Annotated in this window: 47 protein-coding genes and 1 pseudogene (2 of these 48 cut by a window edge); 18 read left to right on the plus strand and 30 right to left on the minus strand. The window is 61.2% G+C overall.

The genetic code is table 11. The features are described 5' to 3' along the window. Together urtA and N1937_RS17025 are read right to left on the minus strand one after the other, a co-directional pair. Positions 1-678 carry the 5' portion of an urea ABC transporter substrate-binding protein gene (gene urtA, locus N1937_RS17020; RefSeq protein ID WP_017965831.1) on the minus strand. 615 nt of this gene lie to the left of the window's left edge, so 678 of the gene's 1,293 nt are visible here — the first part of the coding sequence; its start codon is at positions 676-678; its stop codon lies off the left edge, out of view. Positions 679-870: 192 nt separating this feature from the next. Next, on the minus strand, positions 871-2,775 hold the full coding sequence (locus N1937_RS17025) for an acid phosphatase (protein WP_260056593.1): 1,905 nt from the start codon (positions 2,773-2,775) through the stop codon (positions 871-873). 179 nt (positions 2,776-2,954) lie between these two features. On the opposite strand from N1937_RS17025, the gene N1937_RS17030 reads away from it, so the two are divergent. Both N1937_RS17030 and N1937_RS17035 read left to right on the plus strand, forming a co-directional pair. Further along, positions 2,955-6,341, plus strand: coding sequence for a hybrid sensor histidine kinase/response regulator (locus N1937_RS17030; protein WP_260056594.1), 3,387 nt, complete (start codon positions 2,955-2,957; stop codon positions 6,339-6,341). Then, positions 6,334-7,254, plus strand: a complete 921-nt coding sequence (locus N1937_RS17035) for a response regulator transcription factor (protein WP_260056595.1) — start codon at positions 6,334-6,336, stop codon at positions 7,252-7,254. The genes N1937_RS17030 and N1937_RS17035 overlap by 8 nt, the downstream gene beginning before the upstream one ends. Before the next feature lie 134 nt (positions 7,255-7,388). Here the strand turns inward: N1937_RS17035 and N1937_RS17040 are convergent, their stop codons facing one another. From N1937_RS17040 to N1937_RS17070, 7 genes are all read right to left on the minus strand, one after another. Continuing rightward, entirely contained in the window at positions 7,389-8,360 is a 972-nt protein-coding gene (locus N1937_RS17040) for a 2-hydroxyacid dehydrogenase (RefSeq protein WP_260056596.1), read from the minus strand. Positions 8,361-8,497: 137 nt separating this feature from the next. Then, positions 8,498-9,619 carry a branched-chain amino acid ABC transporter substrate-binding protein gene (locus tag N1937_RS17045; protein ID WP_017965836.1) on the minus strand — a complete coding sequence of 374 codons (1,122 nt, stop codon included), beginning with the start codon at positions 9,617-9,619 and terminating at the stop codon, positions 8,498-8,500. A 120-nt stretch (positions 9,620-9,739) separates the two neighbouring features. After that, entirely contained in the window at positions 9,740-10,093 is a 354-nt protein-coding gene (locus N1937_RS17050; protein WP_017965837.1) for a DUF6867 family protein, read from the minus strand. Positions 10,094-10,112: 19 nt separating this feature from the next. After that, positions 10,113-10,856: an ABC transporter ATP-binding protein gene (locus tag N1937_RS17055; RefSeq protein ID WP_170281526.1), complete on the minus strand. Its 744-nt coding sequence runs from the start codon at positions 10,854-10,856 to the stop codon at positions 10,113-10,115. Further along, a complete protein-coding gene (locus N1937_RS17060) occupies positions 10,856-11,731 on the minus strand; it encodes an ABC transporter ATP-binding protein (RefSeq protein ID WP_020486146.1) in 876 nt (291 codons plus the stop codon). The genes N1937_RS17055 and N1937_RS17060 overlap by 1 nt, the downstream gene beginning before the upstream one ends. After that, positions 11,731-13,122, minus strand: a complete 1,392-nt coding sequence (gene livM / locus N1937_RS17065) for a high-affinity branched-chain amino acid ABC transporter permease LivM (RefSeq protein ID WP_017965840.1) — start codon at positions 13,120-13,122, stop codon at positions 11,731-11,733. The genes N1937_RS17060 and livM overlap by 1 nt, the downstream gene beginning before the upstream one ends. Positions 13,123-13,126: 4 nt before the next feature. Next, entirely contained in the window at positions 13,127-14,029 is a 903-nt protein-coding gene (locus N1937_RS17070; RefSeq protein WP_017965841.1) for a branched-chain amino acid ABC transporter permease, read from the minus strand. Positions 14,030-14,569: 540 nt separating this feature from the next. Between N1937_RS17070 and cysQ the strand changes: the two genes are divergently transcribed. After that, positions 14,570-15,367 (plus strand): 3'(2'),5'-bisphosphate nucleotidase CysQ, encoded by a 798-nt coding sequence (gene cysQ / locus N1937_RS17075; protein ID WP_170278840.1) that lies wholly within the window; start codon positions 14,570-14,572, stop codon positions 15,365-15,367. Between the two features lie 643 nt (positions 15,368-16,010). Beyond that, positions 16,011-16,736 carry a sugar transferase gene (locus tag N1937_RS17080; RefSeq protein WP_170278839.1) on the plus strand — a complete coding sequence of 242 codons (726 nt, stop codon included), beginning with the start codon at positions 16,011-16,013 and terminating at the stop codon, positions 16,734-16,736. A gap of 116 nt (positions 16,737-16,852) precedes the next feature. Here the strand turns inward: N1937_RS17080 and N1937_RS17085 are convergent. Next, positions 16,853-17,695 (minus strand): annotated as a pseudogene (locus N1937_RS17085) (response regulator transcription factor). Between the two features lie 399 nt (positions 17,696-18,094). Here N1937_RS17085 and sciP point away from each other — a divergent pair. Next, the gene (gene sciP, locus N1937_RS17090) at positions 18,095-18,370 is read left to right on the plus strand and encodes a CtrA inhibitor SciP (RefSeq protein WP_007533628.1); all 276 of its coding nucleotides are present in this window, start codon (positions 18,095-18,097) and stop codon (positions 18,368-18,370) included. 23 nt (positions 18,371-18,393) lie between these two features. Here the strand turns inward: sciP and N1937_RS17095 are convergent, their stop codons facing one another. Further along, positions 18,394-18,960: a paraquat-inducible protein A gene (locus N1937_RS17095; protein WP_260056597.1), complete on the minus strand. Its 567-nt coding sequence runs from the start codon at positions 18,958-18,960 to the stop codon at positions 18,394-18,396. A gap of 54 nt (positions 18,961-19,014) precedes the next feature. Between N1937_RS17095 and N1937_RS17100 the strand changes: the two genes are divergently transcribed. After that, complete coding sequence (locus N1937_RS17100) at positions 19,015-19,293, plus strand: GNAT family N-acetyltransferase (protein WP_017965846.1); 279 nt, start codon at positions 19,015-19,017, stop codon at positions 19,291-19,293. 418 nt (positions 19,294-19,711) lie between these two features. Here N1937_RS17100 and N1937_RS17105 read toward each other — a convergent pair whose 3' ends face one another. Further along, a complete protein-coding gene (locus tag N1937_RS17105) occupies positions 19,712-20,062 on the minus strand; it encodes a hypothetical protein (protein ID WP_024319371.1) in 351 nt (116 codons plus the stop codon). A 436-nt stretch (positions 20,063-20,498) separates the two neighbouring features. Here N1937_RS17105 and ctrA point away from each other — a divergent pair, with 436 nt between their 5' ends. Next, the gene (gene ctrA / locus N1937_RS17110; protein ID WP_003542362.1) at positions 20,499-21,200 is read left to right on the plus strand and encodes a response regulator transcription factor CtrA; all 702 of its coding nucleotides are present in this window, start codon (positions 20,499-20,501) and stop codon (positions 21,198-21,200) included. Between the two features lie 234 nt (positions 21,201-21,434). On the opposite strand, the gene N1937_RS17115 is transcribed toward ctrA, so the two are convergent. Together N1937_RS17115 and chpT are read right to left on the minus strand one after the other, a co-directional pair. After that, the gene (locus N1937_RS17115; protein ID WP_003542364.1) at positions 21,435-21,797 is read right to left on the minus strand and encodes a response regulator; all 363 of its coding nucleotides are present in this window, start codon (positions 21,795-21,797) and stop codon (positions 21,435-21,437) included. 120 nt (positions 21,798-21,917) lie between these two features. Continuing rightward, positions 21,918-22,565 (minus strand): histidine phosphotransferase ChpT, encoded by a 648-nt coding sequence (gene chpT, locus N1937_RS17120; protein WP_026154325.1) that lies wholly within the window; start codon positions 22,563-22,565, stop codon positions 21,918-21,920. Between the two features lie 194 nt (positions 22,566-22,759). On the opposite strand from chpT, the gene N1937_RS17125 reads away from it, so the two are divergent. Together N1937_RS17125 and N1937_RS17130 are read left to right on the plus strand one after the other, a co-directional pair. Next, complete coding sequence (locus N1937_RS17125) at positions 22,760-23,347, plus strand: DUF1134 domain-containing protein (RefSeq protein ID WP_170278836.1); 588 nt, start codon at positions 22,760-22,762, stop codon at positions 23,345-23,347. A 116-nt stretch (positions 23,348-23,463) separates the two neighbouring features. Continuing rightward, complete coding sequence (locus N1937_RS17130) at positions 23,464-24,624, plus strand: hypothetical protein (RefSeq protein ID WP_170257959.1); 1,161 nt, start codon at positions 23,464-23,466, stop codon at positions 24,622-24,624. 106 nt (positions 24,625-24,730) lie between these two features. Here N1937_RS17130 and N1937_RS17135 read toward each other — a convergent pair whose 3' ends face one another. Further along, positions 24,731-25,555: a TrmH family RNA methyltransferase gene (locus N1937_RS17135; protein WP_260056598.1), complete on the minus strand. Its 825-nt coding sequence runs from the start codon at positions 25,553-25,555 to the stop codon at positions 24,731-24,733. Positions 25,556-25,562: 7 nt separating this feature from the next. After that, the gene (locus N1937_RS17140; RefSeq protein WP_017965853.1) at positions 25,563-25,949 is read right to left on the minus strand and encodes a hypothetical protein; all 387 of its coding nucleotides are present in this window, start codon (positions 25,947-25,949) and stop codon (positions 25,563-25,565) included. A gap of 41 nt (positions 25,950-25,990) precedes the next feature. Between N1937_RS17140 and N1937_RS17145 the strand changes: the two genes are divergently transcribed. Next, positions 25,991-27,016, plus strand: a complete 1,026-nt coding sequence (locus N1937_RS17145; RefSeq protein WP_260056599.1) for an RluA family pseudouridine synthase — start codon at positions 25,991-25,993, stop codon at positions 27,014-27,016. 189 nt (positions 27,017-27,205) lie between these two features. Continuing rightward, positions 27,206-28,114, plus strand: coding sequence for an RNA polymerase sigma factor RpoH (gene rpoH, locus N1937_RS17150; protein WP_017961766.1), 909 nt, complete (start codon positions 27,206-27,208; stop codon positions 28,112-28,114). A gap of 79 nt (positions 28,115-28,193) precedes the next feature. Here rpoH and N1937_RS17155 read toward each other — a convergent pair whose 3' ends face one another. Beyond that, a complete protein-coding gene (locus N1937_RS17155; RefSeq protein WP_260056600.1) occupies positions 28,194-30,737 on the minus strand; it encodes a hypothetical protein in 2,544 nt (847 codons plus the stop codon). Between the two features lie 60 nt (positions 30,738-30,797). Next, on the minus strand, positions 30,798-32,096 hold the full coding sequence (locus N1937_RS17160; RefSeq protein WP_260056601.1) for an adenylosuccinate synthase: 1,299 nt from the start codon (positions 32,094-32,096) through the stop codon (positions 30,798-30,800). A gap of 191 nt (positions 32,097-32,287) precedes the next feature. Here N1937_RS17160 and N1937_RS17165 point away from each other — a divergent pair, with 191 nt between their 5' ends. After that, positions 32,288-33,205: a DMT family transporter gene (locus tag N1937_RS17165; RefSeq protein WP_260056602.1), complete on the plus strand. Its 918-nt coding sequence runs from the start codon at positions 32,288-32,290 to the stop codon at positions 33,203-33,205. Positions 33,206-33,208: 3 nt separating this feature from the next. Here the strand turns inward: N1937_RS17165 and N1937_RS17170 are convergent, their stop codons facing one another. The 7 genes from N1937_RS17170 to N1937_RS17200 form a co-directional block, all read right to left on the minus strand. Beyond that, on the minus strand, positions 33,209-34,057 hold the full coding sequence (locus N1937_RS17170) for a GNAT family N-acetyltransferase (RefSeq protein ID WP_170281535.1): 849 nt from the start codon (positions 34,055-34,057) through the stop codon (positions 33,209-33,211). A gap of 377 nt (positions 34,058-34,434) precedes the next feature. Then, positions 34,435-36,252 carry a putative bifunctional diguanylate cyclase/phosphodiesterase gene (locus N1937_RS17175; RefSeq protein WP_260056603.1) on the minus strand — a complete coding sequence of 606 codons (1,818 nt, stop codon included), beginning with the start codon at positions 36,250-36,252 and terminating at the stop codon, positions 34,435-34,437. A 131-nt stretch (positions 36,253-36,383) separates the two neighbouring features. Beyond that, complete coding sequence (locus N1937_RS17180; protein ID WP_260056604.1) at positions 36,384-38,168, minus strand: IlvD/Edd family dehydratase; 1,785 nt, start codon at positions 38,166-38,168, stop codon at positions 36,384-36,386. Continuing rightward, a complete protein-coding gene (locus N1937_RS17185; protein WP_260056605.1) occupies positions 38,165-39,076 on the minus strand; it encodes an NAD(P)-dependent oxidoreductase in 912 nt (303 codons plus the stop codon). The genes N1937_RS17180 and N1937_RS17185 overlap by 4 nt, the downstream gene beginning before the upstream one ends. A gap of 212 nt (positions 39,077-39,288) precedes the next feature. Beyond that, on the minus strand, positions 39,289-42,489 hold the full coding sequence (locus N1937_RS17190) for an efflux RND transporter permease subunit (protein ID WP_260056606.1): 3,201 nt from the start codon (positions 42,487-42,489) through the stop codon (positions 39,289-39,291). Between the two features lie 120 nt (positions 42,490-42,609). Then, complete coding sequence (locus tag N1937_RS17195; protein WP_018495560.1) at positions 42,610-43,800, minus strand: efflux RND transporter periplasmic adaptor subunit; 1,191 nt, start codon at positions 43,798-43,800, stop codon at positions 42,610-42,612. A gap of 46 nt (positions 43,801-43,846) precedes the next feature. Further along, positions 43,847-44,659 (minus strand): alpha/beta hydrolase fold domain-containing protein, encoded by an 813-nt coding sequence (locus N1937_RS17200; RefSeq protein ID WP_162117935.1) that lies wholly within the window; start codon positions 44,657-44,659, stop codon positions 43,847-43,849. A 164-nt stretch (positions 44,660-44,823) separates the two neighbouring features. Here N1937_RS17200 and N1937_RS17205 point away from each other — a divergent pair, with 164 nt between their 5' ends. Next, positions 44,824-45,735 carry a LysR family transcriptional regulator gene (locus tag N1937_RS17205; RefSeq protein WP_017965865.1) on the plus strand — a complete coding sequence of 304 codons (912 nt, stop codon included), beginning with the start codon at positions 44,824-44,826 and terminating at the stop codon, positions 45,733-45,735. Positions 45,736-46,072: 337 nt separating this feature from the next. Here the strand turns inward: N1937_RS17205 and N1937_RS17210 are convergent, their stop codons facing one another. After that, entirely contained in the window at positions 46,073-46,813 is a 741-nt protein-coding gene (locus N1937_RS17210) for an SDR family oxidoreductase (protein ID WP_162117934.1), read from the minus strand. A 121-nt stretch (positions 46,814-46,934) separates the two neighbouring features. On the opposite strand from N1937_RS17210, the gene N1937_RS17215 reads away from it, so the two are divergent. Genes N1937_RS17215 through N1937_RS17225 form a run of 3 tightly spaced genes read left to right on the plus strand, consistent with a single transcriptional unit; the run spans position 46,935 to position 48,866 of the window. Continuing rightward, the gene (locus tag N1937_RS17215; RefSeq protein ID WP_260056607.1) at positions 46,935-47,843 is read left to right on the plus strand and encodes a LysR family transcriptional regulator; all 909 of its coding nucleotides are present in this window, start codon (positions 46,935-46,937) and stop codon (positions 47,841-47,843) included. A 37-nt stretch (positions 47,844-47,880) separates the two neighbouring features. Further along, positions 47,881-48,195 carry a hypothetical protein gene (locus N1937_RS17220; protein WP_026154326.1) on the plus strand — a complete coding sequence of 105 codons (315 nt, stop codon included), beginning with the start codon at positions 47,881-47,883 and terminating at the stop codon, positions 48,193-48,195. A gap of 53 nt (positions 48,196-48,248) precedes the next feature. Further along, on the plus strand, positions 48,249-48,866 hold the full coding sequence (locus N1937_RS17225) for a DNA-3-methyladenine glycosylase (protein WP_162117932.1): 618 nt from the start codon (positions 48,249-48,251) through the stop codon (positions 48,864-48,866). A gap of 3 nt (positions 48,867-48,869) precedes the next feature. Here the strand turns inward: N1937_RS17225 and N1937_RS17230 are convergent, their stop codons facing one another. The 3 genes from N1937_RS17230 to N1937_RS17240 are packed head-to-tail and all read right to left on the minus strand — an operon-like array spanning position 48,870 to position 52,090. Next, the gene (locus N1937_RS17230) at positions 48,870-50,411 is read right to left on the minus strand and encodes a DHA2 family efflux MFS transporter permease subunit (RefSeq protein ID WP_017965870.1); all 1,542 of its coding nucleotides are present in this window, start codon (positions 50,409-50,411) and stop codon (positions 48,870-48,872) included. After that, on the minus strand, positions 50,404-51,633 hold the full coding sequence (locus tag N1937_RS17235) for an HlyD family secretion protein (protein ID WP_162117931.1): 1,230 nt from the start codon (positions 51,631-51,633) through the stop codon (positions 50,404-50,406). Before N1937_RS17235 ends, N1937_RS17230 begins: the two co-directional genes overlap by 8 nt. Further along, positions 51,626-52,090 carry a MarR family winged helix-turn-helix transcriptional regulator gene (locus N1937_RS17240; RefSeq protein WP_003562008.1) on the minus strand — a complete coding sequence of 155 codons (465 nt, stop codon included), beginning with the start codon at positions 52,088-52,090 and terminating at the stop codon, positions 51,626-51,628. The genes N1937_RS17235 and N1937_RS17240 overlap by 8 nt, the downstream gene beginning before the upstream one ends. 546 nt (positions 52,091-52,636) lie before the next feature. Here N1937_RS17240 and N1937_RS17245 point away from each other — a divergent pair. Beyond that, positions 52,637-53,812 (plus strand): efflux RND transporter periplasmic adaptor subunit, encoded by a 1,176-nt coding sequence (locus N1937_RS17245; protein ID WP_260056608.1) that lies wholly within the window; start codon positions 52,637-52,639, stop codon positions 53,810-53,812. After that, positions 53,809-56,997, plus strand: a complete 3,189-nt coding sequence (locus tag N1937_RS17250) for an efflux RND transporter permease subunit (protein ID WP_170261661.1) — start codon at positions 53,809-53,811, stop codon at positions 56,995-56,997. Before N1937_RS17245 ends, N1937_RS17250 begins: the two co-directional genes overlap by 4 nt. Positions 56,998-57,026: 29 nt before the next feature. Here N1937_RS17250 and N1937_RS17255 read toward each other — a convergent pair whose 3' ends face one another. Beyond that, positions 57,027-57,671, minus strand: partial view of a metallophosphoesterase family protein gene (locus tag N1937_RS17255; RefSeq protein ID WP_017965874.1) — the 3' portion only. It continues 132 nt past the right edge of the window; only the last 645 of its 777 coding nucleotides appear in the window; the start codon falls outside the window, past its right edge; its stop codon occupies positions 57,027-57,029.

A 57,671-nucleotide genomic window follows, 5' to 3' on the forward strand; every position in this document is an offset into this window, starting at 1 on the left:
CTTGCCGGCCGAACCGAATTCCTTGATCTTGGAAACTTCGGTCTGCCAGTCGGAGAAGCCGAACGGCGTGTAGTTGGTCATGATGTCTTCTTTCGGAATACCCTTCGAAATCAGGTATGCCTCGAGAATCTTGTTGGTCGTGCGCGGATAAACGTAGTCCGTACCTTCGAGAACGAAGCGCTTGACGCCTTCTTTTTCCATCAGGTAGTCGACGGCAGGGATGGCCTGCTGGTTCGGAGCAGCACCGGTGTAGAAGATGTTGCGCGAGGACTCTTCGCCTTCATACTGGACCGGGTAGAAGAGGATCGAGTTGGTCTCTTCGAAAACCGGCAGAACGGACTTGCGCGACGAGGACGTCCAGCAACCGAAGACGGCGGCAACCTTGTCTTTCTGGATCAGCTCACGTGCCTTTTCGGCAAACAGCGGCCAGTCGGAAGCCGGGTCGACGACGACAGCCTCGAGCTTCTTGCCGAGAAGGCCGCCCTTCTTGTTCTGCTCGTCGATGAGCATCAGCATGGCGTCCTTGAGCGTGGTCTCGGAAATGGCCATGGTGCCGGAGAGCGAGTGCAGAATGCCGACCTTGATCGTGTCATCGGCGGCAACTGCACTGCCGAAGGCAGCCGACGCCGCCATGATGGCGCCGAGCGCTGCGCCCGTAATAGTGGATTTGAGATTCATCTGGTTGAACTCCCCTCTTCTTGTTCCGCAACAGACCGGAAACGGAGATTAACTGTTGCTTAAAGAACTATCGGGTGCTGCAGCGCGAAAACACATACGTCGATTGACGTAGGCGCCGGGGGCAAACAGGCAGGCCGGAAGAGGTGGCATCCCCACGAAGCGGGAGATGCCCGGTCGATCCTCTCGGAGGAATTATCCGTCGATCGTCAAGACGATCGACGTCGGACCGTAAGAGAGGCTCGCCCTATGGCCTGCGACGGTCAGCTTTTCGAAGGCGCCAGTCACGGCGCTCGCCTTCAGGATCTCGATCTTCGTTCCAGGCGTCGGGACAAACCCGTCGGCAAGCGTCACATCGAGCTCGCCGGCCAGCACCGCCTTGCCATGGACGATCAGCGTACCCTCGCCGTTCGCGCCGAGCCTCGGCTTCAACACGGCCGTGGCAAGCTGCTGATAGTCGCCGCCGACGGTCACGGGCTTGTCTGCCGCCAGAACGAGCGAACCGCGGTCGGCCGTCAGGCCGCCTGTACCGAAGGCCGACGGCGATAGGGCCATCAGCGCGCCCTCTTGCAGCACGGTACCGCCGGCATAGCTGTTGGCGCCCGAGAGCCCGAGAATGCCGCTGCCGTGCTTCACCAGCCTGCCATTGCCGGTGATGTCGTTCCGCCAGGTGTCGATCGAATTGAAACCGCCCTTTGCCGCGTCCATCGTCACGGTCACGTCCTGTTCGAACGCACCGTAACCGTCGGCCGCCGCAAAGAGGTTGAGACGGCCGTAACCTTCCGCATCGTCGAGCAGCGGGTAGCCGGAGGCGATCTCCGTCGACTTCAGCACGGCGCGGCGCTGCTCGCCGCCCAGATAGGGCAGACGCGTTTCGAGAAGCGCTTCGGCGCCCTGCGGCACGTGCGCCGGCTGATCGGTCGCATGGATCGTCGGCAGGCCGTAGCTCAAGCGCTGCAGCACGTAGGCGCGATTGGCGTCATGATCGGCGAAACGGTCTGCGGCCAACGGTGCTGCATGGGCCGCAACCTCGAGTGCACCCGCATCCGCAACGCCTGATTTGGCGACGAGCCATGACTGCGCTTGGGCGTAGGCATCGCTCTTCAGCGCGGCATTGTCGGCCTTGTTCAGATTGTAGACGACCGTAGCCGTGCCAAGCATCCGGCCGCCCATCACGTCGAGAGGAGAATGCATGCCGGCGAGGATGCGGTCTTCGCCCAGTTCGCTGGCGCGCGTGATCATTTCCTGAAAGCGCTGCGGCACGAGATAGGCCATGGCCAGTGCATCCCGCCAGGCTTCCGCCGTATGCCCGCTCGGGAAACCGCCGTCCTCGGCCGGCTTGCCGCCCTTGGCCGGCTCCAGCGTTGGGACGACCGATACGTCCTGGCTCCAGCGGTAGGGGCGGGCATATTTGAAATAGCGTTTGGCCGGCTCCGTCGAGCCGTCACCGCTGGCGGCGTTGATGAAGTCGATAGCAAGTCCCATATCGGGGTTGGCGTCGGTCTTGTTTTCCGCGTCCGGCTTGCTGCCGGCGCCGCGATTGTTGCCCTTGTCATCATATTTGACCGTCGTCGCATCGGCTGCCACCTCGGTGATCGTGGTGGTCTGCTTCGAGCCGGCCTTCCAGGCATCCGTCAGCGGACCGAGGCCATCGACGATGCTGGCATTCTTGCCGCGCCGATCGTCGAGATAGGCGGCGACGGCCTGATCGGCCGTCCGCGCCCGCGTCGCTTTGACAACATAGGCGATGTTGGCGTCATGGACGGCCTGGTTGACGATATGGCCGTCGGTCTTGCTGGACGGAATGCCGTCCCAATCCGTCTTGGCGACCGCCGGGCAATTATCCTTGGCCGGAGCCTCGACACCCGCATCGACGAAAGGCGTGCGCGGGGTCCAGATTTCGAGGAAGCCGGAGAGAAGATGAACGGCGGCGTTGGTGTCCACCGTCGAGAAGCAGGCGTCACCACGTTTGTTGGTGTTTCCGGCCTGCGCATAAGGCGCTTTCGCCGCCGTCGCCTGCTCGGCGCTGGCAAGCGATGGCACGATGGAAAGAAGGCAGACGAGGGCGGTGCTCAGGCGGCAAAGGCTTAAAACAGACATGGTGATACCCGAAATGATTGAACGAACGCCGGGAGAGTTAGAGCTCTCATGTGACAGATCAATTGCAAAAATATTGCCATTCTGTGAACCTGTCGGTGCCCGCCTCTTGCCTTTCCCAACCATCCCGCCAAAACTGCCGGAGAGACGATGAGCCCAACCGGAATGCCGGAAAGGAAGACATGGCAGCGCGCCAACGCATCATTCCGGTGAGACGCGAATACAATCGCTGGGTCGCCAACCAGACGCTGGAAGATTACGCGTTGCGCTTCACCGCAAAGAGCGCTCGCCATTTCTCCTCGCAGCGGATCTCGCAGACGGCGATCGGCGCGATCTCCTTTCTGGCGCTGGAGGCGATCGGCGGCGCGATCACTCTTTCCTACGGCACGACCAACGCCTTTTACGCCATTATCGTCGCCTCGGTCGCCATGCTGGCGATCGGCCTGCCGATCAGCCGCTACGCCATCCGTCACGGCGTCGACATCGATCTTCTGACGCGTGGCGCGGGCTTCGGCTATATCGGCTCGACTATCACCTCGCTGATCTATGCGAGCTTCACCTTCATGCTGTTTGCGATCGAGGCATCGATCATGTCCGGCGCGCTGGAGCTCACCCTCGGCATCCCGCTCTGGATCGGCTACATCATCAGCGCCGTCATGGTAATCCCGCTGGTGACGCACGGCGTGCGGCTGATCAGCAAGTTCCAGTTGATGACCCAGCCCTTTTGGATCGTGCTGAATATCCTTCCCTTCATCTTCATCGCCTTGTTGGACTGGGAAAAATTCGATCTCTGGCGCGCCTTCGCAGGCATCCGCCATGCCTCCGGCCCGCCCGGCACCATCGCCGAATTCGATCTGGTGGAGTTCGGCGCTGCCTCCGCCGTCATCCTGGCGCTGATGTCGCAGATCGGCGAACAGGCCGACTTCCTACGCTTCCTGCCGCCGGACCCGCAGCGCAAGTGGCGCCACCGCCTGGCGATCTTTCTCGCCGGGCCCGGCTGGGTCATCATCGGCGCACCGAAGCTGCTTGCCGGTTCGTTTCTGGTCGTGCTGACCTTCACTTCGGGCGTCCCCCTCGATCGCGCCGCCGACCCGGCGCAGATGTATCTGACCGCCTTCGGCTACATGGTCCCCTGGCATAATGCCGCGCTGCTGCTGATGGCCGCCTTCGTCGTCGTCTCGCAACTGAAGATCAACGTGATGAACGCCTATGCCGGCTCGCTCGCCTGGTCGAACTTCTTCTCGCGGCTGACCCACAGCCATCCCGGCCGCGTCATCTGGCTGGTCTTCAACGTCGCAATCGCCCTGCTTCTGATGGAACTCGGCATCTACCGGCTGCTGGAGGAAACACTCGGCATCTTCTCGATCATCGCCATGGCCTGGCTCTGCACGATCTCCGCCGATCTCTTCATCAACAAGCCGCTGGGCCTTGCTCCCCCGGGTATCGAGTTCAAGCGCGCCCATCTCTACGACATCAACCCCGTCGGCCTCGGCGCCATGACGTTGTCGGCGGCCGTGTCGCTGATCGCTCATTTCGGCGCCTTCGGCGATATTGCCGCCTCGCTCGCGCCCTATATCACCCTCGTCGTCGCATTGATCGCCTCGCCTGTCATCGCCTGGGCGACCAAAGGCAAGTTCTATCTCGCTCGCAAGCCGCGCCACAGCTGGAAGAACCTGACGAGCATCACCTGCTCGGTCTGCGAACATCCCTTCGAACCGGAGGACATGGCCTGGTGTCCGGCCTATGCCGCGCCGATCTGCTCGCTCTGCTGTTCGCTCGACAGCCGTTGCCACGACATGTGCAAGCCGGCCGCCCGTTTCAACGCCCAAGTCGGCACCGTCGCCAAGGTGCTGCTGCCTCAGACCATCATCGAGAAGCTGACGACACGCCTCGGCCGCTACGGCATCGCCGTCGTGCTGGCATTGACCGCCATCGGCGCCATCCTGGCGATGATCGCCCATCAGGTCGCCGCCGCCTCGCCTGAAACGGGTGAGGTCGTCAACCGCACCATCCTCATCGTCTTCTTCGTCTTCTCGGTGATATCAGGCGTCGTCTGCTGGTTCTATGTGCTTGCCCATGACAGCCGCGTCGTCGCCGAAGAGGAATCCTCGCGCCAGAACACGCTGCTGCTCAAGGAAATCGCCGCCCACAAGAAAACCGACGCCGCCTTGCAGAACGCCAAGGAAACCGCCGAGGCCGCCAACCGGGCCAAGAGCCGCTATGTCGTCGGCTTGAGCCATGAATTGCGCACACCGTTGAACGCCGTGCTCGGCTACGCCCAGATCCTCGAGCGCGACGAAACGATCCCGACGCCGCGCCAGTCTTCGATCAAGGTCATCCGCCGCAGCGCCGAACATCTCTCCGGCCTGATCGACGGCCTGCTCGATATCTCGAAGATCGAGGCCGGCCGCCTGCAGGTTTACTCCAACGAGATCAACATCCAGGATTTCCTCGACCAGATCGTCGATATGTTCCGCCCGCAGGCCCAGGCGAAGGGGCTCGTCTTCATCCATGAGCGCTCGCCGGCCTTGCCGCAATTCGTCCGCACCGATGAGAAACGGCTGCGCCAGATCCTCGTCAACCTGCTCTCCAACGCCATCAAGTTCACCGACGAGGGTAGCGTTACCTTCGATGTCGGCTATCGCAGCCAGGTCGCGACTTTCACCGTCGCCGACACCGGGCGCGGCATCAGTGAGAAAGACCTGACCCGCATCTACGAGCCTTTCCAGCGTGGCGAGGCCGAAAGCGTGCGGCCAATGCCGGGGCTCGGCCTCGGCCTCACGATCACCCGGCTTCTGACCAACACGCTGGGTGGAGAGATCTCGGTTGCAAGCGTGAAGGACGAAGGCTCGACCTTCCGCATCCGGCTGATGCTGTCCGCCGTCATGCGCGCCGTGGCCGCCGCACCGCACGAAAAGCGCATTGTCAGCTATGACGGGCCGCGCCGCACGGTCGTTGTCGTCGACGATAACGAAGACCATCGCGAGATGATGCGCGAAATCCTGGCGCCGCTCGATTTCATCGTGCTGACGGCAGCGGGCGGCGGCGAATGCCTGACGCTGATCGAGGGCATTATGCCGGACCTCTTCCTTGTCGATATCCTGATGCCCGGCATGAACGGCTGGCAACTCGTCTCGCGTCTGCGTGAGGCCGGCCAGACGGCGCCAGTGCTGATGCTGTCGGCCAATATCGGTGACGCGGCTGTTCTCAGCGACAGCGACGACAGCCACAATGATGCAATCGGCAAGCCGGTCGACATCCGCCAACTCCGTGACAAGCTCGCCTTGCATCTTGGCCTGAAATGGATCTATGCCGATGCCGCGCCTGCCGTTCCCCTTAAGATCGAAGCGCCGATGCTGAGCCCCGGTGCTGCCCATGTGCAGGAACTGCTGCGGCTCGGCGAGATCGGCTATATCAGAGGCATCGAAGCCAAGCTTTCGGACCTTGCCAGGACGGAGGCAAATCAGCCATTCACCGATGAACTTCGCACCTATGTCGCCGCCTTCGATCTCGCCGGCTTCATGACCTTCCTGCACGACTTCGACGAAAAGGTGGAATCCATTGGCTGAGCCAGCCTCCCTCCCCCGTGACATCGTTCTGCTCGTCGACGACTCGGCCGAAGCACTCGGCTTTTTGACCGACGCACTCGAACAATCCGGCTTCTCCGTGCTGATCGCCACGTCGGGCACGGCGGCGCTTGGTATCGTCGAGCGCATCACGCCCGATCTCATCCTGCTGGACGCGGTGATGCCGAGCATGGACGGCTTCGAGACCTGCCGTCGGCTGAAGGCGAATGCCGCGGCGGCGCAGGTACCTGTCATCTTCATGACGGGCTTGACCGAGACCGAGCATGTTGTGCACGCGCTGGAATCCGGCGGCGTCGATTATCTCAGCAAGCCGATCAACATCGACGAACTGCGCGCCCGCATCCGTGTCCATTTGCGCAACGCTCGCTCGGCCCAAAGCGCCCGCATTGCGCTGGACGCAGCTGGCCGCCATCTGCTGGCAGTCAAGGGCGACGGCGCCATCCACTGGTCAACGCCGCAGGCGACACGGCTGGTCAATGCCGCCATGGGCAGCGACGACGGCATGGAAATCGTCGTCCGCCATATCGCTGGCTGGATGCGCGAGCGGGTCGCGGCGGTGCGCGACGGCATCATCTCGATCGCCCATGCCGGCCAGGCGGCGCTGCAGCTCGCCTTCCTGGGCGCAATCGGCCCTGACGAATATCTCTTCCGCCTCACTGCCGCCAATCAGCGCAGCGACGACGAGGTGCTGCGCCAGCGCTTTTCGCTTACCCAGCGCGAATCCGAAGTGTTGCTCTGGATCGCCAAGGGCAAGGCCAACCGCGACATCGGCGAAATATTGGGACTGTCGGCGCGGACGGTAAACAAGCACCTCGAACAGATTTACGTGAAGCTCGGCGTCGAGAACCGGGCCTCGGCCGCCGTGAAAGCCACGCATGTGCTGTACGAGATGTGAGACGGTGTTGGAGGCTGGAACAGCATGATTTTAGGCGTGTTCGGCCTAAAATCTGAATCCTGTTCTAAATTAAATGGTGAGAGCATGATGTCGCCTGAAAACCGCTCACACTTTTCGGCATCATGCTCTAGCCGCTAAACCACCCGGTCCGGCGCATCCCTGCCCTCGAAAAACGCCGTCACGTTGTCAACCACCTTCATGCCCATGGCGGTCCGCGTCTCTTCCGTAGCACTGCCGAGATGTGGCAATACCATGACGTTCTCCATCCGCCGCAGTGCCTCCGGCACATCAGGTTCCGCCTCGTAGACGTCAAGCCCGGCGCCGCGGATCTTGCCCGCCTTGAGCGCTGCAATCAGCGCCGCCTCATCCACCACGTCGCCACGCGCCGTATTGATGAGAAAGGCGCCCGGCTTCATCGCCGCAAGCCGCGTCGCATTCATCAGGTGTCGGTTCTTTGCTCCACCTGGGCAATGCAGCGAGACGAAATCGGCCACCGCCAGCACGGCCTCGATCGTCGGCAACTGCCGCGCGCCGTAACGCGCCGCCTCCGCCGGATCGATCGGTGAACGGTTGAAGAACACCACATCCATGCCGAAGCCGAAATGGCAGCGTTGCGCGAAGGCCTTGCCGATTCGGCCGAAACCGATGATGCCGACCGTCTTCCCGGTCACCTTGGTGCCGACCATATGCGTCGGGCACCAGCCCTTCCATTCACCAGCGCGTACCTGCCGCTCGCCCTCGCCGCCGCGCCGGGCAACCGAGAGCAGCAGCAGCATGGCGATATCGGCCGTGCAGTCGGTCAGCACACCCGGCGTGTTCGTCACCGCAATGCCTCTCTCCTTGGCAACTGATATATCGATGTGATTGTAGCCGACGCCGAAATTGCCGAGGATCTTGGTGACGACAGGGGCGCCGTCGAAGACGGCGGCCGGCAACCGATCGGAAACCGTCGGCAATACGGCATCATAGGTCGAGAGCGCCAGCCGCATCTCGCTTTCGCCGAGCGGAATATCGTCACGATTGAACGTCGCATCGAAACGTTCGGCAAGGACAGTTTCCACCGTGGCTGGCCAGCGCCGGGTGACGAGAATGCGGGGTTTGGACATGGACGGTTCCGCTCAATGCTTCAAAACGATGCCAAGAGTTAGACCAGCCAGGCGAAAATTGAAACGTCCGCAAAAAGAAAGAAGCCCGGTCGGAGAACCGGGCTTCGATAATCTTATCCCATAAAAGGGAGCGAGGCTTACATGCCCTGCGGGAAGTAGCTGTACTTGCCGTCCGGACCCTTCTTCCATTCGTACATGATGTAGCCAGGGATCTTCGGGTCGCCCTTTTCGTCGAACGAAATGTCGCCGAGAACGGTCGGGAACGGGCCCTTTTCCTTCATGGCCTTGGCAACGGCCTCAGGATCCAGCGAACCGGCAGCCTTGGCGGCCCCGGCGATCGTCTGCATCGCAGCGTAGGAATAGAGCGTGTAGGCTTCCGGATTGAAACCAGCGGCCTTGAACTTTTCGACGAGTTCCTTGTTCGCAGGGTTCGCAGTCGGATCGGGGCCGAAGGTGTTCAGCGTACCGGCGACGGCGTCGCCAGCAATCGAGGCCAGTTCGTTCGAAACGATACCGTCGCCCGAAACCAGCGTCGCCTTCAGACCCTGGTCAGCCGCCTGGCGGATGATGAGACCAGCTTCGGTGTGCAGACCACCCCAATAGATGATCGAGACGCCGGCTTCCTTCATCTTGGCGATGAGGGCCGAGAAATCCTTGTCGCCGACGTTGATGCCTTCGTATATGACTTCCGTGACGCCGGCGGCGTTCATAGCCTTCTTGGTTTCGTCGGCAAGGCCCTGACCGTAGGGGGTCTTGTCGTGAACGACGGCGATCTTGGCGTCCTTGAAGTGATCGGCAAGATACTTGCCGGCGATGGCACCCTGCTGGTCGTCACGGCCGCAGGTGCGGAACGTGTTCCAGAGGCCCCGTTCCGTGAAGGTCGGGTTCGTCGCGGCCGGGGTGATTTCGAGGATGCCGTTTTCGGCATAGACTTCCGAAGCCGGGATCGAAACGCCCGAGTTGAAGTGGCCGATGACGAACTTGACGCCGTCAGCAGCGAACTTGTTGGCGACCGAGATGCCCTGCTTCGGGTCGGAGACGTCGTCGCCGAGTTCGATCTTGATCTGTTCGCCGTTGATGCCGCCAGCCGCGTTGATGTCGGCGACCGCCTGCTCCGCACCCTTCTGGAGCTGAGCGCCGAACGCAGCGTTCGGGCCAGTCAGCGGACCAGCGACAGCGATGAGAACGTCGGCCCACGCGTTGCCGCTGAAGGCGACCATCGCCGTCAGAGCCACTGCCGACAGAAGAGACTTTTTCATATTATTACTCCCAATTTTTGGGCGGGTTCCGGTCCAAGGCCCAGCGCACTACCCACCATTGACTGCGCCAGGAAAGCTGTTCCACTCGGAAGGCAATTCATGCCTAGTTTCAACGGACTGTCAATGTTTGTCCTTCCACGAAAACGCGGAAGTTTTTTCGTACAGCCAGTAATAGTTGTTAACCATCTGATTGGTGCGGCGGTAGCGGAAGCCGGCCGTAGAGAACACCAGCAGCGTCACGAAGTCGAGGATATAGTAGAAGGCGCTGAGCATCGGGCCATTGAACAGGGCATGATGCAGGAACTGCATCGCCCAGGCGAGCAGGAATGTATAGACGATGACCAACGGATAGTCGGCCCAGCCTTCGGCAACCGCTTTGCCGGCGCGCCATGCCGTCCAGAAGCCTAAGAGCAAGACGATGACACGGATCGCCACAAGGGAGCCGGCATCCGCTTCGAAGAAAAGTCCCTGCATGTCAAACTCTCCTTTCGACCTAGTGTCTTCCGCCTTCGAGATAGGCGGCGCGGACCTCGGGATTGGCAAGAAGCTCCTTGCCGGAGCCGCTCATCGTCACCTTGCCGTTCACCATCACGTAGGCGCGGTGAGAAAGCCTGAGGGCGGCGAACGCGTTCTGCTCGACGAGGAAAACGGTCAGCCCCTCCGCCTCGTTGAGCTTCTTGATCGCCTCGAAGATGCCCTTGACGATCAGCGGCGCAAGACCGAGCGAGGGTTCATCGAGAAGCAGCAGCTTCGGGCGCGCCATCAGCGCGCGGCCGATCGACAGCATCTGTTGCTCACCACCCGAAAGTGTTCCGCCCCGCTGGGCGTGACGTTCCTTAAGCCGCGGGAAGAGCGTAAAGATCTTCTCGACGTCTTCGGCGAAGTGTTTCAGACTATCGAGGCCGGCGCCCATCTGAAGATTTTCCAGAACCGTCATGCGCGGGAAGATGCGGCGGCCTTCCGGCGACTGTGCAATGCGTAGACGGGCGATTTCATGCGTCGGCATGCGGGTGATGTCGCGGCCCTCGAAGACCACCGAACCGATGCGGGCCTGCGGGCTGCCGCAGATCGTCATCATCAGTGTCGACTTGCCGGCGCCATTGGCGCCGATCAGGCTGACGATCTCGCCCTTGTTGACGTGGACATCGACGCCGGCCAGCGCCCGGATATTGCCGTAATAGGTTTCGACGCTATTCACCTGAAGGAGCGGTTGACCCGTCATTACTTCATCGCCCATCAGTTTGCGCCTCCTTCGAGCTGCTCGACGGCTGCGATCACCTCTTCCACTTCTTCATCCTCGACGCCAAGATAGGCCGCGATGACCCTCGGATCGTTCTTCACGTGATCCGGCGTGCCATCGGAAATCTTCTGACCGTATTCGAGGACGACGACGTGGTCGGAGATTTCCATGACCACCGACATGTCGTGCTCGATCAGCAGGATCGACGTTCCTGTTTCGGCGCGAATGCTCTTCAGCAGCGCGTTGAGCGTTGCCGATTCCCGTGGGTTGAGGCCGGCAGCCGGCTCGTCCAGGCAAAGCAGCTCCGGACCGGTACACATGGCGCGGGCAATTTCGAGACGCCGCTGGGCGCCATAGGGCAGGTCGCCGGCCGGGTCGTCGGCGCGGTCGATCAGGTCGGCCTTCTCGAGCCAAAAACGGGCGAGCTCGATTGCAGCGGCCGCTTCCCGCCTATAGGGGCCGACACCGATAAGGCCGAGGATCGTATAACCCGATGCCTTCATCAGCTTGTTGTGCTGGGCAACCAGCAGGTTTTCGAGAACGGTCAGGCCGGAGAACAGCCGGATGTTCTGGAAGGTGCGTGCGACCTTGGCTTCCCTGGTGATGCGAAAGTCCGGCAGACGCTCGAGCAGATATTGCTTGCCGCTCTTCTGGTTGAACGTGATCATGCCCATCGTCGGCTTGTAGAAGCCGGTGATGCAGTTGAAGACAGTGGTCTTGCCGGCGCCGTTCGGCCCGATCAGCGCGGTGATATCGCCGCGCTTGGCTTCGAAGGAGAAGTCGTTGATGGCCATCAGGCCGCCGAACTTCATCGACAGGTGCTCGACCTTGAGAAGAGTGTCGTCAGACATCGTATTCTTTACAGGGCTCATCAACCATGGCCCTCCTTGATGAAGCTTCCGGATATCGCCTTGCGCGCTCTGAGGAAGGCTGTCGGCTCACGCGAGCCGACGAAGCCGCGCGGCTTGAACAGCATGACGACGACCATGGCGAGGCCGAAGATCAACATGCGGTAGAGTTCGGGCGTAAAATCGGGTCCGAAGATCAGTTTTAGGAAGCCCATGCTGCGCAACAACTCGGTGCCGCCGACCATGACGATGGCGGCGATCGCGATGCCGGTCAGCGAGCCCATGCCGCCGAGAACGACGATGGCCAGAATGACGGCCGATTCCAGGAAGACGAAGGATTCCGGCGAAACGAAGCCCTGGCGGGCGGCGAAGAACGAGCCGGCGAAACCGGCAAACATCGCGCCCGTCGCAAAGGCAGTGAGCTTAGTCGTCACCGTATTGATGCCGAGGGAACGGCAGGCGATCTCGTCTTCGCGCAAGGCTTCCCAGGCGCGTCCGATCGGCATGCGGCGCAGGCGGATGGTGACATAGGCCGTCAGCATGCAGAGCGCCAGGATCAGGTAAAAGAGGAAGATCTTGTAATAGGCCGAAGAGATCGGCAGGTGAAAGAGCTTGGCAAAGCCGCCGGCCGTCGCATCGAAGGGAATGCCGAAGAGTGTTGCCTTCGGGATGCTCGAGATACCGAAGGTGCCCTTCGTCACTTGAGTCCAGTTGATGAGGACGAGACGAATGATTTCACCGAAGGCAAGCGTCACGATGGCGAGGTAATCGCCGCGTAGGCGCAGCACCGGGAAGCCGAGAATGACGCCCCAGAGTGCCGCGAACATGCCCGAAAGCGGCAATAGCATCCAGAAGGACAGGCCGAAATAGGTCGAAAGCAGCGCGTAGGAATAAGCGCCGACGGCATAGAAGGCGACATAGCCGAGGTCGAGCAGGCCGGCGAGGCCGACGACGATGTTCAGCCCCCAGGCCAGCATCACATAGATCAAGATCTGGATGCCGAAATTGTCGACATATGTCAGCGAGCCCTGAGGGCCTTTGATCGCCACCACCACCATAGGATAAAGCAGCAGCGCGATCAGCGCGATCTTCAGGAAATGCCGGTGGAAGAAGCTCTTCTCGGTTGAGATGTCGAGTTCGCCGTGTCTCGCCTTTGCCAGCTTGCGGCTGTCGAGATGCGGCCGCAGGAAAACCACCGTGGCGAAGCGGCCGATGGCGGCGATCGCGACGAAGATCGCAAGCAGGCCCCAGCGCTGGACAATGATCAGTTCGTTGCTGATGTTCTGGTCGGTCTTGAGGCCGACATAGAGAACGAACATGCCGAACGACAGGACTGCGGCGAAAAGAGCTTCGGTAAGGCCTTTGCGGACAAGTCCGGCATCGGGCTTGCCTGCAGAATTTTCGATTTTTGCCATGACGTTATACCTTCTCGACTTCCGGCCGCCCGAGGATGCCGGTCGGCTTGAAGATCAACACGAAAGCCAGGATCGCAAAGGTCGCGACGTCCTTGTAGGCGATGGTGAAGTATGCCGACCACAGCGACTCGATAAGACCGATAAGTAGGCCGCCGAAGACGGCGCCGGGTAACGAACCGATACCGCCGAGAACGGCTGCCGTGAAGGCCTTCACACCAGGCGTGAAGCCGTCGTTAAACGAGGCGACGCCATAATACATCAGGTACATCGTGCCGGCGACGGCTGCGAGTGCCGCACCCATAACGAAAGTGATCGAGATCGTCTGGTCGACGTTGACGCCGAGCAGCGCCGCCATCTTGCGATCCTGCTCAGTGGCGCGCTGGGCACGGCCGAGTGCGGTACGATTGACGATGTACCAGAAGATCGTCAGCAGCACCGCCGTGATCACGATGATGATGATCTGTTTCAGCGACACCGAGATGTTGCCGAACTGGTAGACCGAGCTCACCATCGGCGGAATCGGCTTGTTGCGCGGACCCTGTGTCACCTGGATGAAGTTGGACAGCGTGATCGACATGCCGATCGCGGTAATCAGCGGCGCCAGGCGGAAGGAACCGCGCAGGGGACGGTATGCGACGCGCTCGATCGTCCAATTCCATAAACTCGTCATCAACATCGCGACGACAAGCATCGCCAACAGCAGAACTGCCACCGGGAGACCTGCGAAGATGGATGTGAGGACGAGGAAGACGATAAGAGCGGCGAAACCACCAAGCATGAAGATGTCGCCATGGGCGAAATTGATCATGCCGATAATGCCGTAAACCATCGTATAGCCAATAGCCACAAGGCCATAGATGGATCCGAGCGTCAGCCCGTTTAAGAGCTGCTGGACGAAATACTCCATATGTCGTTTTCCCCTGGATGCGAGCGAAACACGCTGCATCTCTTTTTGGTTCTTCAGTTCTCCGTTTCAGAGAACCTCATAGGCCGAATGCATAGCGGTTTCGTTGGAAATGTGAAGACAAAAAGGATTTACTCCGACAGATTCTTGTCAGAACAGGCCTAAATGGCGCGTTTTGAACCAAAATCCACAGAAAAACGGCAGAGCAGGGCCTATTTTTAGCCAGAAACTGCCACTGGATTAACCATCCGGAGATATCGCCGTCGATTTCTTGCTCCGCTTGCCGCGTAAGCTATTCCACAGAATTGGAAGATGGAGCAAATTCAGACCCCAAGGCAGCCTCTTTGACGAATGTCATTTCACGAGCGATGCCTGATCTTCGTCTGACAAGGCTGAAAACTTATGGTAGCATCATCTGGCTGTGCATTGAGGGATGCGGAGCACGACGGGGAACACCATATAAACTTGAGTATCTGGTTGTGACAGGGGGTTTGCGGACGAGCGACAATGGGTGCTCGCCGCGTGGCGAACGGCAAAAGGACAATGCTGAGGACATTTGAAAAGGCGGCGCTCGAAGCCGGCAGGGCCATCATCACGATCCTGCGCGAAGGCTTCCCCGTCGCTATGAAGGCGGATGCAAGTCCGGTCACGGTCGCCGATGAGGAAGCCGAACGCATCATCCTCGCTCATCTCGCCAGAGATTATCCCGAAATACCCGTCGTGGCGGAAGAATCGGTTGCCGCCGGCAAGGTGCCCGACATTGCCGGCCGTGGCTTCTTCCTGGTCGACCCTCTCGACGGCACGCGCGAGTTCGTCGACGGGCGGCAGGAATTCACCGTCAACATCGCCTATATCGAGAACGGCGCCCCGGTGGCGGGCATTGTCTACGCGCCAGCGCTCGGGCTTGCCTTTTCGGGAGAACGCGGCCACGCTGAAAAGCTCGTCGTCACGGACGATTTCGCAGTTGGCGCTCGCACCACAATCACTGTGCGCGAACAGCCCGCCGACAGGTTGGCGCTTGCAAGCCTTCGCCACAACAGCCCCGAGACCGGAAGCTTTCTCGCCGACCACGCGATCTTCAAATGCACCAATATCGGCTCCTCGCTGAAATTCTGCCTGCTGGCCGAAGGAAAGGCCGACGTCTATCCGCGCTTTACCCGCACGATGGAATGGGACACCGCGGCCGGCGATGCGGTGCTGCGCGCCGCCGGCGGTTCGACGGTGACGCTGGACGGAATGCCGCTGACCTACGGCAAGACGGGAAAGGCGGCCGATTTCGACTTCGCCAACCCGAACTTCATCTCCTGGGGCGGCAGGAAACGCATCCTCGAACCGGCGTGACCATCCTCAGGATCGCTGAAGACCGGCAAGCGGCGCGATTCTCTGCATCGTAACCATGAGCTCAGACCTGTCGCGACAATCCGCGACCGGCCTCCGGCGTGCGCGCCTCAACTGAGCAAGCGTTCCTCCTTAAAGCGCGTCCACGATTCCCTTTCCAGCTGTGAAGTGATTCGCGTTATCGGCCCTCATTGAGCGATTCGGCGGTGAATCCGTTGCCCTGCATCTTTTCAAGACGCCGCGCGCCAACAATCCTGCCTTGGTTTTGTCACATTTCAGCACGCCTTCGACAGTGCTCGATATCTTCATCCGAAAAATTTCGCCGCGTGTTCCGTTAAGAAATATGCTTAAGAGACCCGGTGAACGTGTCGAAACAGCACGTCGCCAACCCCCGGTGAACCCCTGCCAAAGGCCTAAAAACTTTGACAAAATTCCAATTATTAACGAAATATCATGAGCTTGCCTCAACTTAACGCAAGTGCGAAAGATTTGTTGCGATGCGATATTTCTCTGGACACCATTACACAATTGTCGCATTTTTCCGTTTTAGTAGGGTTACTAAGACCTGAGTGCAGCCCTGGTGACAGGGTTAACCATTGATCGCCTATTGCCGCCGCGCCCCCTCGAAGACAACAGAGTACGATCCTTGAGCATCACGGAACTAAACAACAGCATTTCGACAGAGTCCTTCCGGCCGAGCCGCCGCCAGCAGCCGAGCCTGAAGATCCAGACCCCTGTTATCCATAGCGATGCGCCGCAGGCGCCGTTGGTGGATCTCGTCCTGAAGCGGGCGTTCGACATTTTTTCGTCGTTGAGCGCCCTCCTCGTCCTCGCCCCCTTCCTTCTGTTCGTCGCCCTGCTGATCAAGCTTGACAGCCCGGGACCAGTGCTTTTCAAGCAGACCCGCTGGGGCAAGAACTGCAAGGCCATCAAGGTCTACAAGTTCCGTTCCATGCGCACCGACCTTTGCGACGTCTCCGGCGTTGCCCAGACGGTCAAGGACGACCCGCGCGTCACCCGCATCGGTGCCATTCTGCGCCGGACGAATGTCGATGAATTGCCGCAGCTGCTGAATGTGCTGCTGGGCCATATGTCGGTCGTCGGCCCGCGTTGCCATGCAATCGGCATGCGCGCCGGCGGCGTGCTCTACGAAGAGCTCGTACCGGAATACCATCAGCGCCATGCGATGCGTCCAGGCATGACCGGTCTTGCCCAGATGCGTGGCCTGCGCGGCCCGACCGATCGTCCGGCCAAGGCGCGCGCCCGCATTGCCAGCGATCTCTACTACGTCGGGAATTTCTCGATCTGGATGGACATCCGCATCATTGTCGGAACCGTCGTGTCGGAGCTGACCGGCGGTAAAGGCTTCTAAGCTTTAAGCTTTGTGAGAAGGGGCCGGCTGCCTTATGCATGTCGCCCACAAATGTGCAGCGGTTTTGGGAAACCGACATGTATGAGACAAAGACCTAACGCGCGATGTAACGCGCTTTAGAGCAGCCGGTACCGGAATGCTCTGGCGACCGCCTGCATGCGATTGACCGAATCGTGCTTGCGCATCGCGCTCTTCAGATAACCTGCCACCGTATGCGACGAGAGATCGAGAACGATCGCGATCTCGTCGCTGCTCTTGCCGGCCGCCGACTACAGCGCCGCGCGTCTTTTTAGACGCGCAAAGGACGCTGTAGCACTTTGAATTGCTGGCTGATTCCTTAAATCGATTCCCATTAAAGGAATCAGCCAGCGTCGCAAGCATTCGATTTCGCGCCGGGTAAGCGCCTCCGACGGACCGTCTTCCCCGCTGCCATTGCGCGAAACTTTGTCCAGAAGCTCCATGCAGCCGTAGAGCAGCGCCATAGCCTGCTCCCGTGTGGGCATAGGACGGCCGCCTGAGAAGACGAAGATGTATTATTTCAGGTCAGCGTCGTGTAGCGCGAAGGCGAAGGTATTCTTCAGCCCTTGCATCTGAAAGAGCGTGTTGAGTTTGCGGTTTTCCTGATTGGCGGCGCTGCCCGCAAACGCCCCCTCCTCGCAGAAGATCGGCACGATCGCGCTTCATCGCAGTCACCAGTCTGCCGCAATAGAAGAGATCGGCGGCCTCGTAAAAGCCGACAAGGCTTTGCGGCCATTTGCTGATCAGCCGGTTTTCGGTGAAAGCGGTACCGTCGCCCGCGGGAAAGCCGAGAGCAGATAGAAATCGAAGCCCGCAAGCTTCGCCATCTCGCCGAGCCGATCGTTGCCATCATTGAACGAAACCCCGGCGCCATCGGCCTGCGAAGGCGAAAATACAGCATCCTCAGCGCAGTCGTCGACTGCGCGCTCAGGTCTTTTCATCTTCGTAATCCTCATATAGCCAGCTTCGGCTCGGCCTCGCTGCCGGCGGCGAGAAGCTCGCGCCGGAGCATCAGCAAAGATGGCTTCTGCCTCGCATCCCGAGGACACGAAGCATCAAAAAGCGACTGGACTGATACAGCGGGAAGAACGGAGACGAAGTCTTGCGCTCATTCTTATGTTGCAGCGCTGATAAGATCATCCCGGGAAAACAGCTAATATTTATCCACATGGCTCCCATGCAGGCGCCACAAATTCCCGTAGCGGCAAGCGGCCGCTCCAAATCGCCGGCCAGGGCCGGGCGTCTAAATTTGTTATCAAAGTCTTACGATGGGTTTAGGCAATTTTTAAATGTGGCAGGCTAGAGTGGGGCTCGTGGTCTTGCGTTGTGTAGAGAGTCCAATGACCGAAATGATACGTCCCCGAGTGAAATATGTCATCGGCCCCGATGGCAGCCCCCTGACGATTGCGGATCTTCCGCCGCCCAATACGCGGCGCTGGGTGATTCGCCGGAAGGCAGAGGTTGTCGCGGCTGTTCGCGGTGGCTTGTTGAGCTTGGAAGAGGCCTGCGAGCGTTATACGCTCACGGTCGAAGAATTCCTCTCCTGGCAGTCGTCGATCAACAGTCACGGTCTCGCCGGCCTGCGCACCACGCGCATTCAGCAATATCGTCACTGATCACGCGCCAGCATCGACGACATCTATTTCGGGCCGGACGCATCTCCCATGAGGGAATGAAGAAGGCCCGAAATCATTGACGAGGCCGCGTAGCACCAGAGGCCGGGCTGCGTGAAGGCGTCGGCCAGCCCAGTCGTCTTCGCCGCCGCAATGACGATCGCAACCAGCAGCACGTCCATCATCGACCACTTGGACAGATGCGGTACGACGCGACGATAGAACAGGCTGCCGACCCCGCTGCCGGCGGCCGGCGCTTCTGCGGCGATCCCCATCGCCTCAGCTGTGATGCCGATCATCTTCAGAAGCGGGAGCAGGATCGAAACCAACGCGACGATCGCCGCCAGCAGCCCATCCCCGCCTTGCCAAAGCGAGACGATGATTTCGATGAGCGACGGCGTGTCGTCGAAGAAATATAGAGTCTCGAAACGGACCAGCGGTAAGACGAGGCCGAGCGCCAGGAAGAACGGCGCGGCCACGAGAAGCACGGGGCGAATCATCGAAAGCGCCTTCATTGCCGCGAACCTCGTATCGACCCTATATTTTGCATGAACACTCCGTCTCCTGCCTCTATTGCCTCCACGGCTTGGCATGACCGCGCCGCCATGTCACGGTCCGCCAAGACAAATCCGTTACGAGGAAAGACAATGGACATTCGAAACGAGGAAGGCGCCTCCGGCGGCCGTTATGCGGCCGAGGTCGAAGGACACGAGGCGGAGATGACCTATTCACGCACATCGCCGAAGCTCGTCATCATCGATCACACGGGCGTTCCCGATGCGCTGCGCGGCAAGGGTGTCGGCCAGGCGTTGGCGCTCCATGCTGTGGAAGCAGCCCGCACCGGTGGCTGGAAGATCATCCCGCTTTGCCCCTTCTTCAAGGCGCAGGCGCAACGCCATCCGGAATGGAAAGACGTCGTGAACTAGATGCGTAAAAACAAGGACCTAAAGCGCAAGGAGCGAATCTGAAAGATCGCAACGCGCTTTAGTCCATTGGCCCGAAAATCGGTATCGATTTTCGGAAAAGCACGATGCGAGATTGAAAGAGTTAGAGCGTCCTTTTGCGTGTCCGGAAGGGCCCGCGGCGCTCTAATGCGCGGGCTCAAAGACACGCAGCGGTTTTGGGACACGCGCAAAAAATGCAATCGCATCGTGTGAATCACGCTCGATGTGACCCGCTTTGGACCTAGCGTCTTCCATCGCTCGCGGCGTGACAACCTCGATTTCGGCGAGAGCCGCCCCAAGGCGCAAACACCAAAAGCCATGTATGACGGACAGCGCGCCCATCATACATGGCTTCTCAGTGGCGATGCCAGAGCGCCGAAGCCGGCGCCCGCCGTTTCTCTTACGCCCTTGCGCGGGCGGCGCCGTCACGCTCTTCCAGCGCTGTGGCCCTTGCATATTCCGCCTGCATCTCCTCGAGCGCCATTTCCAGCGTCTCTTCCTGCATCTTCAGTTCCTTGATCGAAACCTGCAGGTTGTCAGCCCGCTGACGCGCGGCCTTGGCGAAGGTCGGATAAGCAAAGTGATTCGGGTCTGATATACCGGACTTCTTTTCCTCGACGACGATCTGGCTCTCCAGATCCTTCGTCATCCGTTCGAATTCGGACATCATCATCTGCAACTGCTGCAACTGACGTCGTTTTTCATTCACCTGAAATTCCTTCAGGCGAACGAGACTTTCTCGCGACTTCATACGCATTACTCCCGTGATGCGAGACCCCGGCTCAACTTGAAACCGCCCTGCGCGCCGCTTTGACACGGTTTGCTAAAAAATTTCCTGCGATATTAACAAATACCTACCGCTGGTAACCTTTCGTTTACGGGCATCGTTAATGATAGGCCCGATGATTTAAGGGTCGGTAAATGCCGCGGCATGAAATTCGAACCTTTTCATTGGCGAGTCGGATGAATCACTTAGCGCTGTTTCCTAATGTTAAAGTAGAGGGACGCCTTTTTGAGATTCCTATTGGAAAACAGAGAAATGGAAAAATTGTTTAATAAATTCGATACTCCTTGCCAGAGTGAATTAGAATTTGTTAACCATTTCGTGGCAGCTTTCAAATCACGTAGCGTGTTCGGTATCGTGTAGGGGGCCAGACCACCTTTCGGCGGCGGTAAAGGGGATAATTATGCGGGTACTTCTAATCGAGGATGACAGCGCGACGGCGCAGAGCATCGAGTTGATGCTGAAATCAGAGAGTTTCAATGTTTATACCACCGATCTCGGTGAAGAAGGCGTCGATCTGGGCAAGCTGTATGATTATGACATCATCCTTCTCGATCTGAACCTGCCCGACATGTCCGGATATGAGGTGCTTCGCACTCTCCGACTGTCCAAGGTCAAGACACCGATCCTCATTCTGTCGGGCATGGCCGGCATCGAAGACAAGGTTCGTGGCCTCGGCTTCGGCGCCGACGACTACATGACCAAGCCGTTCCACAAGGACGAGCTCGTCGCCCGTATCCACGCCATCGTCCGCCGCTCCAAGGGCCATGCCCAGTCGGTCATCATGACCGGCGAGTTGATCGTCAACCTCGATGCCAAGACTGTGGAAGTCGGCGGCCAGCGCGTCCATCTGACGGGCAAGGAATATCAGATGCTGGAGCTGCTTTCGCTCCGCAAGGGCACCACCCTCACCAAGGAAATGTTCTTGAACCACCTCTACGGCGGCATGGACGAGCCGGAACTGAAGATCATCGACGTCTTCATCTGCAAGCTCCGCAAAAAGCTCGCCAATGCTGCCGGCGGTGCCAACTACATCGAGACCGTCTGGGGCCGCGGTTACGTTCTTCGCGAGCCGGATGGTGCCGAATACGCCGAAACCGCCTGATATTTTTCCGATCCCCTTATCGGACAAACGAAGATCCCGCCTTTTCGGCGGGATTTTTCGTTTCTGCTTACGATGGGCGAGACTCACCTGATGTAGAGGATCTTAGGCTGGATCAGCCTGAAGTGCCCTGTATCTCGATGAAGAAAATAGAACTTGGCAGCCGTCGAACGTGCTTGCACTTTCGGCGTCATGCTCCAGGGACGCCGACATCGGCGGGGAAAGAGGCCGCGCCGGTCAGGCGGCGATCGCGCGGTTTCCGAAAACGGCGGTCAGGATCTTGCGATCGAACGGCTTCAGCAGAAAGTCGGTGGCACCGGCCCGTTTGCCTGCCATCAGCTTCTTCAGATCCGCCTCGACGACGCAGTAATAGATCTTGACCTCTTTGCCGCCCTCCATGGCGCGGATGGCGGCGATGAGGTCAAGCGCACCTTCCATGCCGGAATCGACGATCAGATATTCCGGCAGCTCCGCCTGGCAGCGCTGCAGCGCCTCGCCGGCGTTGGAAGCTTCGCTGACGAGAAAGTCGAGTTCGGAGAGAATGCGCTTGCCGACCTTGCGGACGATGTCCGAATTATCGGTGATCATGAACCTTTGCATGGCCGCTCCTTTGCCCCCGCATTCGTCGTAGCAAGAGGCCTCTTACAACCCTGGAGAATAGGTCCATCAGGCTAAGGAATCGTTACCGGACGAGCCCAGGCACGCGTCCGCGCTCCGAAATCAGGCTGCCGCGGCCACCGCCGTGAACACCAGTTCGTCGGCACTGGCGCTGTGCTCAAGCGTCATCCCGCACTCCTGCGCCAGAAGCACGGTGTAATAGGGCTGGATCGAATGGGCGTCGATCGCCTCCTCGATGGTGCCGGTCGATATCTCGACGAATTTCGGCGGCAAGCGCATCAGTTTGCCTTTGGCCGTGAGCCTGAACCTGGCATCGAACTCGGGATTTTCGAGCGTTACCTCGAGCACGCCGCCGCGCGGAATGGCGGAATAGGCAACGAGGAAGAGGTTGAGCAGCAGCTTGACACGGTTCTTGGCGACGATGGCGCGCGGTCCGTTCCAGATCACTTCGGTCTTCTTCTCGGCGACGGCGAAATCCTTGGCAGCGCGTTCGGCTTCGCCGGTGTCGATCGAGGCTCCGACGGAACCCGATGCGCCGAAGGCCAGGCGTGCAAACTTCAAGCGGACGGAAGCGTTGAGCGCGCTGGTGCGGATCAGGTCCATCGCATCGGAATCGGCGCCGCCTTCATCCAGGAGTTCCAGGCCGTTGTTGATTGCGCCGACGGGCGAGATAACATCGTGGCAAACGCGGCTGCAAAGAAGCGCGGCCAGATCCGGGCCAGACAGAGTAAGATTTGGGTTCTTGGACATCATCGTCTCCTGAGGGGCGGCAATTTCATCGCGCCCGGAATATGCTTCATCAAAATTGCGCGAAGTTTGCGATCGTACTCGGCGCCATAATGACACCATATTTGGTAAACCGATTGTTAAGATCATCGGGGCAAAATGCACCAATCGCCGCGAGCGGTTGCCCGCTCCAAGCCAAACGACGAACGGATGACACCATGCGCCTTCGATTTCCGCACCGATTCATCGGCTTCTTCAGGTTGCTTTCGGCCCTCGTCTTCTCCTCGCTGATGGTTGCCGGGCCGGCCACCGCCCAGGACAACGGCCAGTACACGATTCAGGAAATCGTCGACGCCGGCCACTCCTTCTTCGGTTCCGCCAGCGGCGGACTTGCCAAGGTCGTCGAGAGTGCGTTCCAGAAATACGGCCTGCCAAACGGATATATCCTCGGACAGGAAGGCGGCGGCGCCTTCATCGCCGGTCTTACCTATGGCGAAGGCCAGCTGAACACCAAGAACGCTGGTGAACATAATCTCTACTGGCAGGGACCTTCGCTCGGTCTCGATTACGGTGGCCAGGGCTCGCGCGTGATGATGCTGGTCTACGACCTGCCCTCCGTCAACGGCATCTATGCGCGCTTCGGCGGCGTCAGCGGCTCGGCCTATGTGATCGCCGGCTTCGGTATGACCTTGCTCAAGAACAACGACGTGCTGGTCGTGCCGATCCGCACCGGCGTCGGCGCCCGCCTGGGCATCAATGTCGGCTATCTCAAGATCACCCAGGCGCCGACCTGGAACCCTTTCTGAGGCCGCAAAGCCACCGGAATCTGCCGCCGCTCACACCGGCGGCCTTGCCATGCGTGTCATGCGTGCTTAATTATCGCGGCTGACGCCGTATCAACCTTCTTACCGATGGCCGCGCCGTGATCGAATATGCTCTTTTGTTCGGATTGGGCTTCCTGACCGCGGCCTTCCTTGTCTTTTTGGTCTCGCCCGCCGTTCACCGCCGCATTGTCTGGTATACCGAGAACCGGCTGAAAGCGACGATGCCGCTGAGCCCTCAGGAGGTTCGCGCCCAGAAGGATATGGTGCGTGCGCTCTACGCCGCCGAAAATGCCCGCACGGCCCAGGATCTTCTGCGTGAGCGCGAGAAATCCCTGTCGCTCCAGCTTCGTCATGACGCACTCGCCGTCGATGCCGGCAGGCTTGCCGCCGAGATCGGCGAATTGCAGACCCAGATCGGCGAGATGCATGTCGAGGCCGCCGACCAGCGCTCGCATCTGCGCAAGGACGAGAACTATATCAGCCAGTTGAAGACCAACCTGCATATTGCCGAGCAGTCCGCTGCCAGCAAGGAGAGCGAACTGGCGACGATGCGGACGCGGCTGAGCAAACTCGGTGAACAGGTCGATGGGCTGAGGATCGACCTGGCTGCGCGCGAAACCGAGGCAGAGAGCCTGAAATTCCGCGTCAACGCGCTGCGTGATGAACGCGATACCCTGCGTCAGGATGTCAACTTGCTGCAGAAGCGCGCCAAGGATGCCGAACAGAAACTGATGCAACAGCAGCATATGGTGATCCGCCTGGAGGATAAGGCCGCGCGCGAGAGCGCTTCCGCCACCGAAAAGGAAACTCTGGTCGTTCGCCGCCAGCAGGAGATCGCCAAATTGAAGGAGCAGTTGAAGGCCGCTAACGCAGAGATCCGCAAGGTCAACCGGGTATTGCGCGACGCCGGCCTTGCCGGCATGGTCGCGGAGCTGCCGGCGGAAATGATGGCCGAAGACACGACCGCATCCGCGCTCAACACCGCCGCCATGACGGCCGAGATGGCCGAGGATGTCCGCAAGCGCAGCGCCGCCCTTGCCGAGCGCCTGCAAAAGGCAAAGGCCGTAACCGGGCGCGATGGCGCGATCCGCGAGGAGATCGCCTCGATCGCCGCCAATATGGTGGCGCTGACCGCACTCAACGAGGGGCCTTCCTCGCCGATCCGCACGCTGCTCGCAGATGCCGCGGAAAAGAACCCCAACGATCGCGTCAGCCTTGCCGACAGAGCGGCGGCGATCATCGCCGATCCCCCGCGCTGACGCCTTAGCGCGGCGCGCGTCGGATAGGACGAGCGGCGCGCCATCATTTTGAATTGGCATAATCCCAAAAATCGATTCCGACTTTCGGGCGTATAGGCTAAATCCGCTAAATCCGCCCCATCGCGGAGGCCATGGAAAACAGCGCGATCCCCGTCGCCGTCGCGGCATTGAGACTGTCGAGTTCCTCCGACTGTGGAATGCGCGCGCTCCGGAACCGCTCAAGCAGCGCCTCCGGCAACCCCTCGCCCTCGGTGCCGACGACGAGCGCCATCCGCGTCGAGGCCGGAATGGCGCGGATATCGGTCTTGCCGTGCGGCGAAAGCGTCCAGATGGCAAAGCCCCGTTCGGCAAGCGCCAGGAGCACATCCAAGGCCTTGCCGCCACGCCGATGCGGAACACTCAGCACCGAACCGACCGAGACACGCAGCGCCTTGCGGTAGAGTGGATCACAGGAGGTTTCGTCGAGCAGCACCGCGTCCGCTTGGAAGGCGGCCGCATTGCGGAACATCGAGCCGGCATTGTCGTGATTGGAAATGCCGCAACCGACAAGCACCAGCGCGCGTTCCGGCAGCGCGTCGAGAAGTGCCGCCTCGCCGCGATCCTCCCGCCGGCCGAGCGCGAGAACGCCGCGGTGCAGGTGGAAACCGACGACGCCGTCGAGCACATCAGACCCGGCGACATAGACCGGCACGTCGGCCGGAAACCGCTCCAGGACGGGCAGGACGCCCTCGACACGATTGCGCAGCAGCAGGATCTTCTCGGCGAAAAAGCCGCGGCCTGCCGCATGCGCCTCGGCGAGCATGCGCAGCACGACGGTGCCCTCGGCGATGAAGCGGTTCTCTCGGCCCGTCAGGTCGCGCTCGCGGATCGCGCGGAATTCAGCGACGCGTGGATCGTCGGCGCTGTTGATGTCGATCGGAACGGCGGCCATGCCGGTTTCAATTGCCCGCGACAGTGACGTCGGCAACCGTCCGGCCGGTCCTGAGATCGTAAACCAGCGCCTTGCTCTTGCCCTCGGCCGTTTCGCCGTAGAACAGGATCTGCCCTGATGAAAACGAGGTGGACTGCACCTTGAAGCCGAGCGGCAGGGAAACGGTCGCCGCAAGCGGCGCATCCGAGGGTACGCCGGAGGCGGCAACAGCGGACGCCGTCTCCTTCGGTTCGCTGTGCATCACCTTGTAGACAACCGCGCCGAAGACCGCCATAAGGCTCACGAACATGATGGCGCCGGAAACGATCTGCAGGCGGACCATCTTGCGCCGGACACTTTCCATCGCCGGATCAAGGGGCTTCTCTTCCTGGTCGTCTGGCTCGATTGCTGTCATCTGTGCATCCCGTTCTAAAAATACGTCGGAGAAGAAGCGTCTTGAGCGACCCCTTTAAACAAGCAGCCGGCAATAGAAAAGTCCTGACCGCCGATGAAACTGCCGAAGGCCGGTTGGACGCCTGGCTGACGGCGCAAGTCGGCGAGGAATTTTCGCGCAGCCGCATCAAGGCGTTGATCAAGGACGGCCAGGTTTTTCTGCGCGGCGAACCCGTTACCGACCCGCAGCGCAAGGTGCGCACCGGCGACAATTTCGAACTCACGCTGCCCGAGCCGGAAGACCCGACGCCGCAGGGCGAGGACATCCCGCTCGATATCCTCCATGAGGACGACGATGTCATCGTCATCTCCAAGCCTTCCGGTCTCGTCGTCCATCCCGGCGCCGGCAACTGGACGGGGACACTGGTCAACGCGCTGATCCACCATTGCAGCGATACGCTCTCCGGCATCGGCGGCGTGCGCCGCCCCGGCATCGTCCACCGTCTTGACAAGGACACGACAGGCGTGATGGTCGTCGCCAAGAACGACATCGCTCATCGTCACCTGTCGCTGCAATTTGCCGACCATGGCCGCACCATGCCGCTGGAGCGGGCCTATCAGGCAATCGTCTGGGGCCGGCCCCGCACGCTGTCGGGCACGGTCGACGCGCCGCTCGGCCGCGCCACCGGCGACCGCACGCGCCGCGCCGTCAAGCGCCCCGACAGTCAGGACGCCGACGAGGCGATCACGCACTACCAGGTGATCGAGCGCTTCCATGAGAAGCCGGACGCAACCGCGTTCGCCTCGCTGGTCGAGTGCCGCCTCGAAACCGGCCGCACCCACCAGATCCGTGTCCATATGGCCCATATCGGCCATCCGCTGCTCGGCGACGCGGTTTACGGCGCCGGCTTCAAGACCAAGGCCAATCTCCTGCCGGAAGGGATCCGCAAGGTCGTCAACGGTTTTGGCCGCCAGGCGCTGCATGCCTTCATGCTGCAGTTCGAGCATCCCCGCACCGGCGAAATCATGCATTTCGAAGTGCCGCTGCCGGATGATATGGTCGAACTGATCGAGGCGCTGCGCCAATAAAGGCGGCTCTGAAATGTCGCCTGCCCGCCTCACACCTGCATGAGCGGCATCTTGAACCGCTGTTTCGCCACACTTATCTATATATTGACTTAGTGCGGGCTCGAAGAGAGCCGCACGCCCCGGTTTGCCTTTTTTAACGCGAGGATGCGTTTCCATCGGGAACCGGAATTCACTTTAGGAGGGTGCACTATGGCCCGAAATACCTTGCCGTCCATCACCGCCGGCGAAGCCGGTCTCAACCGTTACCTCGACGAAATCCGCAAGTTCCCGATGCTGGAGCCGCAGCAAGAATACATGCTCGCAAAGCGTTATGCCGAGCATGGCGACCGCGACGCTGCCCACAAGCTGGTCACCAGCCATCTTCGCCTCGTCGCGAAGATTGCGATGGGTTATCGCGGCTATGGCCTGCCGATCGGCGAAGTCGTCTCCGAGGGTAATGTCGGCCTGATGCAGGCCGTCAAGAAGTTTGATGCCGAGCGCGGCTTCCGCCTCGCCACCTATGCCATGTGGTGGATCAAGGCCTCGATCCAGGAATATATCCTGCGCTCGTGGTCGCTGGTGAAGATGGGCACGACTGCCAACCAGAAGCGTCTGTTCTTCAATCTGCGCCGGCTGAAGGGACGCATCCAGGCAATTGATGACGGCGATCTGAAGCCGGAGCACGTCTCGGAAATTGCCACTAAGCTAAACGTCTCGGAGGAAGAGGTCATTTCGATGAACCGCCGCCTCTCCGGCGACGCCTCGCTGAACGCGCCGATCAAGGCAGCCGAAGGTGATGGCGGCCAGTGGCAGGATTGGCTGGTGGACGACCATGACAGCCAGGAAGACGTGCTGATCGAACAGGACGAACTCGAAACTCGCCGGCGCATGCTGGCGAAAGCGATGAGCGTGCTGAACGAGCGTGAACGCCGCATCTTCGAGGCTCGCCGCCTCGCCGAGGATCCGGTGACCCTGGAAGACCTTTCGACCGAGTTCGACATCAGCCGCGAACGCGTCCGACAGATCGAGGTTCGCGCCTTCGAAAAGGTGCAGGACGCCGTGCGCAAGGAAGCCCTGGAACGCGCCAAGGCCGTCCGCGTCGTCGAAGCCACGGCATAAAACCTGCCGCATGATAGAATTGAAGGCGGGCCTTGCAGCCCGCCTTTTCATTGATCTCTGCTGCACCTGGGAAAAGCCATCACTGGCTCGTCGAGACATCCCCGAGTGCGGTCCATTCCTTGATCGCGGTATTGAAGGCGTCCGTCCCCGTACCGCCCTTCTCCATCGTCAGCAGCGCGCGGCGGCCGTTGCGGTAGGTAATCGGAATATCGATCCAATTGCGGGTCGACATCAGGTCGAGATTGGCCTTGCGCGCATCGGGGTAGTCGTTGAGCGCGATCATGTGGAAATCGTCGGTGATCTTGGCCGGAACCGCAATCAGCGCATCGCCGCGATCCTGTTCCGTGCGCTTCATCGAGATGCGCTGGACGCTTTCGATGCTGCCGCCTTCGAAATTCGGCGGCACCGAGAAGACGATCTCGACCAGATGGCTTGCCGGGAGCGACGGATCGGAATTGCGTTTGAAGGTGACGAGCGCCGAGAGATTGCGCTCGGGAACGGTAACGTTGCCCTGCACTGTCGCCTCCTGCCGGCCGTCCTGGCCGGCCTCGTGCTGCACGCTCCAGACGACCGATCCCTCGATCGCCGTCGGCGAGCTTTGGCCGATGCGCTCCTCATAGAGAAACATCTTTTGCGACGAACCGACGGGTGCGGTCTGCTGCGGCGATGCCACCGGACCGTTCGGCGTCCGCGTTTCGGCGGGTGCCGCATCGCCCTGCGCGCTGGCAGGCGGCGTATCTGCTGCCGCGACATTCTGTTCGGCGACCGATTTTCCTTCCGCGGTCGGCGTTCCCGGCACAGTCGCCGGTCCGCTGTCGACCTCGGTCCCATCGGTCAGCAGCCGTTGGGTGAATTTCGAATTGGCCGCAGCGCCGTCGTTATTCATTGACGCTACCTGCGGGTTCGGGTTCGGCTGCGCCGGCGTCGCTGGGGTATTCTGCGCTCCTGGTGTGGTCGGCTGGGCTGGCGTCACCGCGCCTGGCTGGCCTGGCGTCACCGCGCCGGCCTGAGCAGGCGTCGCCGAGCGATCCGGCGGCGTTGCCGCCTCGTTCCTGGTCGCCTGCGACGGTGCCGAGCTGACGAGCCCGTCGACCATCGCCACCAGCGCCTCCCTGTTCGTCCAGCCGGCATAGCCGCCGCCACCGATCAGGATGAGTGCGAAGATGAGCGTGATCACGGTGCCGATGCCGAAGCGGCGGCGCTTCGGCTCGATACGAAAGCTCTTGCCCTGCAGCTTGGAGGCAACAATCTGATCGATATCCATCGACGGATCGGCGTCATCGTCATCAGCGGCGACAGAGCCGCGGCGGTCGTAGCCGCGCAGCGCCTTCGCCTCTCGCCAGGCCTCGCTCGGCGCGCTGCTGGCAGGCGCCGGCTTGCCGTTGTGCACTTCCGCGAAGATATCGACATCGTCGAAATGCGAGGCGACCGGCGTCTTCTTATTGCTGCCTGCCTCAATCGGCGGCAGATCGTCGAACGCAGCCGTCTCCCAGGAAAAACTTTCCTTGGCGGCCGGCATGACGGCCGCGGGTGCCACTTTTTCGAGGCTCGATATCACCTCCTCGAACGCGCGCGCCGAGGCATCGGCCGTAATCGGTGCCGGCGCCGTCTCCGAATATTGCCTGAGTTCCTCTTCCGCCCATTCGGTCTCCGCATCCTTGGGCGCCGGGGCCGGCGTTTCGGCAACGGGTTCGGTCCAGACGGGGTCGAAATGCGCCGCCGCGGCGCCCTGCAACGGCTCCTCGCGGCTGTGCTCGACAAATTCCTGCGGACGATCGAAATCGGCGACCGGCTCCACCAGCCGGTTGGATGCATGGTCTATGCCGCGGGTGATCGGCTGCAACGGCTCAACGGGCTCGTAAGCCTCCTCGGCCTCCGGTCCCCCGCTTTCCGCCGCCGCCGGTTCGGCCGCGATCTCTTCGGCTTCCACGGGATGATGCTCATCAGCACGGTCTTCGTCGGCTTGCTCGCTGCGATGCTCGGCAGGCGCCTCCCAGCCGTCATATCCGGCGGGCACATCCTCGGCAGCGACGTCGCGCGCCTCACTGGCATGCCATTCCTCGGCCGGCGCTTCCTCCTCATGCGAGGGGTGCCAGTATGTTTCGGCGGCACCGGATGTCTCCGGCAAAATCGCTGTCTCGGCGGCAACAGGGATTTCGGCGGGAACAGGTTCTTCCGCGGAAGGGGGCTCCTCGGCAGCGACCTCTTCGTCAGCTTCCTCTGGCGCGGCGGCTTCCACGTGATCGGGCTCGTCGGCGGCCTCGGCCGCCTGCGGTTCCGCATAGGCTTCGTAGACCGGTTCCTCGACAGCCGTCTTCGGCGTCGACGCCGGTTCGTTTTCGTCGTGAACCGCTTGTCCTTCGAAGGATTCCGGCGGGGTGACGTCCGCAACCGGCGCATCGAGCGGCAAAGCCTCGGAGTGTTCGCCTTCCACTTCGCGGATGGCGGCCTCGAGCTTTTCGAGCTGGCGTTGCAGCATGGCTTCCGGCGGACGCGGCTTCATGTTCTCGAGCTGCCGCTGCACTGCGCCGCGGGCACGTTCGTAGACTTTCACCCGCATCTCAGGGGTATTTTCAGCCAGGCCGTCGACGGCCCGCCGAATGACTGCAATAAAATCCGCCATTAGTACTTTCTCAAGAAGTCCGGCACTCTACCGAACCATCCTCCACAGTGACCCGTGAGCTTAATCCTCAAACGGATCGGTCACAAGTATGGTGTCATCCCGCTCCGGGCTGGTGGACAGGAGCGCGACAGGCGCCCCGATCAGCTCTTCGACCTGGCGAACATATTTGATCGCCTGTGCCGGCAGATCCGCCCAACTGCGGGCGCCGACGGTCGATTCCTTCCATCCCTCCAGCGTGACGTAGATCGGTTCGACCCTAGCTTGCGCTCCCTGGCTTGCCGGAAGATGATCAATCTGTTCGCCGTCGAGCATATAGCCGACGCAGATCTTCAATTCCTCGAGACCGTCGAGCACGTCGAGCTTGGTGAGCGCGATGCCCGTGATGCCGTTGGTGGCAACCGACTGGCGCACCAGTGCGGCGTCGAACCAGCCGCAGCGCCGCTTACGCCCCGTCACAGTACCGAACTCATGCCCCTTCTCGCCCAGGAACTGGCCAATTTCGTCGGTGAGCTCGGTCGGGAACGGGCCTTCGCCGACGCGCGTCGTATAGGCCTTGGTGATGCCGAGGATATAACCGAGCGAGCCGGGTCCCATGCCGGAACCGGCTGCCGCCTGGCCGGCCACCGTGTTCGAGGATGTGACGAAGGGATAGGTGCCGTGATCGATGTCGAGCAGGCTGCCCTGCGCGCCTTCGAAGAGGATGCGGGCACCCTTGCGGCGCTCCTTGTCGAGGAAAAGCCAGACCGTATCACGGAAAGGCAGCACCCGATCGGCGACCGAGGTCAGTTCGTCCATGATCGCCTGGTGGCTGACTTCGGCAACGCCGAGGCCGCGGCGAAGCGCATTGTGATGTGTCAGAATACGGTCGACCTTGCCGGAAAGACTATCGAGATCGGCAAGATCCATGACGCGGATGGCGCGGCGGCCGACCTTGTCTTCATAGGCCGGACCGATGCCGCGGCGTGTCGTGCCGATTTTGGTGCCGCTGTTCGACGCCGCATCCTCGCGCATCGCGTCGAGCTCGCGGTGCAGCGAAAGAATGAGCGTCGCATTGTCTGCAATGCGCAGATTGTCAGGCGTAACCGTCACGCCCTGCGCCTCCAGCCGGCCAATCTCGGCGATCAGCGCATGCGGATCGACGACGACACCGTTGCCGATCACGGCCATCTTGCCCGGGCGCACGACGCCGGATGGCAAGAGCGAGAGCTTATAGCTGGTGCCGTCGATGACGAGCGTATGGCCGGCATTGTGTCCGCCCTGATAGCGCACGACAATATCCGCTCGCTCCGAAAGCCAGTCGACAATCTTGCCCTTGCCTTCGTCACCCCATTGCGAACCGACCACGACTACGTTCGTCATCCAACTCTTCCTGTTACCGGCGCGGAACCGCGCACCTGCTCAAACCCGCGCATCTATAAAGCTTTGTTTTTTGGAAAGCGACCCTGTTGTCACAGCAGATTGGGCTTTTTACGTGACAAATCAGCAGCCGACAGGCTATTTCCCGTCACAAAACGCCGCACGGCGATCGCGGAAAGACGGGAAGAACGCTCTTGCAAGCCACGGCCTATATCTGCCTCGTTATTGCCACCCTCTGCTGGGGTGGCAACTCCGTCGCCGGCAAACTCGCGCTCGGGCATACCAGCCCGATGATGCTGACCTTCCTGCGCTGGTTCCTCGCTGTGGCGGTGATCGCCGTGATTTCAGTACCGCAACTGCGCAAGGACTGGCCGGTGGTCAGGAAGAACCTGCCGCTCCTCCTCTTCTACGGCGTCATCGGCTACACCCTTTTCAACGCCATGCTTTACTCGGCCGTGCAATATACGACGGCGATCAACGTCGCCATCGAGCAGGCCGGCATCCCGATGCTGATCTTCCTGCTGAATTTCATGTTCTTCCGTACCGGCATTTCGCTGGCGCAATGTCTCGGCTTCGGCATGACGCTGATCGGCGTCGCTTTGACCGCAGCACATGGTGACCTCTCAACGCTGCTGCAACTAGGCCTCAACCGCGGCGACGGGCTGATGCTGATCGCCATTGCCGCCTATTCGGTCTACACGATCTTCCTGCGCTGGAAGCCGCCGCTGGACTGGCGCACGCTGATGGCGGTCCCAGCGCTCGGCGCCATGCTCACCTCGCTGCCGCTGCTCCTTTGGGAGGCCGGCCGTGGCGCTGCGCAGTGGCCGGACCAGGCCGGCTGGGTCATCACTCTCTACACGGCGATCTTCCCGTCGCTGGTGGCGCAGATCCTTTATATCAAGGGCGTGGTGGCAATCGGTGCCAACCGGGCCGGCCTGTTCATCAATCTCGTGCCGGTGTTCGGAACGCTGCTCTCCGTCGCGCTGATCGGCGAGCAGCTGCAGTCGTTCCATGTGATCGCGCTGGTGCTGACCTTAGGCGGCATCGCGATCGCCGAAAAGGGCCGGCCGAAAGCTTCGGCACAAACCGTGCCCGCCTCACCCGTGGACTAGAGCCTAACCGAGTTCCAGCGTCGTCACGCCGAAGACGTGCTTCAGCGGGATAGCCGGCGCCGGCCCGCGATACATGCGTGTCGTCTCGAACACCGGTTGAAGACCGAGCCCTTCGGCAAGCGCGACTGCCTCGTGGTTCGCCGTGGGAATATCGATGAAGACCGCGGCCCCCTTCGCCTCGGGGATCAATTCGGCAAGCAGCGCGGCAGCGCTATCGGCATCGTTGGCAAAGAGTGGGCCGATCTTGTAGCCGTCGTAGCAGCGGCGGATGGTGCCGTAACCGCGGATCTTGTGGCTCTTGCGCACTACCGCCGAACGACGGCCCTTGCGGGCGGTGCACCAGGCAGCGAGAAAGGCATCCCGCGGCTGCGGAAAGATCGCCGAATCATATCGCTGCAGGCCTTCGAGGCGTGAATCCAGCACCGGCTGCGCGACAAGCGTCGAGATAGGCAAGGAGTTGGCGACCCCGCCGTAGCGAATGGTGGCGTAGGCGGGTTCGAAGCCGGCCTTGCGGTAGTTGTCCTGCTGTGCGGCGACGCCGTCGAGACCGATCGTGCGGTCTCCCGCGCTGGCAATGCCCGCCTGCCAGATCGCCTTGCCGTAGCCCTTGCCGCGGAAATCGGGATGGACGATGTAGAGGCCCAGGAAGGCGAAACTCTCGCCATATTTGACGACCGAAATCGAGCCGACGGGGACTTCGCCGATAGCGCCGACGAAAAATCCTGACGGATCGGCCTCGATGAATGCAAGCGAATCGTCGAGGCCCGGGTTCCAACCCTCCTGACGCGCCCATTCGAGCACGAGTTCCAGTTCGCCGGGCCGCATCGAACGAACGGCAAATTCCGAATTCATGCGACTTTCCCAGATTGAATGTCCCGCAAGTCCATCCCGGCAATGGCAAAGCAATTGTCAGGTCCCAGCTCCCCGATTGCACCTGCGAATGATGGAGAGCCGCGCTCATGGACTTGACGACGCGTATAATCATTTTTCGATGCAATGCAGAAAGCTTCGTTTCCGCATTACCATGAAACAATGCTGTTGCAAGCTCAAGAAGATTACTTGCGCGCCATTATCTTCCTGCCGATGCGAATAAAACGCCGCGCCGAAAAAATATCGCCTGCCGATTTGAACGGCGAGGAAAGCATTTCGGCAAAAACACCTCCGCGCCCCGGCAAGGACGTTGTTGAAACTAGGCGTGACGACGGCCACCCGGTGACAAATCGGCCGGTTCAGCTGACCATCGCGGTCTTCTGCTTTTCAATCCCGCTCGTCGTCGATGAGAAAAGACGGCCTGTCTCGGCCGCCGGTGCTGGATAACCGAACGCGTAACCCTGCAGGCCGTCGCAACCGAGTTGCGCCAGCACGACGGCATGCGCCTCGGTCTCGATGCCCTCGGCGATCACCTCGACATCGAGTGCCTTGGCGATTTCCACGATCGAACCCACGACGCGCCGCTGCTCGGCAGAGCTGACAACTTCGGTGACGAGCTGCCGGTCGATCTTCAGCCGCTTCGGCCGCAGCTTGAGGAGACCGATGAGCGAGGCATGGCCCGATCCGAAGTCGTCGATCTCGATATCGATGCCCATCTGTTTGATATCGCCGATCTGATCGAGCAGTTTTTCGTCGCTGTCGTCGAGGAAAATCGTCTCGACCAGTTCGAAGACGATCGCACCGGGCGGAATGGCGAGTCTCCTCAGCTTGTCCAGCAGCGTCGGATCGGCAAGGCGCGACGCCGAGATATTGACGGCGATGCGCGGTACCGCAAGGCCGCGCAACAGCCAGAACAGCCGGTCTTCGAGAACGCTTTTCAGGATCGCCGCGTCGATCTCCGCCGCAAGTCCGTGCTCATCGGCGATCTTCAGGAATATCCCCGGGGCGAGCACGCCCTTCTCGGGATGTTTCCAGCGCGCCAGCGCCTCGAAGCCGATGACTTCCCGCGTCCGGGCGTCGAGCTGCAGCTGATAATAGGGAACGATCTCGCCGCGCTCCAGTCCAAGCTTCAGCTCTTCGGCGAGGCGGCGCTGGGAGCGCAGGTCCTCCTGCAGTTGCCGCGTGAAGAATTCGACGCGGTTCCGCCCGAGCTTCTTGGCCGGGTAGAGCGCCAGATCGGATTCGACAAGCAGGTTGCGCGCCCGCCGATCGCCGCTCCAGGAAACGCCGATCGAGGCGCCGGATTGCAGCATCTCTTGGCCGAAGCGGATCTTCTTCCGCAGTCGGCGCTGGAGATCCTCGGTGATCAGCTTCAGCTCGGTGAGATCGGTGAAATTGACCAGCACGACGACGAACTCATCGCCGCCGACACGGGCAACCATGCCATTTACAGGAATGGCAGCGGTGATGCGAAGGGCTGCCGCCCTGAGAACAACATCGCCTGCCGCATGACCGTGGCTGTCGTTGATCTGCTTGAACTGGTCGAGGTCGAGATGCAGGACCGCAAGCGTCGTGATGCTCTTGTCGGCCGGCAGCTCCGCCAGCCGCTTGTCGAGAAGGCGCCGGTTCGGCAGGCCGGTGAGATAGTCGTGATCGGCGACATGCTCGATGCGCGCATTGCTTTCCTCGAGCGCCAGCGCCCTCGCCTCAGCCACCACCTTCTGCCGCGCCAGTTCCCCGTTGAGCAGTACGTCGGCCGTCACATCCCATTCGGCGCCGATGAAGGATGGCAGACCTTCCGCATCGACATAGAAATGCGCGCGCGAACGCAAATGGCGGATTTCGCCGTTCGGCAATACGATCCGGAATTGTGAGTCATAGGCGCCGCGCGTCGCGATCGCCTGCTCGAAGTCGCGTTCGGCCCGCTCGAGATCATCTGGATGGATGGCATTCGACCAAAGCGATGCCGGCACCAACCGGCAGGTCTCGCCGGTCTCGTAGAGACGATGCATCTGCGCATCCCACAAGATCCCGCCCTGCTCGATGCTGTGCTCCCAGACACCGATCCGGGATGCGTCGAGAGCGAGTTCGAGCCGACGCAGAAGATCCTGAAACTCGTGTTCGGATCGTGTGGCTTTGTTCTCTGGCAACGCGGTCCCAACCTTGGAAGCTTGCATAACGGCAATATGGTCTCAGGCGGCCATTAATGAAGCCTTGTCTTGACCCCCGAACTAATGACTAGGTGAACTGTTGGTTACGACTTTCCTTTTTTGGATCAAAGGGCTTGCAGTCTGCGGCAGCTTCAAGATCAGTGGTTGTGCCGCGGCGGATTTTTTGCGATCTGGCGGAATTCCGTCGCTCCCTCCAGCACCGCGCCGTCCGACAACTGCGTAACCGAGCGGCGATAGATCTGCTGCCACGGCGTCGCATCCGCCGGCACCGGCGGGATGCCATCGCCCTTACGCCGTTCGATCTCAGCGTCATCAACGAGCATGTCGCAGCGCCCGTGGTTGAAGTCGATGCGGATGGTATCGCCGGTACGAAGCCAGGCGAGTCCGCCGCCGGCGGCGCTTTCCGGCGAGGCGTTGAGGATCGAGGGACTGTCCGCCGTGCCCGATTGGCGGCCGTCGCCGATCGTCGGCAGGCTGCGGATGCCGCGCTTCAGGAGATGATCCGGCGGCTGCATGTTGACGACCTCAGCCGAACCCGGCCAGCCGATCGGCCCGGCGCCGCGGATGACGAGGATGGTATTTTCGTCGATGCCGAGTTGGGGATCGTTGATGCGCTTGTGATAGTCCTCCGAACCGTCGAAGACCACCGCCCTTCCCTCGAAAACGCCTTCGCGCCCTGGTTCCTCAAGGTAGCGCCGGCGGAAATCCTCCGAGACAACACTCATCTTCATGATCGCGAAATCGAAGAGATTGCCTTTGAGAACCAGGAAGCCCGCCCGCTCCTTCAGCGGCTCGGCGAACGGCGTGATGACCTCGCGGTCGCGCGCTTCCTTGCCTTCCAGGTTCTCGGCCATCGTCCTGCCCGTGACCGTGCGACAGTTGCCGTCGAGCTTTCCGGCCTGCAGCAGTTCCCACATGATCGCCGGCGTGCCGCCGGCGCGATGGAAGCGCTCGCCGAGATAAGCGCCCGCCGGCTGGACATTGGCCAGCAGCGGGATATCGAAACCATGCACCTGCCAGTCGTCGGGATGGAGTTCGACGCCAGCGTGCTTTGCCATCGCAGCCAGATGCGGCTGCGCGTTGGTCGAGCCGCCGATCGCCGAATTGGTACGGATGGCATTCAGGAAAGCCTCGCGCGTCAGGATATCCGACGGCTTCAGATCCTCCAACACGATCTCGACAGCACGCCGTCCGGTGCGGTAGGCCATCTGGCCGCGCTCGCGGTAAGCGGCGGGAATGGCGCCACAGCCGGTCAGCGAAAGGCCGAGCGCCTCGGCCAGCGCATTCATCGTCGAAGCGGTGCCCATCGTATTGCAGTGGCCGACGGAAGGCGCAGAATCGAGTGCCGCTTGAAGAAACTCTTCCCGATCGATCTCGCCTGCCGCATATTTCCGCCGCATCCGCCAGATCACCGTCCCGGAGCCCGCCAGTTCCCCCTGGTGCCAACCGTCAAGCATCGGTCCGCCGGAGAGCACGATAGCCGGAATATCGACCGTCGAAGCCGCCATGATCGCCGAGGGCGTGGTCTTGTCGCAGCCGGTGGTCAGCACGACACCGTCGAGCGGATAGCCATAGAGGATTTCGACGAGGCCGAGATAGGCGAGATTGCGGTCGAGCGCTGCCGTCGGGCGCTTGCAGTTCTCGAAGATCGGATGCGTCGGAAACTCGATCGGAATGCCGCCGGCATCGCGGATGCCGTCGCGCACCCGCTTGGCAAGTTCGACGTGCACTCTGTTGCAAGGCGTGAGATCGCTGCCGCTCTGGGCAATCCCGATGACCGGCTTGCCGGAGCGCAGCTCTTCCGGCGTGATGCCGTAATTCATGAAGCGCTCGAGATAGAGCGCTGCCATGTCGATATGATCGGGATTGTCGAACCAGTCCTGCGAACGCAGGCGCCGCTTCGGCGAATGGCTGTTCGTCACTGTTTTTCTCCCGGCCTGGCATTCTTCTCTTCAAGATGGAGGAGCAAGCCACTGTGATCCTTTTCGCCATTGCCATTGGCGACGAATTCGCTGAATTCGGCATGCACCGCCGCCGTCAGCGGCAGCGTCAGCGACAGGGTCTTGGCTGCCTGCATGGCGGCGTTCAGGTCCTTCAACTGGTTGCTAGACGAACCGCCTGGGGTAAATTGCCGTTCGACCATGCGCTTGCCGTGGAGTTCGAGGATACGGCTCTCGGCAAAGCCCCCGCGAATGGCATCTCGGAAGGCGGCCGGCGAGCCGCCGCCAGCTTCGATCAGCATCATCGCTTCGGCGACGGCTCCGATCGTCACCGCAACGATCTGCTGGTTGGCGAGCTTGGCGAGCTGGCCCGCACCGCTCGGGCCGACGCGGGTCACCCGCCCCATCGGCGCAAAGATATCCGCAAGCCGGTCGATGACGTCCTCGTCGCCACCCGCCATGATGGCGAGCGTACCGGCTTCAGCCCCGACGACGCCGCCGGATACCGGCGCATCGACGTGATCGACGCCGCGCTCGGCAAGCCTCGCCGAATGGTCACGGGCGAAATGCGGGGCAATCGAACTCATGTCGATGACGGTAGCACCAGGCGTCATCGCACCAGCCGCGCCGCGGTCGAACAACACGTCCTTCACCGCCTCGGCGTTAGTCAGCATGGTGATGACGACATCGGTGCCTGAAACGGCATCCGCCGGTGTTTTCGCGCAGACCGCACCGTCTCCCGCAAGCGCCTCGGCCTTGCCGGGATCGCGATTCCAGACGGTGACGGCAAAGCCCGCGCCAAGCAGCCGGCGAGCCATCGGCGCCCCCATCAGGCCGGTGCCGAGAAAGGCGATCCGCCTGCGGTCATGAGCTTTCCCCGAACCTGTCATTCAGTCCTCCCAACTATTGTCCGTCTTTGATAGTCCGCTCGCCCACCGTTGCAAACCGTTTTGACGGACGTAACGCATTTTGTGGTGTGTCCTTAGACGCGGATGGTGTGTCCGGAAACCGCGCGCACTTGTCGGCATCATGCTCTGAAAACGATACGGGCGAGAACCGAAGTTCCCGCCCGATTTACCCGACAAAGGAAGGTTGAATTCCGTTATTCCGCCGCGAGCCGGATGACCTCCGCCTCTTCTTCCTTGTGTTCGTCCGGCTTGTGCTGGACGAGCGGACGGTTGCCAGTCAACCGCCGCAGCAGCACGTAGAAGACAGGCGTCATGAAGATGCCGAAGAAGGTCACGCCGATCATGCCCGAGAAGACCGCGACACCCATGGCGGCGCGCATTTCCGAACCGGCGCCAGTGGAGACGACGAGCGGCACGACGCCCATGATGAAGGCGAGCGAGGTCATGAGGATCGGGCGAAGGCGAAGGCGGCTGGCCTCGATCGCGGCCTCCCGCGGTGTCCTTCCCTCGAACTCCAGTTCGCGGGCGAATTCCACGATAAGGATAGCGTTCTTCGCGGATAGGCCGACAAGCACCACCAGACCGATCTGAGTGAAGATGTTGTTGTCTCCACCGGTGAGCCAGACGCCGGTCAGCGCGGCCAGCACGCCCATCGGCACAATCATGATGATGGCAAGCGGCAGCGTCAGGCTCTCATACTGGGCAGCCAACACCAGGAAGACGAGCAGCAGAGCCAGCGGGAAGACGACGACACTGGAGTTACCGGCCAGGATCTGCTGATAGGTTAGATCCGTCCATTCGAAGTCGATGCCCGCAGGCAGGGTCTCGTGAAGGATCTTCTCGATTGCCGCTTGCGCTTGACCCGACGAGAAGCCCGGTGCCGGGCCGCCGTTGATATCGGCGGCAAGGAAGCCGTTGTAGCGGTTCGCGCGTTCCGGACCGGTGCTCGGTTCCACCTTCAAGAGGGCCGAAAGCGGGATCATCTCACCCGATGCCGACCGGACCTTCAACTGGCCGATATCCTCCGGCTGGGCGCGGAATTTCGCATCGGCTTGCACACGGACGCTGTAGGTGCGGCCGAAGGCGTTGAAGTCGTTCACATAGAGCGAGCCGAGATAGATCTGCAGTGTCTGGAAGACGTCGGTGACGGAAACTCCGAGCTGCTCGGCCTTGGCACGGTCGAGATCGGCGTAGAGCTGCGGCACGTTGATCTGGAAGCTGGAAAACAGCCCGGCGAGCTCAGGCGTCTGATAGGCCTTTGCAAGCACTGCCTTGGTCGCCTCGTCGAGCGCCTGATTGCCGAGGCCCGCACGATCCTCGATCTGCAGCTTGAAGCCGCCTGTCGTGCCGAGACCATTGACCGGCGGCGGCGGGAACATGGCGATGAAGGCATCCTGGATGACGCCGAACTTCTGGTTCAGCGCCATGGCGATTGCGCCGCCCGCGAGATCAGGCGTCTTGCGCTCCTCGAAGTCCTTCAGCGTCACAAAGACGATGCCGGCATTCGAGGAGTTGGTGAAGCCGTTGATCGACAGGCCTGGGAAGGCGATCGCATTGGCAACCCCCGGCTGCGCCAGCGCGATGTCGGTCATACGCTTGATGACGTCCTCCGTGCGGTCGAGGCTTGCGGCGTCCGGCAACTGGGCGAAGCCGATCAGATACTGCTTGTCCTGCGACGGCACGAAGCCGCCGGGAACCGTGCTGAACAGACTGTAGGTCGCACCGACCAGTGCCAAATAGATCACCATGACGATGCTCTTGCGCGACAAGAGCCCACCCACGCCCTTGCCGTAGGCATTCGAGCCCGCGCCGAAGACACGGTTGAAGCCGCGGAAGAACCAGCCGAAGATGGCGTCCATGAACCGCGTCAGCCAGTCCTTCGGCTGATCATGGCCCTTCAGGAGAAGGGCTGCCAGCGCCGGAGACAGGGTGAGCGAGTTGAAGGCCGAGATGACGGTCGAGATTGCGATCGTCAGCGCGAACTGGCGATAAAACTGACCTGACAGGCCGGAGATGAAAGCGAGCGGCACGAAGACCGCGACGAGCACCAGCGCGATCGCGACGATCGGACCGGAGACTTCCTTCATCGCCTTGTAGGTGGCAGCCCGCGGCGACAAGCCTTGTTCGATATTGCGCTCGACGTTTTCGACAACGACGATCGCGTCGTCGACGACGATACCGATCGCAAGCACCAGCCCGAACAGACTGAGCGCGTTGATCGAGAAGCCGAAGACATACATGACCGCGAAGGTGCCGATAATCGATACCGGTACCGCGATCAGCGGGATGATCGAGGCACGCCACGTCTGCAGGAACAGGATGACGACGAGGACGACGAGAGCAATGGCTTCGAGCAGCGTGTCGATGACCTTCTCGATCGAGGCACGCACGAATTTCGTCGTATCGTAGACGATCTCGTATTTGACGCCGGCAGGCATGGCGAGCTGCAACTGATCCATGGTCGCGTTGACATTGTCCGCGATTTCGATCGCGTTCGAACCCGGCGCCTGCAGAACAGCGACGGCGACGGCCGGCTTGCCGTCGAGGAGTGAACGCAGCGTATAGTCCGCAGCACCGAGTTCGATGCGGGCGACATCGCGAAGGCGGGTGATCTCGCCACTGGCGCCCGTCTTGACGATGATGTTGCCGAATTCCTCGGGCGTGCGCAGGCGGCCCTGTGCATTGACGTTGAGCTGCAGATCCACACCGGGCTGGCTCGGCGACGCGCCGATGATACCGGCGGCGGCCTGAATGTTCTGGGAACTGATCGCGCTGCTGATGTCGCTGGCGGCAAGATTGTGCTCGGCGGCTTTCTGCGGGTCGATCCAGACACGCATGGAATAGTCGCCGGCGCCGAAGACCTGCACCTGACCGACGCCTGCGATGCGGGCGAGCCGATCCTTGATGTTCAGGGTCGCGTAGTTGCGAAGATAGGTGATGTCGTGATCGCCCCCGTCAGAGACGAGGTTGACGACCATGATGAAGTTGGGCGAGCTCTTGACTGTGGTGATGCCGAGCGAACGGACTTCCGCCGGCAGGCGCGGTTCGGCCTGCGAAACGCGGTTCTGCACGAGCTGCTGCGCTTTGTCGGGGTCGGTGCCGAGCTTGAAGGTGACGGTGACGTTGAGCACGCCGTCCGATGTCGCCTGGCTGGCCATGTAGAGCATGCCTTCGACGCCGTTGATCTGCTCTTCGAGCGGCGTTGCCACCGTTTCGGCGATGACGGACGGGTTGGCGCCGGGATAGGTGGCGCGCACGACGATCGACGGCGGCACGACCTCCGGATATTCGGAAATCGGCAGCGCGCGCAGGCCGATCAGGCCGGCAACCAGGATGAGGACCGAAAGAACACCGGCAAAGACCGGGCGGTCTACAAAGAATCTGGAGATGTTCATATCAAAGCCCTCTCCGGGGTGAACATGGATGCAAAGTCCCTCTCCGGCGGTTTGGCAGCCGGCCGGCGGGTCATATCATTTCGCGTATCGGCCTTCCCCAGGGAGGGGAAGGCGAAGTCTTTACTGCGCGGTCGCGACCTTCTCTTCCATCTGAGGTGCGACGACTGCACCAGGACGGATGCGCTGCAGACCGTTGACGACGATCTTCTCACCGACGTTCAGGCCGCTTTCGACAACCCGCTGGCCGTCAGCCAGCGTGCCGAGCTGGACCTGTCGATAGGCGACCTTGTTCTCGCCATCGACGACAAAGACGAACTTCTTGTCCTGGTCCGTACCGACGGCACGGTCGCTGATGACGATCTTGTTCTCGGCCTTCGGCTGGCCCATGCGCACCCGCACGAACTGGCCGGGGATGAGACGCCCGCCCGGATTGTCGAAGACGGCGCGTACGCCGATCGTGCCGCTTGATGCATCGACCTCGTTGTCGATCAGTTGCAGCTTGCCCTTGATCGGCGTGCCGCTGTCGGTCAGCGTGCCGACCTCGACCGGGATCTGCTCGACGGCAGGCAGGGCGCTATCCGTCTGCGGAAGCTGGGCAAGCGCGCGCGTCACCATCTCTTCACTGGCATTGAAGCTCGCATAGATCGGATCGACGGAAACGAGCGTCGTCAGCGCCGGCGAGGTCGAACCGGCCGCGACGAGGTTACCGGCAGTCACCTCGATCTTGCCGATGCGGCCGGAAACCGGAGCTCGCACCTGCGTATAATCGAGATCGAGCTGGGCCGACTGCAGTGCGGCCTGCGCCGAACGCAGCCCCGCCTGAGCCTCGGCCAGCGAACTCTGACGTTGATCGAGATCACTCTGGGAGATGGTGCGGTTGTCGGAAAGCCTGCGGCCGCGGTCGAGTTCAGTCTGCGCCAGGCTGACCTTGGCTTCGGCCGAAGCGACCTGGCCTTGCGCCTGCGCCACGCTTGCCTGGTAGGGGGCCGGGTCGATGGTGAAGAGCAGGTCGCCCTGCTTGACCAGCGCCCCTTCACGGAAGGCCACCGACAGGATGGCACCGGCAACACGGGAACGCACCTGCACACGGTCGACGGCTTCCAGACGGCCGGAGAAATTCTCCCAGGCCGTCACATCGTGCGCCGCGACGACGGCCACCGTCACCGGCACAGCGGGAGCCTGTGCAGGGGCGGAAGCGGCCGTGGCGGTCGTGCTCATCGGCAATTCGAAAAACAATGCGGCGCCGGAAACGGACGCAACAAGGCCAATGCCGGCGCCCACCAGGGCCCAGCGCTTCTTTCTGGACGTCATCGGTACTCTCCTTACGGCTCAAGGCCGCCGAAATATCAGGTCTTCTTCAATGCAATTGCGGTTGAACGCTTACGTCCCGAAGGAAGCTTCCGAAATGGCGGCTGACGTTTTCCTGCCAGTCGGGCACTCCCTCGGATTTCCCACCATAAATCGAGGGCCAGCCCGTCCCGGCGGGAAGGACATGCTGGCGCACACCGACACCGGCCTGTTTCAGGCGGGCACCGTAACCAATCGTTTCATCATGCAGAGGATCGTCCTCCGCGGTGAATATCAGCGCCGGCGCGACGCCCGAAATACGAGAACAGAGGCAAGGCGCCGCGTAAGGGTGGCAACCGCCGCCGCTCAGATAGTGGCTCCAGCCCTCCGTCCAGCGTTGGCGCATGCCGATGGCTTCGGCCTTGCGGATTGAGGACGTGCCCATGAAGGGATCGAGCAGCGGCGAAATCAGGATCTGGCCGTCGAGCGCGTCCGGCATCTGGTCGCGCGCCTTCAGCGCCACACCGGCAGCGACATTGCCGCCTGCTTCTTCGCCAGCGACGAAGAGCAACGACTTCCGATCGCCGAGACCGGCGCGTTTGTTGGCGAGATAGGTGAAAACGGAGAAGGAGACTTCCAGCGCTTGCGGGAATATGTTGCCGGAAAGACTGCTATAATCGGCAGCAACGACGATGGCGCCGGCCTTGGCGAGGCTCATCGCCACCGGCCGGTCGACGTGTCTGTCGTTGTCCAGAAACGCGCCGCCATGCAAGTAAAGCACGATCGGCGGACCCTTGCCGTAATCGGCGCCCTGGTAGATGCGCGCGGAAACGGGGCCGACGGCCACCTTATCCAGCATCATATCTTTCCATTCCACCGTCATGCTTCCGGTCTCTTTTGCGTCGGCCACAAGCAGACAACACCTGCCGCTTGCATTTTATACGAAAAAGATATTGTTATTCCAACCAAGGAATAAGAAGCTATATCGCGATAACTCTGTTCCAGATCTCGAACAATGGTGCAACGCAAACTGCGGATTTGAACCCGATGGATCAGCTCTCGGCAATGCGCGTCTTCATTCGCGTCGTGGAGACGGGCAATTTCACCCGCGCCGCCGACATGCTCGCCATGCCCAAGGCGACAGTGACCAATCTCATCCAGGGCCTGGAAGCGCATCTGCGCACCAAGCTTTTGAATCGTACCACGCGCCGGGTCATGGTGACCACGGACGGCGCGCTTTATTACGAACGCGCCGCCCAGATCATTTCCGAGCTGGAAGAACTCGATGGCAGCCTCTCCAATTCCCAGAGTCTGCCGAGCGGGCGGCTGCGTGTCGAGATGGCCGGCGCCTTTGCCGATTGGATCGTCGTTCCGGCACTTTGCGATTTCTATCAGCGTTATCCCGATATCCGTATCGATCTCGGTGTCGGCGACCGCACGGTCGATTATCTTGCGGAAAATGTCGATTGCGCGCTGCGGGCCGGCACGCCGGCCGACCAGTCGCTGATTGCGCGGCGCGTGTCCGAAGTCGAGATGATCACCTGCGCTTCACCGGGCTACGTCCAGAAATTCGGCATGCCCGAGCGGCCGGAGGATCTGGAGGCGGATCACTACACCGTCAACTATTTCCGCGCACAGAATAACCGGACCCTGCCTTTCGAATTCCGCCGACACAACGAAGTGATCGAGACCAGTCCGCGTTACATCGCCTCGGTCAACGATAGCCGCACCTATCTGACGGCTGCGCTGACGGGTCTCGGCATCGCGCAGGTGCCGATCTTCATGGCGCGCGAGCCGATGGCAAGGGGCGAGCTCGTCCGCGTGCTGCCCGATTGGCGTCGCGATCCGCTACCGCTCTATGTCGTTTATCCGCCGAACCGCCACCTCAGCAACAAGGTGCGCGTCTTCGTCGACTGGCTGGTGAAGCTTCTGGTCGAGGCGAGACTGAACGACGTCTGAGCGCCAAGACAAATACGGCCCGGAAGGCAGTGGAAGCCTTCGACGGGCCGCAATGTACAACTTTGAACATCAAGCCTGTCGCACCGTAGCAAGGACGCGGCAGGCTCTGGAGGTTCGGGAGAGAGTGGCAGGGAATTCCACTCTCTCGCGATAAAACAGATATACGCACTCCCCGCTGGATTGTAAGGAAAAATTCCGCAATCGCGTTCACATAATTGCGATGACGGCTCTGCGCCGATATTCCCGCACGCGGTGGCGGACCGGGTGTCAATTCCCGATGGCTGGCTTCAGCAAGTCCTCAAGGCCGATGAGCGGCGGCCGGACGCCGCCGGTTTCGTCAGACCGCGCCGCCATTGGCGCGTAGCGTCTGGCCGTTGACCCAGCCGCCGTCCGGGCCGGCAAGAAAGGCAACCGCAGCGGCGATGTCTTCCGGTGTGCCGAGACGTTCCATCGGGTTCATTTTCGCCGTGCGGGCGATGAGTTCGTCCGACTTGCCGTTGAGGAAAAGGTCGGTGGCGACAGGACCGGGCGCGATCGCATTGACCGTGATGTTTCTGCCGCGCATCTCCTTGGCCATAATCGCCGTCAGTGTTTCCACGGCAGCCTTGGTAGCGGCGTAGACGCCGTAGGTTTCGAGCTTCAGGCCGACGACGGATGTCGAAAAGTTGATGACCCGGCCGCCGTCATGCAGACGCTTGGCGGCTTCCCTGAGCGTATTGAAGGTGCCTTTGAGGTTGACGTTGATCTGGCGATCGAAATTAACGTCGTCGGCCTCGGCAAGAGAAGACAGCATCATGATCCCGGCATTGTTGACGAGCACATCGACGCCGCCGAAGGCGGTTTCCGCGGCTTCGAACATGTGGCGGACGGCTTCGGCATCGCCGACATCGGCTTTCGCCGTCAGTGCCTTGCCGCCGGCCTGCTCGATCTCCTGGGCCAGTTCCTCGGCTGGAGCGGCATTGCCGGAATAGTTGATGACGACGGTGAAACCGTCCTTGGCGAGGCGTCGGGCGACTGCCGCGCCAATGCCGCGGGAAGCGCCGGTCACCAGTGCGACCTTGTTTTCGTTGCTGGCCATTTTCGTTCTCCTTCAGGGATGCGCCGCAGCGCGTTTTCGATGAGGAGAAGATGCCGCTTTTCTATGCGCGGATAATCAGGCATTATCCGGCATCACTATCCGGGAATAACGAACAAACAAGATGGACAGATTCGATGCCATGCGGGTCTTCTCCCGCGTTGTGGAACGCCGCAGCTTTACTCTTGCGGCCGAAGATAGCGGCCTGCCGCGCTCGACCGTCACCGATGCGGTGAAACAGCTCGAAGCCCGTCTCGGCGTGCGCCTGCTCCAGCGTACGACGCGTCATGTCAGCCCGACGCTCGATGGCCAAGCCTATTACCAGCGCTGCCTGTCGATCCTCGCCGATATCGAGGAAGCCGAAGGCGCCTTTGCCGGCGCCAAACCGAAGGGCATGCTGCGCGTCGACGTGCACGGCACGCTTGCCCGCCATTTCGTGCTGCCGAGCCTGCCGTCCTTCCTGGAGACCTATCCTGGGATCGAATTCTACATGAGCGAGGGCGACCGCCTGGTCGACCTGGTGCGCGAGGGCATCGACTGCGTGCTGCGCGTCGGCACGCCTCAGGACAGCGACATGATCGCGCGGCGCGTCGCCATGCTTGATGAGGTGACCCTCGCCTCCCCCGCCTATATCGCCCGTCACGGCCAGCCGCAGCATCCGGACCAGCTTGCCGGCCATCGCATGGTCGGCTTCCGCTCCAGCGGCACCGGCAGTCTGCTGCCGCTCGAATTCATCGTCGACGGCGCAGTAGCCCACATCGGCATCCCGGCGACCGTCGCGGTCAATGCCGCCGAAAGCTATATTTCAGCGGCGAGGATGGGCCTCGGCATGATCCAGATCCCGCGCTATCACGCTGAAAAAGATCTGGCCGAAGGCACGCTGGTCCAAGTGCTGCCGGATTTTCCGCCGACGCAAACACCGGTGTCCCTGCTCTATCCCCGTAACCGCCAGCTTTCGCCGCGCGTGCGCGTCTTCATCGACTGGCTGGTGAAGGTCTTCGCTCGACAAAATTCTGAAAACGCGCTTCACTAAAATGCGCTTTGCTAATATGAACGCCTCGGAGAACGCCATGGCACTCAACGATATCACCGTCTACCAAACGGAGGACGGCTTCGTTGTCGAATTCGGCGGCGAAGGCGAAGACAGAATTGCCGTGACGCTGCTCAGCACGCCTGAACTGACGCCGGAAAACGCCGTCTTGCGGGCCAAGGCCTTACTTGCCGCAGCAATCGAACCTGCCCGTGGCGACGGCAGGCGCAGCAAGGACCCCGCTTTGCTCGAGGAAGAGCTGGAGGAGGGTCTGGAGGATACCTTCCCGGCGAGCGACCCGGTCTCGGTCACATCCTCCTCGATCCCGATGCGCGATCCGAATGCCGGCCGCTGATCCCTGTCGCGCAAACGTATGAAACGGTTTTGGGATGACGCCAAGCGCGCTGAATGTTATTTGCATCTGATATGACCGATTGTGGAACGATATCAGGCGCGATCGGCGTCGGCGCACTTGCCGGCGAAAGCCTCAGAAAATTTTTCGAGCGCGATGCGATCACCGTCTCTCGCGACCTGCTCGGCTGCCATCTGACCGTGGATGGCGTCGGCGGACGCATCACCGAGACCGAAGCCTATTTTCCCGATGACGAGGCCTCGCACAGCTTCCGCGGCCCGACCAAGCGCAACGGCGCCATGTACGGCAAGCCGGGCAACGTCTATATCTACCGCATCTACGGCATGTACTGGTGCCTGAATTTCGTCTGTCATCCGGGCTCGGCTGCCCTCATCCGCGCCCTGGAGCCGGAAACGGGAATCCCTCAGATGATGGAGCGGCGCGGCACCGATATGCTGACGGCGCTCTGCAGCGGGCCCGGCAAGCTCTGCCAGGCGCTCGGCATCGATATCGCGATCAACGACAGGCTGCTCGATCGCTCGCCCTATGCGATTGCGCCGTCAGCACCCGTGCCGATCATCTCGGGAAAGCGCATCGGCATCACGAAAAACGCCGAAGCACCATGGCGCTTCGGCATTCAGGGATCGCGTTATCTCAGCAAGCCGTTCCGCTAATCACTACTCCATCACCGCGCTGTGGTCGACGGCGGGTGCTGCCTTCGGCTTGCGCAGCAGCAGAACCAGCGGAATGACCGCAAGCGACATCAGCATCAGCAGCTTGAAATCGTCCATATAGGCGATGATCGTCGACTGCAGCGTGATGATTTCGTTGAGCGAAGCGCGGCCGGCAGCCGTCAGCGGGCTTAGCCCCTGTGCCGCGACTGCGTTGAAGGCGTGATTGAACGGCGTCACATAGGCTGCGATCGATTCGTGATTGCTCTGTGTGTTTTCGACGATCAGCGCCGAGACGATCGAGATGCCGACCGACGAGCCGATGTTTCGCGACAGGTTATAGAGGCCGGTGCCGTCGCCGCGCATATGGGCGGGCAGCGTGGCAAAGGCGATCGTCGTCAGCGGCACGAACAGGAAGCCGAGGCCGGCGCCCTGGATGAAACCGACGGAGACGATCGTCCATTGTGAGACATCGGGCGTCCAGCCGGTCATGTCGTACATCGCCCAGGCGGTAAGACCGAGACCGAGCACCAGCAGCAAGCGCGTATCGACCTTGCCGATCAGCCGTCCGACGATGAACATGCAGAGCATGGTGCCAAGCCCGCGCGGCCCCATCACGATGCCGGCGGTGATCACGGGATAGCCCATCAGCGTTTGCAGATAGGGCGTCATCAGCGCCAGCGAGGCGAGATAGGTGATGCCGATCACGAAGATGAAGATCATGCTGATCGAGAAATTCTGGTCGAGAAACAGCTTCGGGTTCACGAAGGATTTCTCTGCCGTCAGCGTGTGCACGATCAGCAGATAGAAGGCGGCAGCGCAGATCAGCGCCTCGATGACGATCTCGCCCGAGGAGAACCAGTCGAGCTGCTCGCCGCGGTCGAGAAAGAGCTGCAGCGCGGCAATGCCGAGGCTCATCATCCCGAAGCCGAACCAGTCCAGCTTGGCAAGCAGATCCCTCTTGGTCTCGGTGACGAAGACGACGATGCCCATGAAGGCCAGCGCGCCGATCGGCACGTTGATATAAAACACCCAGCGCCAGCTGATATTGTCGGTCAGCCAGCCACCGATGACAGGCCCAAGCACCGGCCCGACCATTACCGAGACGCCGAAAAGGGCCATGGCCGAGCCGCGCTCCTCGACGGTATAGATATCGAGAAGGATGCCCTGGGAAAGTGGCACCAGCGATGCGCCGAACAGGCCCTGCAGCAGGCGGAAGGCGACGATCTGGTTTAGTGATTGCGCCAGGCCGCAGAGCACGGAAGCAACCACGAAACCGACGATGGCGACGAGCAGCACGCGTTTGCGACCGAACTTGGCGGCAAGAAAGCCCGACGGCGGCGTCATGATTGCCGCCGCGACGATATAGGAGGTCAGGACCCAGTTGATCTGGTCGGCGGAGGCCGACACGCTGCCCTGGATATAGGGCAGCGCCACGTTGGCGATCGTCGTGTCCAGCGCCTGCATGATGACGGCGAGAATGACGCAGGCCGTGATCGCACCGCGATTGGCAATCGGCGTCGCCGGAGAAGCGGAAGTGTTACTCATGATCCTTGCCCTGAGGCCGACCCAGAAGCTTGTTGACGAAATCAGGCAGGCCGCGGGCATGGCCGGTCTCGACATCGACCACCGTGCTCATGCCGACGCGCAGCGGCGGCTTGCCGTGGGTCTCATCGATACTGACTCGCATCGGAATGCGCTGGACGACCTTCACCCAATTGCCCGTGGTATTCTGCGCCGGCAGCAGCGAGAAGCTGGAGCCGGAGGCCGGGCTGATGCTCTCGACTTTGCCCTTCCATGTGACGCCGGGATAGGTGTCGATATAGATATCGGCCGTCTGGCCGGGTTTGACGTAGGTGAGCTCGGTTTCCTTCGGGCTGGCGGCGATCCACAGGTGGTCGGTGGCAACAAGCGAAAACGCCTGCTGCGAAGCCTGCAGATAGGAGCCGACCTGCAGCGCGTTGACATTGGTGACGATGCCGTCGAACGGCGCCTTGACGACGCTGTGGTCGAGTTCGCGCTGGGCATTGTCGACATTCGACTTGGCCTGCAGGTAGAGCGGGTTCTCCTCGAGCGGCTGATCGGCGGAGCCGCCGAGCTGGGCAAGCGTGGTTGCGGCTTCCGCCTTGGCGACGGTCACCTTCTGCTCAGCGGCTTCGAGATTGTGCTTGGCCTCGTCATAGGCCGAGCGGGTCGCGCCGCCGCTGGTCACCAGGTTCTGCTGACGGTCGAATTCCTCCTGGTAATAGGGAATATCGGCCTCGGCCTGGGTGATCTCGGCCAGCGACTGCTGATAGCTTGCCTTGAGGTTCATGATCTGGTTGCGCTGGACGCCCAGCTGGGCCTCGGCGCCGGCAAGCGCGATCTTGAAGGAATCGGCCCTGAGGCTGAAGAGCACTTGCCCCGCCTTGACCGCCTCGTTCTCATGCACGTTGATCTGGTCGACGATGCCTGAGACATCGGTGGTAAGCCCGACCATATCGGCCTGGATATAGGCGTTGTCGGTCGACATCACCTGACCGCCATTGACGTAATAATAACCACCGACGACGAGCGCCACCGGCAGCAATGCAAACAGGATCGGCCGCGTGAGACTGCGCCGGCGGCGGACCTTGTTGCCGCCAGGCGCAGCCACGGCGGCAGCCGGCGCTGAATTGGATGAAGGCGCTTCGGCTACCGTTTCCTGCTGTTTCGCTTCGTTTTCTTCGACAGGAGTCTTGGTCTTGGCATTGGCGTCGGCAACGACGCGGAGGGGGGATTGATCAGCCATCGTTCGTCTCATTCTCGTCAACCGGGCTCCGGCATGCCTGAACCAGGTTCGTCTTCATTACGGATAGGATGTGGAAAAGCAGCTCGCGCTGTTCTGGCGAAACGCCTTGCAACGCTTCTGCGCGGGTGGTGTCGCCGAGCTCGCGCATTTCGGCGAGCAACGGGTGCGCCTCGTCGCGCATGTAGAGCAGCCAGATGCGCCGGTCGGTCGGGTGCTGGCGGCGCTCAATCAGCCCGCGCTCGGCGAGCTTGTCGAGAATGCGCACCAGCGTGATCGGCTCGACTTCGAGGATTTCGGCAAGGCCGCCCTGATGGATACCCTCGTTATTCGAGAGATAGGCAAGCGTCTGCCATTGCGACCGGGTCAGCCCAAGGCACTTCGCGCGCTGCTCGAACCGCTTGCGCAGCAGCCGCGCGACGTCGTGGAGAAGGAAACCGAGGGTCGGAGTGGCGTTCATGAAAACCTGTGACCGTTATTTATAAGCATACTTATAATATCGGTAGATATATTGAGCATGTACGCTGCACAAGGGCATGGATGGCAGATTCAACGGAAGCGGCCAAAATGCCGCAGACCAGCTCCGTCCCTATTTCTGCGGTAGGTACAGCCTCCGGAGGAGGCGCGGCGCGCCGCCCCCGACGAGATCGACGATGATGCCCCTCACATGCTGGAACAGGAGTTCGACTGGGGCCGAACTCGCGCCCTGCTACCCCGGGAGAGACGAGATCGTCGAGAGCGGATGCCCTCCCGTGACGTTTTGATGGATTCCGGAATCGTTACCAATTGGCATTTGCAATTTTTCGTCGCTGCCGTTTATAGTCCAATTCCATAGGGTTACGATTTTTCCGATGTGCATTGCGTGCCGGCCTTCCTTTTCCAAGGGATTGAATGCCGGGGGAATCACGGGGGCAAAGGCCCTCATTCAAAGCAGCAAGACATGAACAGCATCACTTCATCTTGAGGTTGGCGGCAGTGAATCGGCCGTCGAGATTGGAGGACCGGTATGACTTACGCGCTTCGACAGATGGTGGTGCTTGGCTGTATTGCCGCATTCATGCCTCTCCCCGCGCTGGCCCAGAGCGCTCCGCCGCCCCCGCCGGTCACCGTCGCCAAGCCTGTCGTGCGCGATGTCGTCGACAGCGACGAGTTCATCGGCCGTTTCGAGCCCGTCGACGAAGTCTCCGTCCGTTCGCGCGTCGGTGGTTACCTGGAGGAAATCCATTTCCAGGACGGCGCCCTGGTCAAGCAGGGCGATCTGCTCTTCGTCATCGACCAGCGGCCGTTCGTCACCGCGCTTAATCAGGCAAAGGCGGCACTCGAAGCCTCGCAATCCGCCCTGGTCTTTGCCGATGCGCAGTATAAGCGCGCGCAATCGCTTGCTTCGAGCGGCAGCCAATCGGCGCAGACGCTGGACGATCGCCGCCGCGAATTCGATTCGGCTGAGGCCAATGTCCGCGGCGCCCAGGCTGCCGCCGATCGCGCATCTCTCGACATGGAATATACCGAAATCAAAGCGCCGCTCAGCGGCCGCATCGACCGCCGCCTGATCTCCGCCGGCAACCTCGTGCAAACCGACCAGACCATTCTCACGACGATCGTTTCTCTCGACCCGATCGATTTCTATTTCGACGTCGATGAGCGCCGCCTGCTGAATTTTGCCGACACGGCCCGCAAGCTGGGCAAGGATCTCCAGCAGGGCGGTGGCGGACTGGATGTATCCGTCACGATCTCCGATCCCAATGCCAAGCCATTCAAAGGAAAGCTCGATTTCGCCGAAAATCGGGTCGACAATGAGAGCGGCACCATTCGTCTGCGTGCCCGCTTCCCCAACCCCGATCTCGTCCTTCAGCCCGGCCTCTTCGGTCGCATACAGGTCGAAGCCTCGAACACCTACCGGGCCATTCTCGTGCCCGACGAGGCGATCGGCTCGGACCAGAATGAGCGCGTCGTTTATGTCGTCGCCGAAGACGGCACGGTGTCGACCAAGCCCGTAAGGCCTGGGCCGAGGCTCTACGGCTACCGCATCATACGCGAGGGCCTCGATGGCACCGAGACGATCATTGTCAACGGCCTGATGCGCGCCCGACCGGGTGCAAAGATTACGCCTCACATGACCGAACTGCCGCAGGAGCGGCAGGACACTGCGCCCGAAACCGCCGGCGCGGAGAGCGGACAATGAGATTTGCTCATTTTTTCGTGGACCGACCGATCTTTGCGGCCGTCATCTCGATCCTGCTTCTCGTCGTCGGTGGCATTGCCTATACGCAATTGCCGGTATCGCAGTATCCGGAGATAGCGCCGCCGACCATCGTCGTGCGCACCTCTTATCCGGGTGCCGACCCGCAGACGATCGCCGATACCGTTTCAACGCCGCTTGAACAACAGATCAACGGCGTCGAAGACATGCTTTATATGTCTTCTTACTCCAGCGCCGACGGCGCCATGTCACTGACGATCACCTTCAAGCTCGGCACTGATCTCGACAAGGTCCAGGTGCTCGTCCAAAACCGCGTTTCCATCGCCCTTCCCCGTCTTCCCGAAGAAGTCCAGCGGCTTGGGGTGACCACCGACAAAAGCTCGCCGGATCTGATGATGGTCGTGCACCTGCTGTCGCCGTCGCACCGCTATGACCAGCTTTACGTCTCGAATTACGCCCGCAACCGCATACGCGACGTTCTCGTGCGCCTTGACGGCGTCGGCGACGTGCAGATCTTCGGCGAGCGCCAGTATTCGATGCGAATCTGGCTGGATCCGGAAAAGCTCTCCGCTTACGGGATGACATCCGACGACGTCGTCTCCGCGTTGAGAGACCAGAACGTTCAGGTATCAGGCGGCAAGATCGGTGCCCCACCCGTCACCGGCAAAAATGCATTCGAATATACGGTGCGAACGGATGGCCGTTTCTCCGACGTGCGCGAGTTCCGATATGTCATTGTGAAATCGACGACATCGGGCCGGCTCGTGCAGTTACAGGATGTCGCCCGGATAGAACTCGGCGCACAGGATTACGTCACCAACAGCTATCTCAACAACGATCCCGCAGTTGCTCTCGGCATCTTCGCCCGGCCGGGAACCAACGCCCTGGACACCGCCCATCAAGTCCAGACGCTCATGAAGGACTTATCCCAGAATTTCCCGCCGGGTCTGGAATATCGTATCGTCTACGACACGACCGAATTCATCTCGGATTCGATCACCGAGGTCTACAAGACCATCGCCGAAGCGGCCATCCTGGTAGCAATCGTCGTTCTTGTCTTCCTGCAATCCTGGCGAACCGCGATCATCCCCATCATTGCCATCCCGGTATCGCTGATCGGTACCTTCGCCGTCCTGCTCGCCTTCGGCTTCTCGCTCAACATGCTCACCCTGTTCGGTCTCGTGCTGGCGATCGGTATCGTTGTCGACGACGCGATCGTGGTGGTGGAAAACGTCGAGCGCAATCTGGCGCGCGGCATGACGCCGAAGCAGGCGTCCCATGTCACGATGGACGAAGTCGGAACCGCCGTCGTCGCTATCTCGCTGGTGCTGATCGCCGTGTTCGTCCCGACGGCCTTCATTCCAGGCATCTCAGGACAGTTCTACAGACAGTTCGCGGTTACGATCGCTGTCACCACTGCAATTTCCGCGTTGAATTCGCTCACGCTGTCGCCCGCCCTCGCAGGCATATTGCTGAAAGCCCATGACCACGAAACCAAGCGCACCAATGTCGCCTCGCGCCTCGGAAGAGGGCTTGCAAACGGCTTCAATCATGGATTCGATCGGCTGAGTTCCGGCTATTCATGGACCGTTCGCCATCTGGTCAGCAGCTGGGTTGGATTGACAGCGGCAATGGTCACCTTCGTTTGCCTGCTCGGAGCGACCTGGTACATTGGCACGAAAGTTCCCGCGGGCTTTATCCCGACCATGGACCAGGGTTACGCGATCATCGTCATCCAGCTTCCGGACGGCGCCTCACTTGCACGTACCGACGCCGTCGTCAAACAGGTCGGCGATATCGCCCGCACCGTGCCCGGTGTCGGCAATGCGGTGCAATTTGCCGGCTTCAGCGGGGCGACCTTCACCAATGCCTCGAATGCCGGCGTCGTCTTCGTCCCGTTCAAATCCTTTGCCGAGCGAGAAGAGGGCGGCGAGACCGCCAACAAGATCATCGGCGAGCTCTACGGCAAGCTGCAAAGCATCCAGGAAGCCTTCATCATTGCCATCCCGCCGCCGTCCGTGCGTGGCGTCGGCAATTCCGGCGGCTTCAAGATGCAGATTTCCGATCTCGAAAACGCCGACATGACGCGCGTGCTCGGCCTGGCCCGACAGATGATGGGTGCGGCGGCAACGACCGAGGGGCTAACCGGTGTCTTTACGACATTCTCCGATGCAAGCCCGCAATATTTCCTGGCGATCGACCGTGACAAGGCGCGTTTCCTGAATGTGCCGATTCCCAATATCTTCAATGCCCTTTCCATCAATCTCGGCGTCGCTTATGTGAACGATTTCAATGCGTTCGGCCGCGTCTACCAGGTTCGCGCCCAGGCCGACCGGCAATATCGCATGGACCGGGAAGACATCCTCGCCCTCAAAGTCCGATCGGCGACCGGCGCGCTGGTTCCGCTTGGAACCTTGATGGACATCCAGGATGCCAGCGGCCCGGCCCTTGTCCAGCGCTACAACATGTATGTCTCGGTGCCGCTTCAGGGCAATCCGACGCCGGGCACGTCGACGGGCGATGCGATCGCCAAGATGGAGGCCTTAGCAGCCAAGATCCTGCCGCAGGGAACGACCTTCGAATGGACGGAACTCGCCTATCAGGAGACCCACACCGGCAACACGGCCATCTACATCTTCGCCCTGTCTGTCATCTTCGTCTTCCTGGCGCTGGCGGCACAATATGAAAGCTGGGTTCTGCCGCTCGCGATCATTCTCATCGTCCCGCTGGCGGTGCTTGCGGCGCTGATCGGGGTCTCGCTGAGGGGAATGGACAACAATGTCCTGACCCAGATCGGCCTGATCGTCCTGATCGGCCTTGCCGCCAAGAACGCCATTCTGATTGTCGAGTTCGCCAGGCAGGCGGAAGACGAGGGCAAATCGCCGGTAGAGGCGGCCATCGAGGCCAGCCATCTTCGCCTGCGCCCGATCCTGATGACGGCATTCGCCTTCATCTTCGGTGTTCTGCCGCTTGCGATCGCCACCGGCCCCGGCGCAGAAATGCGCCAGTCGCTCGGCACCGCCGTCTTCTCGGGCATGCTCGGCGTGACGATCTTCGGCCTGTTTCTGACGCCGGTCTTTTACGTCGTGCTGCGCGGTTGGCGCCGCAAGCGGCCGGCCACTGTAGAGCCAGCGAAGACGGAGCCGGTTGAGCAAGGGGTCGTCTGACACGACCCCACCGGCAGGAGAAACGGAAGTCAGGTCGAAAACAGATGCACTTGGCCTTGCCACAGGCGGGCGACGGTGAGCTTGCCGCTGCGATAGGCGCGCGTATCGAGATTGAGCCGCCTCGGCCGTATGTCGGGTTCATCGTTCGGCGTGTGACCGTGAACGACGAGTTTCGGCAACGGCACCCGGCTTTCGAGAAACCGCTGGCGGATGAGGACCAGATCCTCGTCCGTCTGCTCGCTGAGCGGCAGCTTCGGATTGATGCCCGCATGCACGAAAATCACGTTCGGGGTCTCCAGCAGGACGGGCATCGCCCGCATGAAATCGATATGCGTGCGCGGCAGCGACTGGCGGATGAAGGCATCAAGCTTCGCGCCGGAGGGAAAGACCAACGGCAGGTGCTCCGGATCGAGGCCATAGGATTTGAGCGACTCCGCCGACCCCATCTGCATCCAATCGTCATAGGAGGTCCAGCCGTCGATATAGTCGAGCATGGCGACTTCGTGATTGCCGGCAAGGCAGATGCGATCGAATCCATCAGGCGGCGGCTCCATCAGGTGGTCAATGACCTGGGACGATTCCGGGCCGCGGTCGACATAGTCCCCGAGCGTGACGATCAGCTTGCGCCCGGGCAACTGCGCGCCATCACGCAGGATCGCCTCCTCGGCCTTCAC

The sequence above is a fragment of the Rhizobium sp. WSM4643 genome (assembly GCF_025152745.1).
GTDB classification, from domain to species: Bacteria; Pseudomonadota; Alphaproteobacteria; order Rhizobiales; family Rhizobiaceae; genus Rhizobium; species Rhizobium leguminosarum_I.

Coding starts and splice junctions, on each gene's coding strand:
- N1937_RS17025 (WP_260056593.1), bottom strand. CDS start 2,775: ATGTCTGTTTTAAGCCTTTGCCGCCTGAGCACCGCCCTCGTCTGCCTT.
- N1937_RS17030 (WP_260056594.1), top strand. CDS start 2,955: ATGGCAGCGCGCCAACGCATCATTCCGGTGAGACGCGAATACAATCGC.
- N1937_RS17040 (WP_260056596.1), bottom strand. CDS start 8,360: ATGTCCAAACCCCGCATTCTCGTCACCCGGCGCTGGCCAGCCACGGTG.
- N1937_RS17045 (WP_017965836.1), bottom strand. CDS start 9,619: ATGAAAAAGTCTCTTCTGTCGGCAGTGGCTCTGACGGCGATGGTCGCC.
- N1937_RS17050 (WP_017965837.1), bottom strand. CDS start 10,093: ATGCAGGGACTTTTCTTCGAAGCGGATGCCGGCTCCCTTGTGGCGATC.
- N1937_RS17055 (WP_170281526.1), bottom strand. CDS start 10,856: ATGGGCGATGAAGTAATGACGGGTCAACCGCTCCTTCAGGTGAATAGC.
- N1937_RS17060 (WP_020486146.1), bottom strand. CDS start 11,731: ATGAGCCCTGTAAAGAATACGATGTCTGACGACACTCTTCTCAAGGTC.
- livM (WP_017965840.1), bottom strand. CDS start 13,122: ATGGCAAAAATCGAAAATTCTGCAGGCAAGCCCGATGCCGGACTTGTC.
- N1937_RS17070 (WP_017965841.1), bottom strand. CDS start 14,029: ATGGAGTATTTCGTCCAGCAGCTCTTAAACGGGCTGACGCTCGGATCC.
- cysQ (WP_170278840.1), top strand. CDS start 14,570: ATGCTGAGGACATTTGAAAAGGCGGCGCTCGAAGCCGGCAGGGCCATC.
- sciP (WP_007533628.1), top strand. CDS start 18,095: ATGACCGAAATGATACGTCCCCGAGTGAAATATGTCATCGGCCCCGAT.
- N1937_RS17095 (WP_260056597.1), bottom strand. CDS start 18,960: ATGCCAAGCCGTGGAGGCAATAGAGGCAGGAGACGGAGTGTTCATGCA.
- N1937_RS17100 (WP_017965846.1), top strand. CDS start 19,015: ATGGACATTCGAAACGAGGAAGGCGCCTCCGGCGGCCGTTATGCGGCC.
- N1937_RS17105 (WP_024319371.1), bottom strand. CDS start 20,062: ATGAAGTCGCGAGAAAGTCTCGTTCGCCTGAAGGAATTTCAGGTGAAT.
- ctrA (WP_003542362.1), top strand. CDS start 20,499: ATGCGGGTACTTCTAATCGAGGATGACAGCGCGACGGCGCAGAGCATC.
- N1937_RS17115 (WP_003542364.1), bottom strand. CDS start 21,797: ATGCAAAGGTTCATGATCACCGATAATTCGGACATCGTCCGCAAGGTC.
- chpT (WP_026154325.1), bottom strand. CDS start 22,565: ATGTCCAAGAACCCAAATCTTACTCTGTCTGGCCCGGATCTGGCCGCG.
- N1937_RS17125 (WP_170278836.1), top strand. CDS start 22,760: ATGCGCCTTCGATTTCCGCACCGATTCATCGGCTTCTTCAGGTTGCTT.
- N1937_RS17135 (WP_260056598.1), bottom strand. CDS start 25,555: ATGGCCGCCGTTCCGATCGACATCAACAGCGCCGACGATCCACGCGTC.
- N1937_RS17140 (WP_017965853.1), bottom strand. CDS start 25,949: ATGACAGCAATCGAGCCAGACGACCAGGAAGAGAAGCCCCTTGATCCG.
- rpoH (WP_017961766.1), top strand. CDS start 27,206: ATGGCCCGAAATACCTTGCCGTCCATCACCGCCGGCGAAGCCGGTCTC.
- N1937_RS17155 (WP_260056600.1), bottom strand. CDS start 30,737: ATGGCGGATTTTATTGCAGTCATTCGGCGGGCCGTCGACGGCCTGGCT.
- N1937_RS17160 (WP_260056601.1), bottom strand. CDS start 32,096: ATGACGAACGTAGTCGTGGTCGGTTCGCAATGGGGTGACGAAGGCAAG.
- N1937_RS17170 (WP_170281535.1), bottom strand. CDS start 34,057: ATGAATTCGGAATTTGCCGTTCGTTCGATGCGGCCCGGCGAACTGGAA.
- N1937_RS17175 (WP_260056603.1), bottom strand. CDS start 36,252: ATGCAAGCTTCCAAGGTTGGGACCGCGTTGCCAGAGAACAAAGCCACA.
- N1937_RS17185 (WP_260056605.1), bottom strand. CDS start 39,076: ATGACAGGTTCGGGGAAAGCTCATGACCGCAGGCGGATCGCCTTTCTC.
- N1937_RS17190 (WP_260056606.1), bottom strand. CDS start 42,489: ATGAACATCTCCAGATTCTTTGTAGACCGCCCGGTCTTTGCCGGTGTT.
- N1937_RS17195 (WP_018495560.1), bottom strand. CDS start 43,800: ATGACGTCCAGAAAGAAGCGCTGGGCCCTGGTGGGCGCCGGCATTGGC.
- N1937_RS17200 (WP_162117935.1), bottom strand. CDS start 44,659: ATGACGGTGGAATGGAAAGATATGATGCTGGATAAGGTGGCCGTCGGC.
- N1937_RS17205 (WP_017965865.1), top strand. CDS start 44,824: ATGGATCAGCTCTCGGCAATGCGCGTCTTCATTCGCGTCGTGGAGACG.
- N1937_RS17210 (WP_162117934.1), bottom strand. CDS start 46,813: ATGGCCAGCAACGAAAACAAGGTCGCACTGGTGACCGGCGCTTCCCGC.
- N1937_RS17215 (WP_260056607.1), top strand. CDS start 46,935: ATGGACAGATTCGATGCCATGCGGGTCTTCTCCCGCGTTGTGGAACGC.
- N1937_RS17220 (WP_026154326.1), top strand. CDS start 47,881: ATGGCACTCAACGATATCACCGTCTACCAAACGGAGGACGGCTTCGTT.
- N1937_RS17225 (WP_162117932.1), top strand. CDS start 48,249: ATGTTATTTGCATCTGATATGACCGATTGTGGAACGATATCAGGCGCG.
- N1937_RS17230 (WP_017965870.1), bottom strand. CDS start 50,411: ATGAGTAACACTTCCGCTTCTCCGGCGACGCCGATTGCCAATCGCGGT.
- N1937_RS17235 (WP_162117931.1), bottom strand. CDS start 51,633: ATGGCTGATCAATCCCCCCTCCGCGTCGTTGCCGACGCCAATGCCAAG.
- N1937_RS17240 (WP_003562008.1), bottom strand. CDS start 52,090: ATGAACGCCACTCCGACCCTCGGTTTCCTTCTCCACGACGTCGCGCGG.
- N1937_RS17245 (WP_260056608.1), top strand. CDS start 52,637: ATGACTTACGCGCTTCGACAGATGGTGGTGCTTGGCTGTATTGCCGCA.
- N1937_RS17250 (WP_170261661.1), top strand. CDS start 53,809: ATGAGATTTGCTCATTTTTTCGTGGACCGACCGATCTTTGCGGCCGTC.